The sequence below is a fragment of the Lysinibacillus sphaericus genome (genome assembly GCF_006864135.1).
GTDB lineage: Bacteria > Bacillota > Bacilli > Bacillales_A > Planococcaceae > Lysinibacillus.
On the sequence record NZ_SADV01000015.1, the window covers coordinates 57,672 to 99,241 of the forward strand.

At 32.7% G+C, this 41,570-nt stretch carries 32 protein-coding genes, 1 pseudogene and 1 riboswitch (1 of these 34 only partly in view); of the genes and pseudogenes, 13 read left to right on the forward strand and 20 right to left on the reverse strand.

The genetic code is table 11. The features are described 5' to 3' along the window. Together C7Y47_RS16460 and C7Y47_RS16465 are read right to left on the reverse strand one after the other, a co-directional pair. Window positions 1-4,947, reverse strand: the 5' portion of a protein-coding gene (locus tag C7Y47_RS16460) for a non-ribosomal peptide synthetase/type I polyketide synthase (RefSeq protein WP_185903514.1). The gene continues 4,215 nt to the left of window position 1, outside the view; the window shows 4,947 of its 9,162 coding nt (coding positions 1-4,947); its start codon is at window positions 4,945-4,947; its stop codon lies off the left edge, out of view. A gap of 16 nt (window positions 4,948-4,963) precedes the next feature. Next, window positions 4,964-10,771 carry a type I polyketide synthase gene (locus C7Y47_RS16465; protein WP_185903515.1) on the reverse strand — a complete coding sequence of 1,936 codons (5,808 nt, stop codon included), beginning with the start codon at window positions 10,769-10,771 and terminating at the stop codon, window positions 4,964-4,966. Window positions 10,772-11,602: 831 nt separating this feature from the next. Here C7Y47_RS16465 and C7Y47_RS16470 point away from each other — a divergent pair. Then, window positions 11,603-12,310 (forward strand): ABC transporter ATP-binding protein, encoded by a 708-nt coding sequence (locus tag C7Y47_RS16470; protein ID WP_142509768.1) that lies wholly within the window; start codon window positions 11,603-11,605, stop codon window positions 12,308-12,310. After that, complete coding sequence (locus C7Y47_RS16475; RefSeq protein ID WP_185903516.1) at window positions 12,310-14,655, forward strand: ABC transporter permease; 2,346 nt, start codon at window positions 12,310-12,312, stop codon at window positions 14,653-14,655. The genes C7Y47_RS16470 and C7Y47_RS16475 overlap by 1 nt, the downstream gene beginning before the upstream one ends. A 148-nt stretch (window positions 14,656-14,803) precedes the next feature. On the opposite strand, the gene C7Y47_RS16480 is transcribed toward C7Y47_RS16475, so the two are convergent. The 3 genes from C7Y47_RS16480 to C7Y47_RS16490 form a co-directional block, all read right to left on the reverse strand. Beyond that, a complete protein-coding gene (locus tag C7Y47_RS16480) occupies window positions 14,804-15,118 on the reverse strand; it encodes a DMT family transporter (protein ID WP_142509770.1) in 315 nt (104 codons plus the stop codon). Then, complete coding sequence (locus tag C7Y47_RS16485) at window positions 15,118-15,459, reverse strand: DMT family transporter (protein WP_142509771.1); 342 nt, start codon at window positions 15,457-15,459, stop codon at window positions 15,118-15,120. The genes C7Y47_RS16480 and C7Y47_RS16485 overlap by 1 nt, the downstream gene beginning before the upstream one ends. Window positions 15,460-15,657: 198 nt before the next feature. Further along, window positions 15,658-15,753, reverse strand: a riboswitch (guanidine-I (ykkC/yxkD leader). Between the two features lie 31 nt (window positions 15,754-15,784). Further along, window positions 15,785-16,933: a PstS family phosphate ABC transporter substrate-binding protein gene (locus C7Y47_RS16490; protein ID WP_255505226.1), complete on the reverse strand. Its 1,149-nt coding sequence runs from the start codon at window positions 16,931-16,933 to the stop codon at window positions 15,785-15,787. Between the two features lie 134 nt (window positions 16,934-17,067). Between C7Y47_RS16490 and C7Y47_RS16495 the strand changes: the two genes are divergently transcribed. After that, the gene (locus C7Y47_RS16495; RefSeq protein ID WP_132363093.1) at window positions 17,068-17,541 is read left to right on the forward strand and encodes a YbaK/EbsC family protein; all 474 of its coding nucleotides are present in this window, start codon (window positions 17,068-17,070) and stop codon (window positions 17,539-17,541) included. A gap of 50 nt (window positions 17,542-17,591) precedes the next feature. Here the strand turns inward: C7Y47_RS16495 and C7Y47_RS16500 are convergent, their stop codons facing one another. The 3 genes from C7Y47_RS16500 to C7Y47_RS16510 form a co-directional block, all read right to left on the reverse strand. Then, entirely contained in the window at window positions 17,592-18,851 is a 1,260-nt protein-coding gene (locus tag C7Y47_RS16500; protein ID WP_142509772.1) for a glutathionylspermidine synthase family protein, read from the reverse strand. A gap of 14 nt (window positions 18,852-18,865) precedes the next feature. Then, on the reverse strand, window positions 18,866-19,558 hold the full coding sequence (locus C7Y47_RS16505; protein WP_142509773.1) for a hypothetical protein: 693 nt from the start codon (window positions 19,556-19,558) through the stop codon (window positions 18,866-18,868). 147 nt (window positions 19,559-19,705) lie between these two features. After that, window positions 19,706-20,752, reverse strand: coding sequence for a DUF418 domain-containing protein (locus tag C7Y47_RS16510; RefSeq protein ID WP_142509774.1), 1,047 nt, complete (start codon window positions 20,750-20,752; stop codon window positions 19,706-19,708). Between the two features lie 218 nt (window positions 20,753-20,970). Here C7Y47_RS16510 and C7Y47_RS16515 point away from each other — a divergent pair, with 218 nt between their 5' ends. Further along, window positions 20,971-21,234, forward strand: coding sequence for a Parvovirus coat protein VP1-like protein (locus tag C7Y47_RS16515; RefSeq protein ID WP_142509775.1), 264 nt, complete (start codon window positions 20,971-20,973; stop codon window positions 21,232-21,234). A gap of 232 nt (window positions 21,235-21,466) precedes the next feature. Beyond that, a complete protein-coding gene (locus tag C7Y47_RS16520) occupies window positions 21,467-21,991 on the forward strand; it encodes a GNAT family N-acetyltransferase (protein ID WP_142509776.1) in 525 nt (174 codons plus the stop codon). A 164-nt stretch (window positions 21,992-22,155) separates the two neighbouring features. On the opposite strand, the gene C7Y47_RS16525 is transcribed toward C7Y47_RS16520, so the two are convergent. Together C7Y47_RS16525 and C7Y47_RS16530 are read right to left on the reverse strand one after the other, a co-directional pair. After that, a complete protein-coding gene (locus C7Y47_RS16525) occupies window positions 22,156-22,779 on the reverse strand; it encodes an HAD family hydrolase (protein ID WP_142509777.1) in 624 nt (207 codons plus the stop codon). 135 nt (window positions 22,780-22,914) lie between these two features. Then, window positions 22,915-23,778: an AraC family transcriptional regulator gene (locus C7Y47_RS16530; protein ID WP_142509778.1), complete on the reverse strand. Its 864-nt coding sequence runs from the start codon at window positions 23,776-23,778 to the stop codon at window positions 22,915-22,917. 614 nt (window positions 23,779-24,392) lie between these two features. Here C7Y47_RS16530 and C7Y47_RS16535 point away from each other — a divergent pair. Then, the gene (locus C7Y47_RS16535) at window positions 24,393-24,776 is read left to right on the forward strand and encodes an NUDIX hydrolase (protein WP_142509779.1); all 384 of its coding nucleotides are present in this window, start codon (window positions 24,393-24,395) and stop codon (window positions 24,774-24,776) included. Window positions 24,777-24,910: 134 nt separating this feature from the next. Here the strand turns inward: C7Y47_RS16535 and C7Y47_RS16540 are convergent, their stop codons facing one another. Continuing rightward, window positions 24,911-25,123 carry a hypothetical protein gene (locus C7Y47_RS16540; RefSeq protein ID WP_142509780.1) on the reverse strand — a complete coding sequence of 71 codons (213 nt, stop codon included), beginning with the start codon at window positions 25,121-25,123 and terminating at the stop codon, window positions 24,911-24,913. A 22-nt stretch (window positions 25,124-25,145) separates the two neighbouring features. Beyond that, on the reverse strand, window positions 25,146-25,322 hold the full coding sequence (locus tag C7Y47_RS16545) for a sporulation protein Cse60 (RefSeq protein ID WP_132363113.1): 177 nt from the start codon (window positions 25,320-25,322) through the stop codon (window positions 25,146-25,148). 381 nt (window positions 25,323-25,703) lie between these two features. Here C7Y47_RS16545 and C7Y47_RS16550 point away from each other — a divergent pair, with 381 nt between their 5' ends. Further along, on the forward strand, window positions 25,704-26,183 hold the full coding sequence (locus C7Y47_RS16550) for a hypothetical protein (RefSeq protein ID WP_142509781.1): 480 nt from the start codon (window positions 25,704-25,706) through the stop codon (window positions 26,181-26,183). A 117-nt stretch (window positions 26,184-26,300) separates the two neighbouring features. Beyond that, window positions 26,301-27,392, forward strand: coding sequence for a hypothetical protein (locus C7Y47_RS16555; protein ID WP_142509782.1), 1,092 nt, complete (start codon window positions 26,301-26,303; stop codon window positions 27,390-27,392). A gap of 80 nt (window positions 27,393-27,472) precedes the next feature. On the opposite strand, the gene glnA is transcribed toward C7Y47_RS16555, so the two are convergent. Both glnA and C7Y47_RS16565 read right to left on the reverse strand, forming a co-directional pair. Beyond that, window positions 27,473-28,807 carry a type I glutamate--ammonia ligase gene (gene glnA, locus C7Y47_RS16560; protein WP_142509783.1) on the reverse strand — a complete coding sequence of 445 codons (1,335 nt, stop codon included), beginning with the start codon at window positions 28,805-28,807 and terminating at the stop codon, window positions 27,473-27,475. A gap of 360 nt (window positions 28,808-29,167) precedes the next feature. Continuing rightward, entirely contained in the window at window positions 29,168-30,514 is a 1,347-nt protein-coding gene (locus tag C7Y47_RS16565; protein ID WP_142509784.1) for a sodium-dependent transporter, read from the reverse strand. Between the two features lie 701 nt (window positions 30,515-31,215). Here C7Y47_RS16565 and C7Y47_RS16570 point away from each other — a divergent pair. Together C7Y47_RS16570 and C7Y47_RS16575 are read left to right on the forward strand one after the other, a co-directional pair. Continuing rightward, window positions 31,216-32,553 carry a tyrosine-type recombinase/integrase gene (locus C7Y47_RS16570; protein ID WP_142509785.1) on the forward strand — a complete coding sequence of 446 codons (1,338 nt, stop codon included), beginning with the start codon at window positions 31,216-31,218 and terminating at the stop codon, window positions 32,551-32,553. A gap of 2 nt (window positions 32,554-32,555) precedes the next feature. Beyond that, window positions 32,556-34,358: a site-specific integrase gene (locus C7Y47_RS16575; protein ID WP_142509786.1), complete on the forward strand. Its 1,803-nt coding sequence runs from the start codon at window positions 32,556-32,558 to the stop codon at window positions 34,356-34,358. A gap of 43 nt (window positions 34,359-34,401) precedes the next feature. Here the strand turns inward: C7Y47_RS16575 and C7Y47_RS16580 are convergent. Continuing rightward, window positions 34,402-34,893 (reverse strand): annotated as a pseudogene (locus C7Y47_RS16580) (site-specific integrase); the annotation flags it as partial. Here C7Y47_RS16580 and C7Y47_RS16585 point away from each other — a divergent pair. Further along, window positions 34,890-35,135: a hypothetical protein gene (locus C7Y47_RS16585; RefSeq protein ID WP_142509787.1), complete on the forward strand. Its 246-nt coding sequence runs from the start codon at window positions 34,890-34,892 to the stop codon at window positions 35,133-35,135. The pseudogene C7Y47_RS16580 and the gene C7Y47_RS16585 sit on opposite strands and share 4 nt — an antisense overlap. Window positions 35,136-35,567: 432 nt before the next feature. On the opposite strand, the gene C7Y47_RS16590 is transcribed toward C7Y47_RS16585, so the two are convergent. Further along, window positions 35,568-35,855, reverse strand: coding sequence for a hypothetical protein (locus C7Y47_RS16590; RefSeq protein WP_142509788.1), 288 nt, complete (start codon window positions 35,853-35,855; stop codon window positions 35,568-35,570). Beyond that, the gene (locus C7Y47_RS16595) at window positions 35,855-36,154 is read right to left on the reverse strand and encodes a DUF2089 family protein (protein ID WP_142509789.1); all 300 of its coding nucleotides are present in this window, start codon (window positions 36,152-36,154) and stop codon (window positions 35,855-35,857) included. Before C7Y47_RS16595 ends, C7Y47_RS16590 begins: the two co-directional genes overlap by 1 nt. A gap of 649 nt (window positions 36,155-36,803) precedes the next feature. Between C7Y47_RS16595 and C7Y47_RS16600 the strand changes: the two genes are divergently transcribed. Beyond that, a complete protein-coding gene (locus C7Y47_RS16600; RefSeq protein ID WP_142509790.1) occupies window positions 36,804-37,145 on the forward strand; it encodes a PadR family transcriptional regulator in 342 nt (113 codons plus the stop codon). Continuing rightward, window positions 37,142-37,918 (forward strand): permease prefix domain 1-containing protein, encoded by a 777-nt coding sequence (locus C7Y47_RS16605; RefSeq protein ID WP_142509791.1) that lies wholly within the window; start codon window positions 37,142-37,144, stop codon window positions 37,916-37,918. The genes C7Y47_RS16600 and C7Y47_RS16605 overlap by 4 nt, the downstream gene beginning before the upstream one ends. A gap of 841 nt (window positions 37,919-38,759) precedes the next feature. On the opposite strand, the gene C7Y47_RS16610 is transcribed toward C7Y47_RS16605, so the two are convergent. The 3 genes from C7Y47_RS16610 to C7Y47_RS16620 form a co-directional block, all read right to left on the reverse strand. Then, window positions 38,760-39,614 (reverse strand): malate synthase, encoded by an 855-nt coding sequence (locus C7Y47_RS16610; RefSeq protein ID WP_142509792.1) that lies wholly within the window; start codon window positions 39,612-39,614, stop codon window positions 38,760-38,762. Between the two features lie 569 nt (window positions 39,615-40,183). Beyond that, complete coding sequence (locus tag C7Y47_RS16615; protein WP_142509793.1) at window positions 40,184-40,732, reverse strand: GNAT family N-acetyltransferase; 549 nt, start codon at window positions 40,730-40,732, stop codon at window positions 40,184-40,186. 259 nt (window positions 40,733-40,991) lie between these two features. After that, window positions 40,992-41,258, reverse strand: a complete 267-nt coding sequence (locus tag C7Y47_RS16620; RefSeq protein ID WP_142509794.1) for a hypothetical protein — start codon at window positions 41,256-41,258, stop codon at window positions 40,992-40,994. Between the last annotated feature and the right edge of the window lie 312 nt (window positions 41,259-41,570).

A 41,570-nucleotide genomic window follows, 5' to 3' on the forward strand; every position in this document is an offset into this window, starting at 1 on the left:
TTGCTTTTCAACTTCATTAATTTTAAAATCTATTTCCTCTACAACCTCTTGAACAAATTGATCTTCTTCAATGTATAATTTTGTACGTAAACTTTCATGTCTAGCTATTATTTTTTTGAACACAGTCTCTAATTTTTTTATATTTATTCGACCTGTTATTTCTAATGTCCCTATTATATTATATGGATCATTCTCATTTATTAGAATAGTTGAGAAAAGCCTTTTTTGATTTAAAGACATTGGAATTACTTTATGATTCAGAGAAATATTTTTAGTTTTGTTTAATTTCGTTTTTTCCGAAAACTCAAAACCACCTTCTCTTAATTCATATATACTTTCTTTTATTTTACTTATTATTATTTCAATATCCTCATAGGAAATCTCTGTATTAAAACAGCATGTTCTTCTTTCCCATGTATAAATGCCTTTATAATTTAATAAATAAAAGAATAAATCCATTTCTATTGGAAACAATGATAAATCATATTTCCCATATGATTCAAATTTGAATTGTGATCCAAAGTAACTTATTCTCATAGGAACACTTTCTCTGTCAAAAAACTCGTTTACTCCTTCTACAAATACCCTCGTTTTTTCATTTACTTCCCTTTGTAAATCATTCCCTTTTTCTTTCAAAAGAGAAAGTACCGCATATGCAGCCGCCATACTAAGAGGGTTTTTACAAAATGTTCCAGCGAAAGTTACTGTTTCTTTATCCGGTATAGAGTTATCTCCAAATGACCAGCTTCCTCCGTCTATGCTATCTAAATATACCTGCTTGCCGGCTACAATACCTATCGGAAGTCCACCACCAACTATTTTCCCATACGTAACCATATCAGCTTCAATTCCGAAATAAGCTTGTGCTCCACCCGTTTGGATTCTAAATCCATTTAGCATTTCATCAAAGATTAAAATAATATCTAGTTCTTCTGTTAATACTCTTAATTCTTTAAGGAATTCTTTCGGCTGAAAACCTGGTCTTCTACTTTGTACCGGTTCTACTAATACAGCAGCAATATCATTTTTATTTTTTTTAATATATTCTAAAGACTCTTTAGATCCGTACAGTAAACTTACCGTATCTTTAATATTTCCATATGTTGAACCTAATGAAGTAGGATACGGACCTTCTTCATCTGTATCTGTTAGAACACCATCAAACGTTCCATGATAGGATCCGGAGAATTTTACAATTTTATCCTTTCTTTTGCAAGCTCTAGCAATTCTTAAAGCAACCATAACAGCTTCTGAACCTGTATTACAGAAGGCAACTCTTTCTACTCCGGTTAAATCTTTTATCAATTTAGCTACTTTTCCTGCTAAATCACTTTGCGGTCCTAATTCAATGCCCTTCTCTAATTGAGCTTTGATAGCATCCGTAATAAATGGAGGATTGTGCCCAAAATAATGGACTCCATATCCTATTGCTAAATCAATATATTCATTTCCATCAATGTCCCAAAACCTTGTTCCCTGGGATCGTTTGGATATAATTGGATAAAGTAATTTTTTTAATGTCATTCTAAAATTAAGTGAATTTATCCAATCCGAGAATACTATATTATACTTTTCTGCATGATTTTTTGAACTTTTTGTTTTAGTATTATATTTTAAGATAAAATTGTCGATAAAAATTTTTTGCCTATGATTTAATGTATCTTCTTCAAAAATCATAGAATTATTATTTATTCTAGGGAAAATCTTCCTTGAAATGTTTGCTTGTTTAACAGAAAATCCCTTCCTACTTATATCTAGCAAATTATCTAACTGGGCCTGGATATCTTTAATTTGGTTTTCCATATTATTTACATAATTAACATTATCCGCATTATCGCAATTACTATCTTCACATGAAATATTTGACTGTTGTTCTACAGTTTTCTGTCTAAACATTTCTGACTTTGGTAAATGTTTTTCTATATATTTAGCGATTAAACCTACTGTGTTCAAATTTAATAAGAATTCATTTATAGAAATATTTAATTTATATTTATTATCAATATGTTTTTTAAAGTTTAGTAATAATAAAGAGTCAAATCCTAATGAAAATAAATTATCTTCACGATTTATCTCCTCTACGTTCAATCCAGCTATAGTATTCATTATATTTTTTATCTCTAACTCTATATCGCATAAACTTAAAGAAGCGTTCTCTATTTTAATAACATTATTCTCAATGGAGCTATTCGATTCACCCCATCTTTCAGAATTCTCATTCAACACACATTCTTTGTAGTTCTTCTTATTTTTATTTAAATCAATCCAATATTTTTTCCTTTGAAAAGAATAATTAGGGAGTATTACCTTTTCTTTTTTATATTCTTTGTAAAAGGACTTCCAATCAATCTGTACACCATTTAAATATAATAGAGATAGAGAATCAAATAGCTGCTTATATTCATTTAATCCTTTTCTTAATGACGGTAAAAATAGCTCTTCACCATCAATACATTGATGAGCTAATCCACAAAGTGTTGCGTCGCCACCTATTTCAATAAAAATATTGCATTCTAATTCCTTGGCCGCTTCCATTGCTTTATAAAAATTAACTGTACTGGATAAATGATTGGACCAATAAATTGCATCCCCAAACGTTTCTTTATTTTCTTGCTTTCCTGTTATAGAAGATATAAAAGCAACATTATTTTCCGAATATTTTATATTGCTTATTTTTTCCTTATAACTATTGATAAAATCCCTCATTAAAACCGAATGAAATGGATGTGTAATATTTAGCTCTTCAATAAACACTCTTTGTTTTTTTTGGATGAATTCAATAACTTTATCCACTTCTTCGCTAAGACCTGATATTGTAACATTTTCTGGAGCATTTATAGCGGCAATTGAAACATTTTTACATCCACTCTCATTTATTGACTCTCTTGCTACTTCTGCACTTGTTAGTACACCTACCATTTTTCCATCGATATCCAGGGTATCCATTAACATTCCACGATGAGCAATCATTTTAATTGCATCATCTAAACTTAAAATTCCAGCATAACAGGCTGCAGTAAATTCACCTATACTATGCCCAATTACTGAACTCGCCTTAATCCCTAAAGAATCCCAAATTTTAGTTAGAGCATACTCAATAGAAAATATAATCGGTTGCGAAAAAATAGCTTTATTCAATAAATTATGATCTTTTTCTCCATAAATAATATCTAAAATATTTGAATTTAATATTTTATAAAATTTTTCATTACATATATCTAGTGCTTTTTTAAAAACCGATGATTTTTCATATAATGTTTTTCCTATATTCTTATAAATTGACCCTTGACCAGTAAATAAAAACGTAATATTATTCACTTTGAACTTGGAAGAATCACTTTTAAAATGATCAAATTTATCTAAAATATTTAATATATCAACTTTGCTTGATCCATTAGCAGCAAAACGATAATCCATATGACTCTTACAAATATTAGAACTGTAACATATATCACCAATTGACGTATTAGATTTAGACAAATATTCTTTCATATTAATGATAGAGTCTTTCAATGCCTCTTCATTTTTAGCAGATAAAGTTAACAAGTGATGAGGCAATTCCTTCTCTTCGATATTTTCTTTAACTAATGGTAGTTCTTCAATAATTGCATGAGCTAACGTACCTGTGAATCCAAATGCACTAATACCCGCTCTCCTAATCTTTTCACCAGGTTTCCACTCAACAAGTTTATCGACTACTTGTAAATTTCCCCAATCTATTTTAGAACTTTTATTATTGAAATGGATATTAGGCGGTAGCTGATTATGTTTAAATGATTGGATTATTTTTATTAGACCAGCCATTGCTGATGCAGCTTCGAGATGAGCAATATTGGTTTTCACTGCTCCTATTAATAAGTCATTTTTCTTATCTTTAAAAATTTCATTTAAAGCTTGAACCTCAATCGTATCGCCTAAAGGTGTGCCAGTCCCATGCGTTTCAATATAATCAATATCATTTATAGTCATTTGAGCTTGAGTTAAAGCTTGTTTTATTACTTTTTTTTGTGCACTTCCGTTTGGAGCTGTCATCCCATTTGTTCTTCCATCTTGCCCTACCGAGACGCCCTTTACGATTGCATAGATTGTATCGTTATCTGCTTTAGCTTCGGATAACTTTTTCAGTACGATGACGCCACATCCCTCACCTCTACCAAAACCATCTGCATTTTCGGCAAATGTTTTACATCTACCGTCTGCAGCTAATCCGTGCTGTTTTGAAAGGCCAATGAATGACTCAGGAGTTAATAACATATTAGCTCCTCCTACAATGGCTAAAGAGCATTCACCTTTTTTTAAACTTTCTACGGCAGCATTTAAAGCCACTAACGAAGACGAACAGGCTGTGTCGAATGTTATCGCAGGTCCTTTAAAATCATAGAAATAGGATAATCTACCGCTCGCAGCACCATAAGTTATACCACCAACAGAATAAGGCGTTATTTTTTTTTCATCACCTGAGAACATATGAGCCCTAAAATAATCACTAGAACTAATCCCTACAAATACTCCTGTATTACTCCCGCGTAATTTTTTAATATTTAACCCAGAATCTTCAAGCGCTTCCCAACTTACCTCTAATAATAATCTTTGCTGTGGATCTATAGAGCTTGCTTCTACAGGAGAAATTTCAAAATGTCGATTATCAAATTCATCAACAGGGACATTTAAAAATGCCCCGTATTTTGTATACATCTTTCCAATTTCGTCTATATTATCACTATAGTATTCTTCATAATTAAAGCGATCCTTTTTAATTTTTGTTACAGTATCAATCCCATTAGAAAGAATTTGCCAGAACTGCTCTGGATTATTTGCACCTCCAGGAAATCGGCAACCCTGTCCTATTATGGCTATATCATCATCTTGGTTTTTTTTAGATAATTCTTCAATTTTCCTAGCTGCTTTTCTCAAAGCTTCCTTGTATTTATTCGTTTCTTGTTCCACAATCATTCCTCCCTTTTTAGTCTACTAAAGACTCTATTTCTGCTAAAAGGTCATCTATCGTTTCAGAAGTATTTAAGTCGTCATTATTTATGTCATTTTCACTAATTTCTTCTTCGAAAGATATAACTTCTATGAGCAGATAATCATTTAACTCTTTTAAGGATGGATAATTAAAAAATACAGAAATATCAAGTTCTTTACTTATTAATTTATTTATTTCATTTCTCATAGAGAAGATCATTAACGAGTCCGCGCCCTGTTCTGTTAGTGATTGATCTAATACTAAAAGGGATGCATCTTCAAACCCCATTAAAGTCGCGGCAATATTTTTCAATTTTTCTTGTAAATAATCATGTCTTTCGGAAAACTTTAACGACCTTAAAATTGATAAGATATTAATCTCACTATTTGTCTTGTCTTTTTTATTAATAACATTATCTAAATTTATTAGTTTTGATAAAAATGTCGTTATTTCTTCTAATTTAGTGTTTTCATTATATAAATCCCAGTTCATGTCAGCGACCAATATAGATGAATGATTTATATTAAATAATTTATCAATCATTTTCATCCCTAATTCCGTACTAATGCTATATATTCCTTGTTTCTCTATTCTTTTCATATTTCCTTCATTCCTAGATGCCATTCCTATCTCTGACCATGGTCCCCAACAAATCGATATTGCAGGTAAGTTTAATTTTCTTCTATATTGAGAAAAGATGTTCATAAAATAATTAGCGGCTGCATAATTTGCTTGGCCTATATTCCCTATTACTGAAGCAATGGATGACATCATAACGAAAAAGTCCAACTCACAATTCCTTAATGAATGATGTAAATTGTATGTTCCAAAAACCTTACTCATAAACATTTGCTCAAAACTTTCCCATGATTGATCTCTTATAAGCCTATCATCTAAAATACCAGCTGCATGAACTACGCCTTTTATCTCCGGGAAATTTTCAGTAATATCAGATATTAAAGCAGAAATATCTGATTCTTTACTCACATCAACCTGGCATATAAGTACTTTTATGCCTCTTTCTTCCCAACTCTTTACCTTGTCAAGAATATCCCCCTTGGGCTTATTTCTGCTTAACAAAACTAAATTACGTGCCCCTTTTTCTATTAAATACTCTGAATAGAGCATTCCGATACTACCCGTTCCCCCAGTTATGAGATACGTTGCTTCAGACTTTATTGCTATATCAAGATTTTTATGGTTTTTCTTAGAATAGGTATTTTTGACCAATCTTGAAACATATCTCTTATTATTGTTTCTTAAACAAACTTGTTTTTCATCGTTTGTTATTATTTCTTTTATAATGACATCATCAATTTCCTTATTAATCATGCTACTATCGACGTCAATGATTCCTCCCCATAATGGATTAAATTCTAGTCTAATAACTTGTGAAAAGCCCCATAAAGTTGATTGATAAATAGAAATTGGACTATCGTCTAAATCATGTACGTTATTTGTTAATACTTTTAAGTTCATTTTTTCAACTAAATTCAAGTCAGTTATGGCTTGTACAAGATGCAATAATTGACTGCAAGCTGTCTTTTCTTTCAATGTCTCTAAAGTTATTTGATTGTTGCTTTCTTCATTAGATTCAGAAATAAATAAAATGTTAAACTTTTCATTATCAAATTTATATACAATGTCTTTAAATAGTGTGTAAAAATCTTCTTTTTCATTATCGGAAATGCAATAAGTCTTATCATCCAGTTCCATTAATTTTTTACCAGATAGGACTTTAATAGAATCCATTCCAAGTAAACTTAACTTGTCAGATATTTTATTGCAGATTTCGTTATTATTTGAAAAAATAATGAATTTTTCATTACTTTTAACTTCAATATTTCCAAGTGATTTTTCCACCCATTCAACGTTATAAAGCATTTGATCGCCACTATAGTTTAGTTCCTTTAGCAGGCTTTTTCGATCTGTGAGTTTTGCCATAATGTTGTCTATCTCAAATACAATCTCACCTTTTTCATTATAAACATCAATATTTCCACTAACCCCTTCTTTTTGATTATTATTAACCTTTACATGGCACCAATAACTTTCTGCGTCTTTATAGAAATACTTAATTTTCCCTAATGAGATGGGAATTGTTGTTTTAAGCACATCTGTTGTCTTTTCAGAATTCATTTTTCTACTTAGTTCAGATACAGCGAACACAGATTGGAATATAGAATCTATTAAGCCTGGATATAATGTATAGGATTCTTTATTTGGAATTTCTATCTTCGGATCAATTAAGCAGACCCCTTCACTTTCTCCCTTCCATACTCTCTTAATTCTTTTAAAACCTTCGCCTAAATTAAAGCCAAATTTGCCCATCACATCGTAGATATTGAAACCTGATAAGTCTTCCGAAAACATATTTTTTAGATCATCTATATTTATCTTTTTCTCAGAAGTCTCGTCCTTTATTACAGTTAAACTTCCTTGACAATGTGTAGACCAATCTCCATGTTCCGCTTTACTGTCTTTACTTATTATTTGAAACTTCTTTCTTTCTTCATGGATATCTTCTATTAATATTTGCACTGTTCTTTCATCACCCTTACTTGCTATTAAAGGTGAATGGAATTCAACATTTTCAATAGTACATACAGATGATTTATAATAATCTTCAATAATTGATACAAGCATTGACATATGCGCAGCAGCAGGAGATATTGCCGTGTCAAAAATAATATGCTCTTTCATAAAGTATGGAGAATTCATTGTAAAGGAGTTCTGATAAACTAAACTATTTTTTAATTGTGGTGTACTAAATCTCTGCCCAATAATTGGATGATAATCATTCCTTATTTGATCAGGTAATTTTTTTTCATGAGAACACACAGGTTCCATCCAATATGGTTTTCGTTCAAATGAATACGTAGGTAATTGAACTCGGTTATATGTTTTATTAATATTTGTTTCGAACTTATCCCAAAGTACCTTTACACCACTACAATACAGTTCCCCTAAACTATAACTGATTTGTTCCCAGTCACTTTTCTTCATATCTAAAGAGTTTAATAATTTTATATCTCCCCTTAAAGATAATTTTGACAAAGCACATAAAGTTTTATTTGCTCCAACCTCTAAAAATACTTTATCTTCTGCATCCTTTATTGAAGTAATTGAATGATAAAAATCAACTTTTTCTTTAATATGGTTTGTCCAATAATTAGCATCTAAAATCTCTTCTTCCCCTATTGCTCTTGCAAAGGTTGAAGAAATATAGTTCACTCTTGATTGCTTAAATTTCACCTGTGATGCAATCTCTTTGAAATCCTCTAATATAGGTACCATCAAGTTTGAATGGAACGCATGGGATACATATAATCTAGCTACCTTTATTTTTTGTTTTTCAGCTTCTTTTGCAAGCTCTTCAATAGTATTTTTCTCACCTGATACAACAATATTATTTTCAGCATTATAAATTGCTAGAGATAATGCATCATCATATTTTTCTATTAATTTATTCACTATTTTTTCATTTGCATATATTGATAACATAGCTCCTTCTCCAGGTGCTGAATCCATTAGTCTTCCTCTTATTGCAACTAACTTTACTGCATCATTTAAATTCATTATTCCTGCTACAACAGCTGCTGCATACTCTCCTATACTATGCCCTAAAACAATGCTAGGTTTAACACCCATCTTCTCCCACATTTTACAAATGGAATACTCAATTGTGAATATTAGTGGTTGTGCATACAAAGTCTTTTCCACTTCTTCATTTGTACATTTTCCACTATAAATAAGATCTACTAATGATTTTAAAAGAAATGGTTTAAATAATTTATCACATTCGTCAAATACTTCTCTAAATGTTGGGTTGTTATCATATAATTCTTTCCCCATACCTACATATTGGGAACCTTGACCTGTAAATAAAAATACAACCTCTGTTTCTTTTTGGAATTTTATTGGTTCATTTACATTGGTAGAAATACCTATTTTATTTCCGTTAATTAAATAAGATTCCATCCTATTCATTATTTCTTCCTTTGTTCTTCCAGAAACAGTGAATCTATAATCAAAATCAAATCTAGATAGATTATTTGTATAAACAACATCTTTTATATTCACACTATCACTCTTCATATAATTCAAATAATTTAGAATATTATTTCGTAATGATCTCTCACTCTTTGCTGATAGCTTTAAAATATAGACTAGGTCATTACTGTTTTTTATTACTGATTTTTTCTTTGGAGGCTCTTCAATAATAATATGAGCATTTGATCCCCCAAATCCGAAACCGTTTATCCCCACTCTTCTTTTTTCACCATTATTTTTCCAATCAGCGTTACTTTCCACCACTTTTACCGGGGATTTATCCCATTGAATAAATGGATTTGGATTTTTAAAATACAAGTTTCCTGGAATTACATCGTTTTTAAATGATAAAAGTACTTTTATAATACTAGCCATTCCCGCAGCTGCTTCTAAATGACCAATATTTGATTTAACTGAACCAATTTTCAATGGGTTTTCTTTCGTTCTATTTTTACCATACGTTTCAACTACTGCTTTTACCTCTATTGGATCCCCCAGTTTTGTACCAGTTCCATGCATTTCAATGTAATCAATATCCGATTCATTTAATTTGGCATCTTTTAATGCCTTTTTAATAACTTTTTCTTGAGCTAAACCATTTGGTGCTGTTAATCCATTACTTTTACCATCTTGGTTTACTGCGGTACCGCGAATTACACCTAATATATTATCATCATTTTTTTCAGCATCTTTTAGTCGTTTTAAAATAATAACGCCAGCACCTTCTCCTCTGCCATATCCATTAGCAGATTCATCAAAGCTTTTACTACGTCCATCTTCAGATATAGCTTCTAATTTAGAAAAACATACATGAATAGCTGGAGAAATCATCAAATTAACTCCTGCTACTACTGCCGTGTCTACTTCACCAGCTTCCAACGCTTTACATGCAACATGTAATGCTGTTAAAGAAGAAGAACATGCTGTATCAAGAACCATTGAAGGTCCCTCAAAGCCAAAAGTATAGGATATTCTTCCACAAGCTGTACTGAAAGTTGTTCCAGTTAGAGAATATGCATCTATTTTACGTAAATCTCCTGATTTATAATGTGCAAATGAGTATTCTTCTCCTGCAATACCTACATATACACCAGTATTACTACCAAAATAATTACCTATATTTATCCCTGAATTTTCAAAAGCTTCCCAAGTTAGCTCTAATAGCATTCTTTGTTGAGGGTCTAAAGCATAAGCTTCTTTAGGAGATATATTAAAAAATTTTGCGTCAAATTCATCAATTGGGATATTTAGGAATCCTCCCTTTTTTGTATACAATTTCCCAGGCTCACGTTTATCCGAACTATAAAATTTTTCTATCTCCCATCTCTCTTCTGGCATATTGGAGATAGCATCTTTCCCATTCATTAATATATCCCAATATTCCTCTGGACTATTAGCTCCTGCCGGGAAACGGCAACTAATTCCAACGATTGCTATAGAATCTTTGTCAGTAGCATGTAAATCACTGTCTATAGAATTATTGACTGTTTTTTCTTCTTTATTTAACTCATTAAATAAATAATCCGTATATTCATTTATATTCGGATATTCAAATAACGAGGATACTTGAATATTAATTCCAAATCTTTTCGACACTTTTTCAATAAATAACGGAATGTCAATTGAGGCAAGACCTAAATCAGTAAATGGCTCATCATAGCGAGAAATATTTAAATCTAATATATCCTCAATCAAATCGACTAAATACGATTGAATATTTTGCTTTGAATATTTAATATTTATTTCCATTAAATACATTCCCTTCGTTAAGATATTTTATCTAAGATTAACTCCCTGACTGTTTAAATAAATTTGTTGTACCTTAATTTTGTCTTACAGAAACTTCTAGACTCCCATCATAATCAAAGAATTCAGATTATTTATAAGGATAAAAAAAAGACTAAGAATATATTTTCCTTCTTAATTATCGACATAGAAAATGGGTCATCTAAACTTACCTTACCGTTTAGGTGAAAATTTTATTTTACGACTTTGTAAGAGGAAAAAATTCTAAGCACTTAGTATAACTTTTAATTAACATTAAACTTTAAATATTACTCACCACCATCCTTTTGTTCCGGATAATAATTACAGCCCCCCATAAATATAATCATTATTACCATTTTTTATATTTAAAATGTTATCACAGCTTTTTTGGTTAATCAAACAGAATTGTTAATTTTATCTAATTGAATAAGATGCTGTCATTTTTTGATTATTTCTATTTATTTACAAAATAGGTTGATTATAAAAAAACAATATGATATATTCCTATTGTTGCGAAATGTTAGAATCTTTTCAATTTACCGATTTTATACTTCCCTTTTTAAATCCTTCATGCACCATATAAATTTTACTGGATTACCGATTATATCCATTATATTTATAGGACATTATTCATTCGAAAAAATTAACCAAAGTGATCTATTGTCTAACCCTTTAAAAAAATATTTTCAGTTTAAAAATAAAAGCTAACATAACTAATTTACATGGAATGAGGAGGGATAACATACTTTCAATGACCTCAAGAAAATAAAGTTATTGGTTATTTATTTCATTTTACTGAGGAGGCAAACATTAGTGACTAATAATTTAATTGAATTTAGAAATATTACCAAGGAATATGTAATAGGTGAAGTCCCGATAATAGCATTGAATGAAGTAAATTTTACTATTGATGAGGGGGAGTTTGTTGTCATTCTTGGTGCAAGTGGTGCCGGTAAAAGTACAATATTGAACATTTTAGGTGGCATGGATACTCCTACTTCTGGAGAGGTAATCGTGGAAAGAAAGGATATTACAGAGTTTAATGAAAAAAAACTTACGGACTACAGAGCAAAAAAAATTGGCTTTGTGTTTCAATTTTATAATCTAATACCTAATCTTACTGCTTTAGAAAATGTTGAGTTTGCAGTTGAGGTTTCTAAAAATCATTTAGATCCTGAAGAAACTTTAAAACAAGTTGGTTTAATTGACAGAATGAATAATTTCCCTTCTCAACTTTCCGGTGGGGAACAGCAAAGGGTTGCAATAGCTAGAGCAATTGCTAAAAATCCATTACTTTTACTTTGTGATGAACCAACAGGAGCTTTAGATTATAAAACAGGGAAATCAGTATTGCAACTTCTTGAAGACATAAATAGAGAAACTAATAAATGTATCGTTTTAATAACACATAATTCAGCTATTGCCCCTATGGCTGACAAAGTAATAAAAGTTAAAAGTGGTGCTATTGAGGACATTACTATAAATAAGGATAAAAAACCTATAAAGGATATTGAATGGTAATGAATAAATTATTTAAAAAATTAATAAGAGACCTAAGGTTATATAAGGGGCAATTTATTGCAATTACGTTAGTAATTATTGTAGGAGCATTTTTCTTTGCAGGTTTTTCAACTTTCTCAAAAAACCTAAGTGAATATTCCTCTGAATATTTTGAAAAGACGAACCTAGCTGATTTATGGGTTTACTATGACAATATAACTCCTGTAGATGTCCAAAAATTAGGAGAAATTGATGGTATTAAAAATATTGAAGGACGCTTTGTTTTAGATGCAAATCAAAAGTTTGACAATGTAAAAACGACTTTAAAGCTACATTCACTCCCTCAAAATAATCGTATTAATCAAATAGTAATGATTGAAGGAAATAAACCAACAGACTCTCATTCAATTGTACTAGATACAGATTATGCAAAAGAACATAATTATTCCGTTGGTGATGAGATAAACCTAAGCACAGCTTATAAAGATATCACGTTAAAAATAAGCGGATTCGGCGAAAGTTCCGAATATACAATAAAATCTAGAGATACCTCAGATTTCCCCCCGAACCATAAAGAATACGGAATAGCATACGTTTCAGAACAAACAATGAGAAATATTATAGGGGAAAATATTTATAATGAAGTCGTTATAGATGTAGAGGATGGAATAGACTTAAATTTAGTTGAAAATGAGATAGAAAAAAGTTCAACTAGTTTACATTATTTTTATACATTAAAAAGAGACTTAAATTTAAGTTATAAACAGTTTACCGGTGAAATAAAGCAACAAGAAGAACTTGCAAAAATATTGCCTATTATATTCTTTTTAGTCGCTGCTATCATTACCTTTTTAACAATGTCCAGATTAGTAGATTCACAAAGAACCCAAATTGGCATCATGAAAGCATTAGGTATTAAAAATTCAAAAATAGTAACTCATTATCTTGGATATGCAATAATAATTGGATTTGTTGGTGGACTTGTTGGATCATTGTTAGGGTCAATATTCTTTCCCAAAATATTTATGGACCAGGTAAGAGCAATAATTTCACTTCCTGGTTTTGAAATTCGTATATATTACATCTTTATTTTAATCGCTATAATTTTTTCCATTGCATTTGGTGTTTTAGCATCATTCATGTCTTGTAAAATAATTTTAAAGGAAAAAACTACTGAATCATTAAGAGTCAAACCTCCTAAAAAAGTTAAAAAAATATTAATTGAAAGAAATACAACGTTTTGGAGAAAGCTTTCTTACAGTAATAAACTTATTTTAAGAAATATCTTTATTAACAAGAAAAGAGCTATTTACAGTTCTTTAGGGGTTGTCTGCTGTGTAACTTTATTGATACTTGCTTTTGGGTATAAGGGCTCTAGACAATTATTAATAGATAAGCAATTTAATGATGTATATAATTATGATCTTAGAGTTGTGTATAAAACACCTATTAAAAATTTAAGTAGCGATATCCCATATAATGATATTAATTTTAATACACTAGCTCAAACTAGCGTAGTTATTACTAATATTGAAGATAAAAAAGATAGCAATCTGCTAATTACAAATAAGGAAAATAATTTAATAAATAATTTTAATAAGGAAGGAAAAATATTACCTCTAGATGATGAAGGTGTTATAGTCGCTAAAAGATTTGCAGATAAATATAAGTTATCTATTGGGGATTCACTTCAATTAAAATTAATAGATTCAAAGTATAAAGGGAAATCTATAGAAGTAAAAATCTCTAATATATCTGAACAGTATTTAAATCAAGAAATATTCGCTACACCGAAGCTCTTATCTAATTTGGGCGTTTTTTATGAACCAAGCACACTTCTAATTCAAGGAAAAGACCCAACCAAATTGGATGAAATTTATAAAACCTTTAATAATATGGGGAATCTAAAAGAAGTTAAGTCTAAAAATGAAATTAAGAAGCTTACTGAAGACGGTCTACAAAATCTATATAATATGATTGTAGTATTAATTATTTGTGCAATAGTATTATCCTTTGCAGCAATATATAACATTTCTGTAATTAATATAACTGAAAGGATTCGTGAACTGGCAACATTAAAGGTACTAGGTTACCAAAGAAATAAAATAAATAAGCTTATTTTTATGGAAAATATTTTTATTACTATTTTTGGGGTAATTATTGGAATTCCGGTAGGGATTGCTTTATATATGCTCATTATAAAGAAATTCACTCTTGATAATATGGTGTTTCCTATCACACTAGATTTAGGATCTTTACTGTATCCAGTAATCATCACTTTTATTGTTACTATTTTATGTAACATATTTTTAAGAAAAACTGTAAAGAAAATTGATATGATTGAATCACTTAAAAGCATGGAATAAAACAGGAAGAATTCTTTCTATTAACATCTCTTATCTTCCTTAGTTCATCTGTAACTTTGAATAGTCTCTCGAAATTATAAACCCACCAGTTGCCGTTATAATTCAGTAACTGGTGGGTTTATTTTATCTTTCAAGTTAGTGTTTTTTATTAAGATAATAATTTCAAACAAATAGCTGCACCTAAAACAAGAGTAATGCAAACAATACGTCTCCAATCCTTAGATTCATTGAACAACACCATACCGAGTAATGCACCACCAGCCGCTCCAATGCCAGTCCAAATGGCATAGGCTGTACCCATCGGTAATGTTTCCATGGCATATGCAAGGCCAGCAAAGCTCAAGGTAAACGCAAAAATCAATAACAGTAAATTTTTAATACTTTTAGCATTATTATATTTACTAATCATATAAACACCCATCATTTCACATAGCCCCGCGACTACTAATGCAAACCATGCCATTATTCATTCACCTCTTTTTCTTTAACATCCCCTGTCACAAGCTTTAAGCCGATGACACCTGCAAGTAAAACGACAACACATAAAATCTTAGTTAATTTCCATGGTTCTCCAAACAGTAAGCTATCAGCACATACAGTACCCGCTGTCCCCAAGCCTACGAATACTGCATAAACAGTGCCTACTGGCAAGCTTTCCCCAGCCTTAATTAGTAAATAAAAGCTAACAAAAATTGCAATCGCGGTTCCAATCCATTCGAATGCATTCCCTGCATGCTTTAAGCCAATAACCCAGCCGACTTCAAAAAAAGCAGCAATTACGACACTTAACCATTGTTTGTTCATTGCGAATTCCTCCATTTTATAGTTAAACACATAAGGATACTATTATTGGGCAGTTCTTTAAGACGGTATTCTGACCTATCCGAGTAGTTCGGTAACCAGAAATCTGACTTGCGTTTTTTCTACAACTTCCCTTCAACAGTAGCCAAATAAAAATAGTAGCCAAATAAAAAAAGCCTAAGGAACACTGCTGTAAACAGTATCTCCCAGGCTTTTATCCTTCCGTGTCACAAAATCAATTTGTGGTTTTCTCTCGGACCAGACTAGCTTTGCTACGGAACCCTAGAAAACTAACATATTTGATTGTGCTACTAGTATAGCAAACTATTCAATCATTTTCTACTCGTACATAACCAACTTTTTCAACTAGTGCTTGCCCCTCGTCTGAGACAATCCAGTCGATAAACTTCTTTACATTAGGATTATCTGTTCCTGCTGTTACAGCATAAAATTCAGATACGAGTGGGTATGTGCCTTTACGAATATTTTCCTTTGTGGGCGCAATCCCATCAATGGACAATAATTTAATTTCGTGGTTATTTACCATTTCTGTTGAGTAAAATCTAAACGTGTAGCCAATGGCATTTTTATAATTACGATATTGTGATACCTCATGAATAATACCACCCATACCTGTTGCAACATTTTCAGCAGGTGCTTCCATGATTGGTGTATCTCCCATCATTCTTTCAAGCGCTGTTTGGCTTCCGCTATCTGCTGGGCGCTGAAAAGCACGAATCGCAGCATTTTCACCACCGACTTCATGCCAATTCGTAATTTTCCCAGCGTATATTTGTTTTAACTGCTCCAATGATAAATTTTCTACGCTGTTCTTATGATTGACGAAAAAGACAAATGCCTCTCGTCCAATGGGGGTCATGTCAAATGTAAGACCTTCCATCTCAGCTTGCCTCTTTTGTGATTCAGATGGCGCCGCTACAAAAATCAGGTCAACATCTCCTGAAATCAAATTTTGATAAGCTTCAGGTGTACGACTCACCATTACTCTACTATTATCATATGGATAGTAACCCTTTGGATAGGTCGCTTCTACAAAGGTAGCATACAGTGGATACATCGCCGTCGCCCCATCTAAGCGAGGTAGTGAGTCAACAACTAATTGCAATGAAGCCTTTGTATCTGACTTTACTACTTTATTTTGCTCTATAAATGGTTGATAGGCAGACACATCAATTTCTGCATCAACGGTTGGAATACTCATTTTGTAGTAATGTTGAATAGGCTTAATCGAGGCAAGCAACAACGCAATGCCCATTAGTCCAGCTAACCATATCTTCCGTTTTGTCGTTGTCAACCAATCAAAAATTAAACAAATAAATAGGACAAATAAACATATCGGAACGGTTAAGAGTAGTCCACTAAAATGTAGCCCACCACTAATAATTAAATACAACGCAACTACTCCTGTGAAAAATAATAATCCTATTAGTACAAAAAGAGACTGTAGCACTTTCATAATCAACGACTCCACCTCCAAAAGAGTGATTTTATACCATATTTATATAATAGGTTATTTTCGAAAAGTAACACAACTATATATTCTGAAAATTATGTTAAAATAAAATGAAGTATTGTAAGGAGGTATTACATATGGCAATTGAAAAAGTACGTGAACATTTAGCACAATGGAATGTGCAACACAAAATACAGGAGCTAAACGAAAGCTCGGCGACCGTTGAACTAGCAGCACAGGCACTTGGCTGCGAGCCTGAACGCATTGCGAAATCCTTATCGTTTCTCGTGAACGATGGCGCGATACTAATTGTTGCTGCAGGCGATGCCAAAGTCGACAATGCAAAATTTAAAGCGGCCTTTGGTACAAAAGCAAAGATGCTTGGGAAAGATGAAGTTCTTGAAAAGATCGGACACGATGTAGGAGGTGTTTGTCCTTTCGGCGTGAATGAGGGCGTTGCTATTTATTTAGATGAATCACTTAAACGCTTCACAACGGTATTCCCTGCATGTGGTAGTAGCAACTCCGCCATTGAGCTTACAATTTCTGAATTAGAAACCTATACTCCCTATCAAGAATGGATTAACGTCTGTAAAGGCTGGAATGAGTAATAGAGTATAAAAAACGGCGAAACTTTATTAAAAGTCTCGCCGTTTTTTAGTTAATTTTCTTTCTTATATCCAACAGCTAACCAGTGAGAATCCCATTCTGTAATTTGATTACCTACTCTACAAGATAAGCCACATGCACGATTATCAGCGATAAATGAGCCGATTAACCATTTCTTTGTTTGTAATCCATCCTTTAGGTTTATCGTTATAGAGGGCATTTCCACATACTGCTGATAAATAAACAAATTATCATTATAATGGGTATACGCAGAAGCATTTGTTTTCGTACCATCCCCTGCATAGATTTCTACAGTATTCCCTTCCCGAGAATAGACAGGTTTCTTTACAAACGGCAAGTTTTCCTGTACAAATAGTTCTGCCGAAAGGTACGTTGGCAACATATATTTCTGAATAGCAGCTCGTTCTTCTGCATTAAAAAGAAGCGGATCATTTTTGCGTTCCCAAATTAACCATAATAAAATTTTCGATTGCAATACATATGCAGTGGGTGCATTGATAATAGCTAGCTGTCCATCTTTTACGAGTTCCAGTAAATGTAGGCCAATACGATCACCATCGGAAGACATATCATCTATTAAAAACTCTACTGGGTGTGCAGGACGATATAAAATATCAATTTTCTCCATGGCAGGTGTATAAAGGCCTCGAGCTATATTAGCAGTGTTACTAGAAAAAATGATTAGCTCTTGAATAGGAACATACTCCACATCAAAAGGTATACATTTCTTTAAAAACTGTACCTGACAATATTCCTCATAATCTTCCGCGGCCGTTTTCCCTGTAATGACAATTTTAGGTTTTTTTACATCATTTAAATAATGCATAGCCGCAAAGAGTGCACCAGACAAGGATTTATGTAATGCTGAAACATCATTCGGACTATCAAATCCTAAATGCTGACAAAGCGCTTCATTGATCTCAAAGGTTTCTTGGACAAGAAATGGCGTTTCACCATTTAATTCAAGACATTTTATTTGTCCGTCCTCTGAACAAATAAAATCGAAGCGAGCCAGTATCGATTGTTGCTGTAAATAATCTAATTGAATATATGGTAGCATTTCAGAACGAATGCCTAGTGCTAAAAGTTGTTCATCCGATAAATGCTTAAATTGTTTCCCAACCTTTAAAAATATTTTCCAAAGTATAGTAGATGCATAGTTAATTTCATCGATTTTCTCTTTGGGTAAATCTAGTACATCGTACAAGGCATACTCAAGATCCTCAAAGTCAGGAAAGAAATTAGGAAATTGAGAATAAAATGCTTGGCGTTGTTGAAAATATTTATCCATATTGATTTCTCCTTTTAAGAAGATGAAGAGCCACCTCGAGAGGCACCACCTGAGCCAAAGCCTGATTTCCCTGTGCTAGATGATGAGTGATTTGAATAAGAATTAGAACTATTCGTTGATGAACTTGAACTATTTGAGTATGAACGCTTGCCACTCGAATAAGACTTGGAACCGCTTGTATTTGAATTTGAACTATTTGTTGTTGAGTTATTTGAGCTACTAGATGTTGTACCAGACGGATTTTGAGAGCCATTCGTCGTAATTCCATTAGAATTCGCATTTTTACTGTCGCTCGTATTGCTATAATTCGTTCGTGGTACTGCTGAACCACCACCTTTGTCCTCTCTGTCTGTACCATTTCTTAAATTGCGACTTTTATAAATAGCACTTCCTATCATCGCACCGGTAGTTGCATACATAAGTCCATTGAAGAAATGATGTGCATAATACGGCGAATTTTCATCTAAACATTCGAACGAACCATCATCATTTTCTTTCCATTTCTTACATGAATTTGCCATGTCACTGTCATAGACACTTTGTAAACCATTCCCTGCTGTTGAAGTATTATTTTCTTCCGTTGTATTATCTGTAATGGCAGTAGACTCTTTGACAGTCTGAGTTTCTGTATTCCCGCACGCGGCTAATTGCATAGCCATAAATGACGCTGTTGTGACTGTTATGTATTTTTTCATTTGTTTTGCCATATCCTATTTCTCCTTTATGTCGATACCTATTTTACGGATGTCTACTTCTTCAGGTTTCATTTTTTACAAATTCATACATTATCATAGCACTAAAAACTCCCTGACGGATTGGAATCATTTACCGCAAGGGAGTTTCGTACAAATCGTTTACTTATTCGGCACTGTTTTTCTTCCATAGGTCATAAAGCGCCATACTTTCTCAAATGGCCCCATTTTAAAGAATTTGAACCAAATGACACTAAAGAGAATTTGAATGATAAAAATTAAGATTGCGATGATTACTACATCAGAAGGCGAAACAACTTCAAGCCCCATTAATGACATAATAGCTAGACCAATAAAACTTTGAGCTAAATAGTTTGTAAATGCCATCTGACCAACTCGCCCAATTGGCTTAAGAAACTTCGCGATGCTTTTATTCTCCAACATAACAAATAGACAAGTTAAATAAAAATACGTTGTCGGAATTACCCCTAAACCAATAATCAATTGTAGATGTGGATCTTCCCCTTGAGCAGCAAACCAAATCCAAAGAGAGATGCCAACAAAGAGTGGGAATGTCACAAATTGTAGCCACTTTATTTGTTTTGAGTATTCACTAATATGACTAATCCAATTAGCTTTTGCTGCTAAAAAACCAGTTAAAAACATGATAAAAATAGTAACGGCATCATTTCCTAATATCCCAAAAACAGTCGATAATGCTCCTTGATTTGGCATAAATAGTTGTCCAAGAATGCTAAGGACATGAACGGCAATGATAGCAAATAGCCATTTACCAATTGTTGAAACCTTTGCATTATAGAAAGGAATTAATAAAAAACCTATTACTGCATAGATAGCGAGGATTGAACCCCAAAAAATAAACACATGGACAATACCAATTAATAATAAAGCTAGTAAACGTCTTGCAAAACGCCATCTTGGCTTATCGCCACGCGCTTCTGCACGTGAAGCAAAAATGTAAAAACCTACACCAAAGAGAAATGAAAAAATGGAAAAGAATTTCTTCTCAATAAAAATATCAATGAGCGTATCAATAATGCCGTTAATTCCACTATAGTCAGGCATCGGTCCTCCCTCTACTATCATCTGGTAGGCCGCTACATTTATAAACAGAATGCCAAATAACGCTAGCCCTCGAATAATATCTAAGGAAACGATTCTTTCTTTTTGAGTAATGGATGAATTCATTCTTAAAACTCCTTATCTTTCATACTTTACGAACTATGGCTATCATAACCTTTCATCCTTACAGTAGTTTTTTGAAAAGCTTACAGGAACCTTACATTTATAGATTTGTCTCATCAGTTAATGCTTTTTTCACTTACATTAGTTTTTAATCCCCTCCTACAAGCAAAAATTTCATATTTTATAGTAATCATTATTTTTTTAATAAAGGAGAATAGATGATGTACAGATACCGCACATTTGGTTTTTGCTACCCGGGTTATAAATACTGTGGACCAGGGTGTTCAGGACCAGGTAGACCTATCAATGCCGTAGATTCATGCTGCAAATTACATGACGAATGTTATGCTCGATATGGTAGATCAAGATATTGCGATGAAATGTTCCAAAATTGCTTACGACCACAAATGAACGCCAATACTAAAATGGCAAGAGATGCTAAATTGTTTTACAATATCTTTGGAATGCGTAATAGATTCTTTTAACTCATAAAAAATGCTCACGATGTTATTTTTCCACCGTGAGCATTTTTTATGAATTAAGATTTTGTATAAACTGCATATCTTTATATATAAATATCGTTTAAGGGAATTATTGGGGTTATTGTTTAATATTTAAATATTGTATACTGGGTACATAATATTTGAAGGGACTGAATTATGCACAGATAGCAATATTTTCCATCCAGACTTCATTAATAACTTGGAGGTAAAAGTATTGATAGAACAAATTTACACAAAAAGATTATATTTAAGAAAAATGAAAATGGTTGATACTCATCGTTTATTTAAAATTTGGTCAGACCCGGAAGTTACAAAATTTATGAATATCACTAATTTTACGCATGAAGAACAAGTGAATGACATGATTAAGCTTTTTGATGAATTAGCTGAGGAGCGCAAAGCTATTCGCTTTACTATTATCGAGAAGGAATCAAATGAGATAATCGGCTCTTGTGGATTCAATGCATTTGACGAAGTTAACGCCTCAGCAGAAATCGGCTATGATCTTGCTAAAGCTTATTGGGGAAAAGGCTATGCGCCAGAAAGTATTTCGGCTTTAATTGATTATGCTTTCACCACTTTAAACATAAATAGAATTGAAGCAAAAATTGAGCCTGGTAATGTAAATTCTATAAAGGTAGTAGAGAAATTGAATTTTACTTTTGAAGGAACATTTCAGGAAAAAGAAGAATCAAAAGAATCTTTTTATGGCATTAATGTTTATTCTTTATTAAAATAAATTGCTATTACTGAATCGGAATCCAAATTTCAAAATAAAAATCAAGGTTACATGGATTTTTGTCCGAGTTCAATTCCTACTCAGCTTTCCAAGAGGTTTGTTTTGTACTTCGTAGCCAAAACAGAGTATAGAGACCGTCAGAAAAGACAGACTCTACACTCTGTTTAAAATATTTTTAATAAATCTATTGGCTTTTCGATGATATAGTCATATTCCTCTGGCTTACCAAAACCATATGAAGCAAAAACAAAAGGAATCCCTGCAAACTTTGCAGAAAGCATATCTCCCTGCGTATCTCCCACATATACAGCTTTTTTTATGTGGTTTCTTTTCATAATTAATTGAATATTTTCTCCTTTTGACAAGCCTGTACGCCCCGGATTTTCAAAGTCAAGAAAATATTTCTCTAGTTTATGAAATGCATAAAATGTTTCTATGTAGCCTTCTTGACAATTGCTTACAATGAATAAGCGGAATTTTTTTGAAAGAGCTAGTAAAGTTTCTTCTAACTGCGGATATAAAATACCGCCATTGCGTAATAAATCATCTTGCTCTTGCTGGCAGCATGCTAATATAAGCTCCATCTGCTTTTCTTCATCAAGATAATCAAATAATATAGCAGCTATTTCTTGAATTTGTAAACCCATCGTTTTAGATAAATTTTCTTCGGTTATTTTTCCTTTACCGTAAGGAGACCTCTGAACTACCTGCGTCCATGATTGCGCTACTGTTTTGCTTGAATCCCAAAGTGTCCCGTCTAAATCGAAAATAATGCTATCTATGTCCATATGCATCCTCCTTCATTAATATTATACAAAATATGGATGTTTAAAAAGCGAAAGTTTCTCTTAAGGTGTTTAGATTGAACATCCTCACTACAAATGGATTTGGCAAACTAATCGTTTACCAAATCCATTTTATCATTATTGAATCGGAATCCAAATTTCAGAGTATGAATCAGGGCTATATGCATCTTCATCAGGGTAAACTTCAAGTTCAGCCGTTCCTGCTGGTTTATATGGATTGGATGGGAACCACTCTGAATATATTTGTTTCCATGTATTTTGCATAGCATCTGGCATAGGGCCATGCACCTCAAAGACTACCCACTTCGATGCAGGTACTTCCATCGCTAATAGATTTTCTCCCACTTCCCCTACATGATCCGTAGCAATCCAGTAATCAATGAAACCATTTTGCCCTTGGTCTGTATTTGGTACACAAACACCTAGCACCCCTTTGATGCTTCCGTTATTTAATTGGATAAGTTGATGATCGAAGTTTTTCGAATTCATCTCATTCCAAAATTGAGGAATGCCCTGTAAGTTCTCACCATTTTGACTATTATATGTTCTTTTTACCCCTACCACTTGAAACTTTTCTTTTTCTACGATTTTATACTTCATTGGTTCTGCTCCCTTCAGGCTTACCTGGATGACCAGGCGATTGTATGATTGTAGCTGTCCTTGCTTCTTTCTTGCTTCACTAGGCGTTAGGTTATGTTGCTTACGAAATGCCTTGGCGAAAGCTTCAGGAGAGTCATAGCCATATTTGTAGGCGAGATCGATTACTTTTTGTTCTGTATTTATTAACTCCTGTGCAGCTAATGTTAGCCTTCTACGTCTTATATAATCTGCAATAGACATATCCGTTAAAATCGAGAAAGTCCGTTGAAAATAAAAGACCGAAGAATTTACCTCTCTTGCAATTTGCTCCATTATGATGTCATCTAATAAATGCTCTTCGATATAATTTATTGCTTTTTGAATCGACTCAATCCAACTCAATTGCTCTCACTCCTTGGTTATAGCTTAAAACATCAAAATTAGTTATTCCTGTCTTTTTATGCTAACTTTGGACAGGTAAAAATGAAAGCTTTATTTTTTATTTGCTTATCACCATAACGTCAGGTTGATTGCCGTTTCGACTGGGCGCTTTGTTGTCGCTGTCGCTTCGTTACACTGCGCTTTCGCACAGAGCAAAGCTTCCTCGGGGCGTCCAATGAGCCGCTAAAGAGTCGCCCAATCTTCAGAAAGAAACGCCAAACCGAAGGAAGAACTCGCCGAAGTGACGGAAAGAATCGCCAACGACGGAAGAACCCATTGAAGTAACAGAAAGAATAGTCAAGTCCTTAATATTGTGTAAAATTCTATAAAAAGTTTTTTAATCCTGACTTTAGTTTTGTCAAATCGTCCATCTTATGTGTTTGATTTCGCCACTAAATGTGTCAGTTGCGCCGCTAACCAAGGGAAGAACGCCGCTAAAAATCGCCAGAGCGACGGATGGAATCATCGAAACGACGGGGATCGACCGATATGTAAATAATTAACAAATACAATACCTATTTTTAGATATTATAGGTTAAGATTATAAATAAAAAGTTAGATTGGAGGTTTTTATATTGGTTAAATGGCGAGGTGCTGCAGGAATTTGCTTAAATGAAGACAATGAATTATTAATGGTTTTGCAAGGAACTAAAGAAGAAGCAAAAACATGGGCAGTACCATCAGGCGGAATAGAAGCTACTGAAAATTTTGAGACATGTTGTATCCGCGAAGTGTATGAAGAAACCGGATTTATAGTAGACATCGTCAGAGAAGTGTTACATAAAAATAATGATGTAGTAGAAGTTCGCTATTTCGAAACAATCGTTAAGGGTGGACAAATGACGCTACATGATCCCGACGAATTGATTTATGAAATTGCGTGGAAATCAAAAGATGAATTACTAGATTTAACATTAACCTTCCCTGAAGATAGACAATTTCTATTATCATTGTTTTAATAATTGAATCATCATGACTTAGGATGGATGGTGGTAGGAAGACCCTATCGAAAGCTTATTACCTGGCATTACCTCTCGCATATCCACAACCGCGGGTATTTCCCTTTCACCCGCGGATAACTCTTCTATTATGATTACTTCATTTTTACTTTTTCAACGGCAGCTTCATATATCAATTCATCATCAATTTTAATATATTGATTTTTCGCTGCCTTACAATAGCCTTCTTGTTCTAAAAAATGCTTGAGTTTAGATTTCTTCGCAAATATTTTTTCAATGACATTTTTCTCCACTCCAGATTCATCACCTGTTCTTGTAGCAATTGATACCCAATATATTTTTGACAAGTTATTTCCCCCTCTGGATCAATCATTTATAAATAATTAAAGCTGAATGTATAACTGTATGTTCCCCTATATATAACGTATTGTATTTAATATCAACTATTAAATACTCGCTTAAATCAAATAGAGCGTTATTAATATCATGTTCAAATTGTACAATATCATTATTTTGGATCGTAACTACTTGAGTCGCTTGCGTCATACATTTTCACCCTTTTCTTCTAATCATAGATTAAAAGGAAGTATTTGTCACAAAATATTTTCGGTAGTAGCCGGGAACGCAAAAGGAGTAGGAAGATTATTATACCCGAATATTAGGTAATACATACTTTAAATTCCATTATAACCATGAGATGATTAGAGCATTAAGATGAATCCCTCGATTTCGTTTTAAAGGTGTTACAACCATTTATCTTACTTGGTTGTTGGTTGTTATTTATCGATATCGTAGTAGCGACAGTACAAAACATAATATTAAATAGTTCTTGCTTACAACTTTTGTGTTTTAAATGACAGATCTTTGAAATTTTTCATCTGTCTAAATTTAATGTTTAGCTGGTACTGCTAAAGAAGGAGTTTTAGTATGGATATAAAAGTAACAGCCGAAGTATATAGGTTAGGGATTATAATAGGTTTTTATACTGTTCAGGATGTGATTAAATGGGCTGATAATGTTATTGAACGCCTTGATAATCCACCTTATGAAGTAATTGCAATCTCATTGTCTTCACAGGAAAAACCCATTGATGTCTGTTCGAAATTAAATTTGTTCAAAGGAGGCTTAAATAATGACGACCTTCCTTCTAAGATATTACTCGGACTGCTGAATGACTATTTTATTTCAAGCAACAACTTATCAGATGTTTTTTCAATGTTATTTCGATTAAGTGACCATTTACAGTTAGAAGACAGTAATAAGTGGATAGAGGTTGAAATGAATTACTTATCGGATGCTTTTTATTTAGCAGACCAAAATATATATGGTGATTTGAATGAAGTGGGTACCAATTTAAAGAATTATTTATCTCAGTTCGGAGATTATGTAAAATATTTATCCATATAGCGGCATTTATGAACCATTGAGTTGTAATATGATTGGGAAACCATTTCCCTAAAATTCATTAAAAAAAAACATTAACACAGTCTATAAAAATATCGTAGTTCAAATGGAGAGATTCACTTGAAAATAATAGAGAGAACAATAATACTATCATGTGCAGCTATATTCCTATTCATTGTTTTTAAAGCCGTATATAATGGTGTACTGTCAAATAGATCTTTAATGAAACCACAAAGTTCAAATTATTATCAAATAATCGATAAAGATTTTAATAAAACAGTAGACGTACCTTTTACTGATATCACCTCATATAGGGGTAATGGTAACTATATTTATATGAGCGTAGATCAAGAGAGTCCTTCTCTTGATAATAAAATTGTTCAATACAATCGCAAGACTCAAAAATACTCAACGATTTTTAACAGTCAATTCAAATTCCCCTCAGTTCAAGGGATAGAATTAAATGATAATTGGTTAGTATGGGTAGATGCCGATGAAAGTGGGGGGCAATTGAACCCATATTTTATGAATTTAAAGACGAAAAAAATTCAACCGTTGACAAAAGAAAATGAAGAAAACGTTACTAATGATTTTCCCATTCTAATCGGAGACTATGCCACTTGGATTCGAATGGATAGAAAAGATGATAAAGCGGAAGTTATGCTTAAGAATCTCAGAACAGACGAAACAGTAAGTATATTTAATTTAAATAGCTTTACATATAGTTTGTCTGCAAAGGATGGAAAAATATTATTTACTGATAAAAAAGATCATTTTGGATACCTCTATTTATATGATGTGAAAAGTAAAGAAATAAAAGAATATAATAGTTCATATGAATTTATTGGTAGAGCAAGACTACTAAATGATCAACAATGGGTTTATCTAACATTTGACGACCCTTCTGAACCTTCAACTGCTGATGAAAAGCTAATTTTTTATGATGCTTTGACAAATCATACGCAAGAAGTTGTTTCGGATATTGATAGTGTAAGTGATCTTAACACTGATTTTAATAATCAACTATTTTTATATTTCAATGAAAATGAGTACTATAAACAATTTAGGATAAAGGATCATCTATTAGTTGAGGATGGCTGGTTAGAAATGCCTGATATTTTTAGATTTTCCGCTGAAAATGGTTTTTATATCTATAAATATGAACTAAATGAAAAAGGCAAATTAATAATTCAAAGTCAGCTAACTAACTAATAAAGGCTACCCCAATTAAAGAAAAATTGGGATGGCCTTCTTCTTTAGTTCAAAAAGGTGTTAGACCCAACACTCCCGTTCTAATACATTTTCAAATATTCTTCCCGCTCCCAATTATGGACGCGTGTGCGGTATTTATTCCATTCTATTTCTTTAGCAGCCGTGAATTTTTCAAAGATATGATCTCCGAGTGCTTCACGTACGGTATGATCCATTTCTAGTTCAAGGAGTGCATATTCCAATGACGATGGGAGGTTGTCGATATTATTCAATTCACGTTCTGCTCGTGACATTTTATAAATATTGCGATCTACAGCATCTGGTGGTGTAAGATCTTTGCGAATGCCATCGAGCCCAGATGCTAAAATAACGGCCATTGCTAAATAAGGATTCGCTGCTGGATCGACAGAACGCAGCTCGATACGTGTTGATATTCCTCGTGAAGCTGGAATTCGAATAAGTGGTGATCGGTTTTGTGCAGACCATGCTACATAGCAAGGAGCCTCATAGCCCGGCACTAATCGTTTATAGGAATTAACAAGTGGGTTTGTTATTGCTGTAAAGCCGTGTACATGTTTTAGTATCCCTGCCATAAAGCTACGCGCCGTTTGGCTTAATTGCAATTGTGCACGTTCATCATAAAACGCATTTTTATCCCCTTCAAATAATGATAAGTTGAAATGCATTCCAGAACCGTTAACACCGAATAGTGGCTTTGGCATAAAGGTTGCATGCAGTCCATGCTGTGCAGCTATCGTTTTTACAACAAGTTTAAACGTTTGAATATTGTCACATGCTTCGATCGCACTTGCATATTTAAAGTCAATTTCATGTTGACCAGGTGCAACCTCATGGTGCGATGCCTCAATTTCAAAGCCCATTTCTTCTAACTCTAATACGATATCACGCCGACAGTTCTCCCCTAAGTCAGTCGGGGCTAAGTCGAAGTACCCGCCACTATCATTCAACTCAAGTGTTGGCTGCCCCTTTTCATCTACCTTAAATAAGAAAAATTCTGGCTCTGGCCCTAAATTAAATGAGCTAAAACCTAATTCCTCCATCTCCTTTAAAACTCTCTTCAAATTGGAACGTGGATCACCTTCAAATGGTGTACTATCTGGTCTAACAATATCACAGATAAAACGAGCCACCTTACCTTTTTCAGCCGTCCAAGGAAAAATAACGAAAGTATCAAGGTCAGGGCTCAAGTACATATCTGATTCCTCAATGCGTACAAAACCTTCAATTGATGAACCATCGAACATAATTTTATTGTCCAATGCTTTTTCTAATTGACTAACTGGTACTTCAACGTTTTTTATTGTTCCTAATATATCAGTAAATTGTAGGCGAATAAATTTTACATTTTCTTCCTTGACGCGGTATTTAATATCTTCTTTTGTATAACGTTCCATTCTTCACCACTCCAATGTAATTTTAATTAACACAATTCTTTTATAACTGTTTTTAAAATACATTAAAAAGATGGAAAACGCAATATTCATGTGAGGTTTTATTACATACATTTTATCGAATATATTAATCTTTTTTTCAGATAGATAGAAAGCCCCTTTTACTTACGCGACAGTTTCTATCCAAAAGCGGGAGACGCTCTGCAGATGTTTGAACACCCGCTGAAAAGTAAATTCAAAAGCGTATACATCTCACCACCTATCAAGACGGGAGACTTCCGTACCTATCGCTACGCTTTCGGTACAAAAAACAGAAATTAAAAATAGGTTGCATCCCTTCAAACGGAACGCAACCTACTCACTTTAATATTGTAAAAGCATATTTACAAACACAACGATAATCACAAAAGGTACTACTATTAACATCAGTAATCGATACGTTGAATAGAACCCCTGCCCCATTTGACTTCCTATTAATAATTCCTTCTTCACAAATTCTTTATCAACTACATACGCAATAAAGATAGCAATCAATAAGTTACCTAACGGAAGCATTAAATTAGAAACTAAAAAGTCAGTTGCATCAAAAATCGTTTTTCCAAAAATTGATACATCAGCTAATGTACTTGATGAAAGCGCTGCAGGAATCGCCGCAATAAAGACTACTACACCTAGTAGCATCGTCAATGCAGAACGAGACATACGTCCCTTCTCCATAAATGCCGCTACAATAATTTCATACAAACTGAATGAAGAAGTTAACGTTGCGAATAAAAATAATAATAAAAACATCGCTAAGAATATTTCACCAAATGGCATTTGACTAAATGCTGTTGGCAAAACCATAAACAGTAAGCCGGGTCCAGATGCTGGTTCTAAATCAAAAGCAAATACAACTGGGAAAATTGCTAATCCTGCTAAAAACGATACAAGCACAGTGAGAAGAACAACGGAGCCTGCGGAATTAGGTAAGCTCACATCTTTCTTTAAATAGGAGCTGTACGTCACAAGACAAGAAAACCCTACCGCTAAGCCAAAGAAGGACTGTCCTAACGCTTCTAATATAGCCTTTCCAGTTATATTGGAAAAGTCAGGCCATAAGAAGAATTTAACCCCCTCCATTGCTCCATCTAATGTTAAAGCCCTCGCAACAAGCACAATAAACATAATAAATAATAAAGGCATCATCCACTTATTGGCTTTTTCTATACCATTTTGCACACCAAGTGAAATAACTAATACATTTACTAGCGTAAACAGCCCTAAACCTAGTAATGTAATCCAAGGTGTTCCTACAATCTTTGCAAATAGTTCACTAGGATCAACGGAAGGATCAATAACAGCCCCAGTCACACCAAGGCCACTATATATAAAAATCCAACCCCCTACAACACTGTAAAAACTTAATAATAGAAAACAGCCGAGCACACCCATACGACCAACCCAAGCCCAACCTGTTTTCCTAGGTGCAATTTTTTTATAAGCAGTCACAGCCTCAGACTGTGTACCACGTCCTAAAATATATTCTGATAATAACATCGGTAAACCAATCAACAATGTAAATAGAACAAAAATTAGGAAAAACGCTCCCCCGCCACTTTGTCCAGTAACATATGGAAGCTTCCAAATTGCCCCCAGTCCGATTGCAGCTCCAGCCGATGCTAAAATAAAGCCTAGTTTACTAGACCATTGACTCTTTTTTTCACTCATCTCTTCAAACTCCTCTAACTTACTCAACTCTTCCTTATTCTACAATAAAATAATACACTCGACTAGATTAATTCTATATGTTACTTTTACGTAATATTATCCAACATCTCAACCATTCTACATAAAAAAACCTCGAAATTCTGATACTAGTATTACAACCTATTTACCTGTATATGATTACATAGTTTCTATCATGCGATATAGTGTAATGGGTGCGTTTGTAAGAGTGTTTGTAGGCTGGGGGTTAGGTAGAAGAACCTCAGAGGATAAACAATGAATTAAATCACACATCAATCTGTGGGCTTGTGCGTAAAATTACACACAAGTCCTTTTGTTATACTTTCTCAATCACAGCTTAACAAAAGACTTTGTAGCTCCCATCAAGCAATCTGTGTCAATGAATTTAGTTATGAAAGGTTCGAGGAGTGTCAAGAAAGGATTTATTAAACATAAAAGAGAAAAGATGACTACTCTGTAAGATTAAGTACAAGTAATTGTACATGAAGTCTTATTTAATAGTGTTTAACTTATAATGTTGCACATTTAATAAAAATGCACATTACTAAATGCTTTAATTTAGTGGTGTGCTATTTTATTTTGCAATCTTTCTCATTTAGATTTGTTAAAAGACTGAACATTTTACAATAACGAAAAAAGACATTAACATAAGAACGTTCGTTCTTTTTGAGGGAGGTTAATAATTGTATTGGTTTGAATATTGTCCTAAACATATCGAAAGTAAGTATGAGCTACTTGTATTTAAAGAAAATCACCCCTTTCTACCTTTAACAGATTACTACCATGACTGTTTAGGAAGAATAGACAAAAGTTCTGCAATATCCTATTTGAATTGTCTACTTCCATTTTTTAAATGGTTAGAGAAAGAAAGCAACTATCAAGGAGAGAAAGTGCAATGGAATGATCCAGAAGAAAAAATACGTGTTGTGGTTGAAGATTATTTGATGTATGAAATGAAGTGTAAGATTCGTGATAAAGACACATTTCGCTTTGTAAATTTAACTAGTAAAAGTCCTAATACGATAAGTCGTTTTTTATCGGCATTAAAATCTTTTTATAAGGCTATGATTCGTTTGAAACGGTATCCGTATAGTAATCCATTAATAGATGGTCAAACTCTCTTGCACAGCTATAAAGTTGAGATAAAGGGTGTTCGAGATGATAAGCCAAGAATGCCTTCAATTGCAGGTACAGAAGAAGTTATCCCTCATAGAAGATTAACGGATTCCTATTTTAAAATTATCAATGAAGAATGGCAACCACAAATTATTGATGATATAGATCTACCTTATCAAGTATATCAAGCTGGAAAAAAAGCAAGTTGGTCACTTCGTGAAATGGTGATAGCTCGTATGCTATTTGAAACAGGTGCAAGAGCCTCAGAAATTATTGAATTAACAGTTGGTGATTACCGCAAACGTAAAAGTCATCAAGAATTTATTACCTTCAATAAGGGGAGTCATGGTAGAAAAATAAAGTTTATACGTGTTAGCAAAGATACGGTGAAAAGATTGTTTCACTACATAGATACTGAAAGAAAACTCTTTGATGAGAATCATTTAAATTTTGAACAATTACCTGATGATGCCCCTATCTTTTTATCATTAAATGGAACACCTCTTACTTATCACGCTTGGTACTACCACTGGAATCGAGCAATGAAGAGTAATGAACTAAGTTTAAATCCACATAAAGCAAGGCATTGGTTCGTTACTTCTCGATTACAAGAGATTTATAACGTTGCACAAAATGAAACAGAAATTCATCAACGAAAAAACGAGCTGATTAAATATATGAAGTGGAAAAATCCAGATACGATGAATGTGTATGAGCATCATTTTGATGAAACGAAACATCGAGAAGCTCATGAGAATATGTTGGAGCAAATGCAGAAAAATGAAGAGGATTTTATTAAACAAAAATCTTTGAAGAAATCAAAACCAAAGCTTGAAGTCATTGAATCATCTATCATCGAAAACTTTGACGAAGATTTAAAAGAATTGTTAGAAGGGTTGGAATAAACTTGGATGAAATAACGCAGTCAAGACCTAAAACAGAATGGTACGATAAAATGCTTGGGCAAATGGATACTCGATTAATGTGTCTACAAAATAATAAAGTTGAATTTTTAATTGATAAATTAGACGAACGGGTGCTTAAATATCTGTATAACAACTGCTTAACTTTCGATTGGAAAAATCAATTGTTTCTTATAGCTTTAATTGGAGTAGCCAGGAATACTGACAATCACAGTATATTGACTGTAGTAAAAAGATTTCATCCAAGATTCAAAGATATTTTTAGAGAATATAACATTACTTCATTTTCAGATTTCGAGCCGGAAATTCATTTATACAAATATTTACAAGGTAAGATTTGTGCTAATTCTTCTAACCATATGAAAATGTCATTAATAAAAGAATATAAATCATCTGAATACTATACTGAAAAGTGGATTAATAATAATCTTCCTACAGATGAACAACAATATTATAAAAAGTTTTTATTACCACCCTTTTCATATGATAGTAGAGAGTTTACCTTTACTAAATTAGCCAAAGAACAAGCCCAAAACACTCGTAAGGATGAAACAGACGCTATTGTGCCACATCTTGCAACAATACGTGCAGAAGCAAATCTACGATGGAATCAAATGAAGAGATTGCGAGATGCATTTCATCAACAAATAAGGGTGATAGAAACCGATTCACTATCATTACCGATTGAATTTTCTTATGCAGAACCAAAACGTATTGGGGAAGTATTTTATTTTCGCTTATGGGACAAACCTTCCTTTGTACTAAACCATCAAAAGGATTTTTCAGATATTATTATAAAGCAAGCGACAGAAAAAAAATCGACTTATTCTGATGAAAATAATGCTTATTTCCTTGAGTTTATTCGTGCTGAATCAAAAGAGAGTGATTCAGTAGCAGAAGGTTTTTGGTTTAATGAATTAATTGAGCAGAATGTTATAGGAATGTGGTCAAGAAACAGACACATTGAAGAACATAAGAAAATTTTAAATTTCTTGTCTTTATGGGGATACAAGTCTGAAAATGAGCAAAAACCCTCTCCGTTTTTTTCACAACATAAAGGAATACTAACACCTTCACAATTTATCGCTTTACACAAAGACAAAGCAGAAGGCTTACTAATAGATGTAGAACCGTTTTATGTGGCTTGTACATTTGGATTATTAGCCATCGACATTTTAACAACAACAGGTGCAAGACTGAACGAATTACTTCAAATTAGTAATACAAAAGAATGTATTGAGGTTAAGAAAATTAATAAAAAGCTTCATTACTCCTATAAAGCTATTCCTAAAGGAAGTGATTCATTAGAAAAATTTTATTTAAGTAAACAAACGATGGAACATATTCAAACGGTATCAAGGATGTTAAAAGCACATTATGACAGCGATAAAATTCCAAGTGTCCCATACAGCCATCTAAGAAAGCACTTATTCCCCACATCTATGCCTTATTATTTCCAATATGAAGGTAAAGCATTACAAGGAAATGCTTTATACAGTTCCATTCGATTTTTACTTCATGGATTATTATTTGAGAGGCAGAACGGAAAAGCTGTAACTATAAAAATACACCTATTACGTCATGCATTTGCGACAGAAGCTGTTCAACGTCAAAAAATGCCGATTGATATTGTGCTCATACAGTTCTTCATTACGCTTAATGGTATTCATATGTATGCCTTTTCCTTTATCATCAAGGGCTTTCGAATGCTCACTAATGTTATGATAGGTTACAGGAATTCCTTGTGTGACAAGAAAGTCAATAGTTTGTATGCCAATAGAAACTGAACGCTTCTTACGTTGCTGATGTACTTTATCAAGCCACTGATGATTATCTAAATGGATTCCTTTTGGTGATTGGTTCATAACTACGTTCCTCTCTATATTGCTTAATTAAATCAATCTCTTTCAATTCAATCTTAGCTTGCTTTGCCATCTCTTTCGCTTTCCGAACTTCGACCTCTAATCCCATTTGTTTAAATCGTTTTTCCATATCTTTTGATAATTGAATGATTTCTAATAATTCATCCTCTTGATCTGGTTCGGGTATTTTTGCTTTGCAGCCTAAACACTGCATTTTAGTGGGGCAAACATAATCTGTAACACAAGTACCACCTAATACTTTATTGAATACACCAACTTTTTCTGCGTGGACATCGAATTCTTTTTGTAACTCTTGTGGACTTCTTAAATATATATCATCAATGTCTACATAACTTGAAATGACATCATGTAGCTCACTTACTGATTCTGCAATTTGTGTAGGTGTAGGAGCTGAATAATACCCTGTTACATTCAAATCCTTCTGATGCAGCATTTTTGCATTACAAAAAGCATAGTAGAACTTATAAAATAAAGAATGCTCGTAAAAAGCCGGAGAAGCCTTCTAAATTTGATGAATCCACTTTAAGACGGATTTCCCCTGAACGAGATTTAAATAATGCTAGAAAGAAATATATGCAGCTTTCTAAAGAGGAATTAGTTAACCGTTTGATTGAAGTAGAACAATATGTTGCAGAAAATCAGAAGCGATGGGTTGCTAATCATTTTGAGCAGTTTAAATAGAGAGTTTATGAGATGCCCTGATTGCCTTGTTAGATTGTTTTTAACAAGGCTACCTTATTTTTTCAACGTTAAGAAATATGCAGGATTTTATTCAATAAAGTCGAGCATGCATCCATGAACGAAAAACCACTAAAACATTGCTATGACTGACTTTTGAAGAGAGTGTATAAAATTATTTATAAACAATGTCCATAAGAAAAGCCACGAAATGTTGTTTTAACAATATTCGTAGCTTAATGGTGTATCTCCAAGCTTGCATTTGGGAACGTTTATTAGATTTATTTTGTTTACATTATAAATCCTTGTTGCACTAAAGCACCCCGTTAGTGAAATAAGACTGTACAAAAACTCTTTTTGCCTAAAATTAAGATATTTCATTTTGACTCTACCTATAAACGACTTATGCGAATAATTAACAACTTCCCATTTTCTCTATTTCATGTCGTGAGTTTTCATTTTATCCAGTTCCTTTTTTCTTTTCTCGTGAAGATACTTTCTACCTCCATTCCATTCTGCACATAGGAAAAGTATCCCTAATAATAGATAAAGGATAAAGCCCATATTACTTTCAATATGATTCGTTACAGACAGCCATGTCAAAAATACAATATATGCTACTGGTAAAATTGCTCCCCAATAGATATTGTTCCTAGTTGAAAAGAAGAATTGAACAGCTAAAATACCAGCAATAATAAAAACCCCATAAATACCAAATGACATTATTTCTCATCTCTTTCTTGTTTATATTTTTCAATAATTAATTTTGCATCTGCTACACTTATGCGATCATCAATCGACAGGCTCTTGATAAATTTAATAAATTCCTCGTTTTCTACGGCATCATTCATTTTTATTTTATTGATTAATCTATCAAGTTTAAGTCTTACCGTTGGATACGATACCTCATAAACCTTTGCAATCTCTTTTAAAGAACCTGAATGAAGTACTAAGTTTTTAACAAACTCTAAATCCTCATTTTCCAAGACTAAAATCCAGTTTGGAATATTGTTAATATCCACATATACGCCCTCCTTTTATTTTTATTAATATAAGTTTAACATAATTATAAATAATGTTAAATTATTTTTTAATTTTATTAAAAATAATGTGTTGTTTTTCTTTAATTATAATAAAATAAAAAGAATCCATTTTGAATTAAACTCCTCAAATGGACTCTTTCCTTATCAATTCAACTATGGCTTTTTTTAAATTAAACTTACTTTATTGGAGTATTCCTCTACTGAATCATCACCCCATAGTTTTTTAATATATGAAGCGAATAAGTTATCATTGCAAATACCTTTCTTCCTCCACTATCCTGCACCGTTAGTTGAGTAAAAAATAAGAGCTGTCTAAACAGCTCAATATTCTTCAAATAAAGCTCCCTTTAGTTCAACAAAATGAATTGCAAGGACAACCTTTATACATAAGATGTGGGCAAAGAACCCGATTGAACATCCTCCGCCGCTATCGGACAAAGGATATTTATCGGTTGATTGCACAACCGATATTAGCTCTCTTTCTGATGAGTATGTCGCTAATATGTTATTAAAAATCAGTGATAGACCGATATAAAAATCACCCTCAAAAAAAGGGTGATTTTTAAATAATTTAATACCTTGCTTTATTAGGTAATGTATATTATAAATAAGTAAAGAGGTGTAAAAATTGGAAATTAACAAAGAGGTTTTAAAAGGGCATATTGATACATTAATCCTCTCGTTATTACATACCAGAGATATGTATGGATATGAAATAGCAAAATTGGCTCGTGAAAAAAGTGGAGAACAATTTGAACTAAAAGAAGGTACACTTTATTTGTCATTAAAGAGATTAGAAAATAAAAAATGGATTTCTTCTTACTGGGGTGATGAACAAGGACCAGGCGGAAGAAGAAAATATTATAAACTTACATCATTAGGTGAAGAGGGCTTTGAAGAAAAGCGTAAGGAGTGGCAATTTGTTAAAAAAATTATTGATACATTTATTGAAGGGGGAGAAAAAGCGTGAAACAAATAGAATCATATGTTAATGAAGTTTATCATAGTGTCGGTGGGAGCAAGAAAGAAATCGAAGAATCAAAAACAGAGATGAAAAGTCATTTGATAGAGGCTGTCAACGAATTAAAGGCAGAAGGAAAATCTGAACAAGAAGCAATTGAAATTGCTATCCAAAGATTCGGCGGAGAAAAGGAAATGCGTTCCGTCGTTGGTCAACTGTTTAAAACACGAAAAACATTTGCTAAACGGGTACTTATCACCGCACTAGCATTTCTTGTAATATGTGGGATACTTCTTGGTATGGCAATAAATAAGGAACAAAAAATGGTGAGTGTTGAAAACGAGACCTTTAATCAAATATCCAAGGTGTTAGAAAACAACGAAAGTCTTTCGCCATTTCTTCAAGAAAAGATAAAATCATTGGTGGAAAATAAAGATAATATCAAGTCAGTTAAAATAACCAATTTAGGAAATGCACAAGAAGAAGCGTTTGTATATGAAAATGAAGTAGTGGCTCCAAAGTGGTTGTATAGCTATTATGATCACGGAAGCAGTGATGATAAATGGTCTCTCTCTATGGAAATACAAAGATTCAATGATTTCGTAATTATAGATTTACTTGCGGGTATTGCCATCTACTGGATTATGTTTACCATTTGGGCAACAATCAATGCCTATCATCATAAACGACTAAACATTAATTGGATATGTGCATTTGCCTTATTTAATGTTTTAGGATACTTGGTTTATTATTTTTCTGGCAAAAGAGCAACAGTAAATTAACTTAAAGGTGAGGCTTAGGGGATACTATTTTCATCATTATTTTAAATACCTCACTAACATATTCTTAGGCTCTAAATAGCTGAACATCGAATTTTTATAATTCCTTTAAAGTATAACATCCTTTCGTTATTGAACTAAACTGCTCCGTTTGTTGAATAAGAAAAAGATGGGATCTCTGTGGAATCTCATCTTGAAGTAAAGCACTCCTTTAGTTTAAGTGTATTCATTCACAAATAGTTTTTTCAATATATCTCTTTCTAAAGAGACTGATTCTAAATTAAAATTAATGAGGCTGGGACAGAACTCGATTATTTTGAAAAATAGCGAAAGCAGATAATAACTTTTTCGCTTCAATGAGTAGCGTGTTCCTTCCTAAATCAAAAAATGTTAGACCGAAATGCAATCGGTCTAACATTTTTTCTTTTTGTCCCAGCCTCCTCTAAAAACCGTTCTTACTTATGATACGGTTCTCCGCTAATGAAATTTTCACTTAATTAAACCAACTAATACCATACATATAAAAGACGAAATCATTCCCAAAAGTACAAAAAAGCACTTAATAAAATTCACTCTTGAAAACATTTTATTTTCATCAAATTCCTTACTATTATCCAAAATAAGGTATGGATATACTGGAAATGTAAATTTAACGTTGTAAATCCGCATAAATCTTACGAGACCCCAAAAAGAACGAATCCCATTAATAAGAATTCGTTCTTGATAAATAATTATATTAACTTCACACGTTTATTAGCAAACAGAGCCAGGCACTGTTCGGCATTAGTGATAGATAGGAGAATATGTCAGTCTCCTGTCATTCTTATTATCTTTGGGCTAACGTTTAAATACGCATTAATGCGCCATTAGGCTTTGGTAACTCTTGAGCTGTTATCTGATTCATTATACAAAAATGTTTAAAAAATTGTTGTGCCAACTCTCGTTCATTTGGGTCACTTTTCAACGAAACTATATCAAGCAAAATTTGAGCCATCCATGTATTTTCAAAATAACGGTATTTACCTGTATTCCATGTCATTTTTTCGGGGAATTTTTCATTTATATAATATTGCCAGAAAAGCAGCTGATCTGATTCCTGTTCTGTAAGTTGAATTCTGTATTTTGAATGAGCAGGAATATTTCCATCTTCACAAAGCTTACCGATAAAATCTTCATTCACCATATAGACACCCAAGATACGTCTGTCTTTTTCAGGCATGCCGGAATCTATTGCTGTTAATAGGACAGCGCTATTTTGGTGCAAGCGGCTCGGCTTGTTTGGCTTTCCTTTGTTATTACCACTTTTTAAAACGCCTGAAAAAACTTCCCACTCTGAAAAAGAACTATTCTGTTCTTCTGTGTCACACCAAAAAACCATTTGTGATTCGAGATGAAGTTTATGGTTTTTCATAAGTTTTTCGTGTTCCCAGCGAAGTTCGAGTTTTTTTCGTTGTAGTTTTTTTTCCTCTTCCTTCTTCCGTTCTTCCTCCCTTCGTTCCATTTCCTTTTTTTGTATTATTTTTTCAAGTGAATTAGCATCACTTTTATCATGTAGTTTTAGGTGCTTTCCAAATACATCAGGGAAAACAAACATTTTATTTTCCGATGCGAAATGTATTTCAATACTAGAATCATTATGTTTAACTATACTACCCGTGCCAAAACGCTTGTGTGTAACTTTCTTATTGATTAGATTCATTATTCTAGTCCTCCTTATGGAAAAAACAGTTACTATTAGATAGTAAATTAATAATTTTATTCAACTAACTTCCTTTAAAGCTCTCATAGCTGTTTTTATTTCTTTCTTGGGCTTAAAAAGGATATTAAAAAAACGTATCCAAATTCTATCTGCAAAAAGGACAGCGGAATTCAAATACGATTGTAAGACAATTGTAACATTTTTTAATAAATTTGCAAATTTATTATTGACAAAATATTTTGTAATAAGGTAAAATAAAATATTTATTCACTGAATACCCTTAAAATAACTATGAAATAAAGGCCTCCAAAAATTCGTGAAACTTCTGAAGGCCGGGATCCTGTTGTCACACATGGAATGTTACTTTAGGAGTTATTTTGCACCCATATTAAGTGCTATTTTGCACTATGAGTAAATATAAAAAGCCTAATTTCTTATTAAAATTAAGAAATTAGGCTTTTTTCGTTGCTCCATTAAAGCACCTGTTAGTTTAAGTATATTACTTCACAATCTGCTAATTGAATGATTCCATATTTATGTATTAAAAAGCTATCAACGTTACACTTGTATCATTTTGGATTATTACAATAGCATCTTTTAAAATCACATTTAAGTAATGCCATAATAATTTCATCTGAGTACGAATCGTTATAATATAAGGATTGACGTAAGACTCCTTCTTTTATAAACCCAACCTTTTCATACGCTCTAATTCCACGCAAATTATGGCTAAATACTTCTAACTGTAAACGATTTAATTGAAGTTGTTCAAAAACAAAACTTAGAACAATTTTTGTTGCTTCAGTACCATATCCTTTACCTGTTAATGAAATAGAAGCCATCGATATTCTGAATCCTGCTTTTTTGTTCTCCTCATCTATATCGAAAATCGATAACTCCCCGATCATTTCGTCAGTGCCTTTTAAACAAATAGCGAAATCATAGCGACTTGAATCATTATTAATATTTTCAATATGTGTCTTAATTTGAACCAGTGAAAAATTAGAATTCGTTCCAGTCATATAACGTATTTCTTTATCCATTGTATTTTCTAATAAAATAGGTGCATCTAACTCGCAAAGAGGTCTTAAATAAATTCTCTCACTCTCTAATCTCATTTTAACTTTCTCCTTAATTGTTTTATGTTCATTTTTAATTTCCCCACTTTTTTTACCATAATACTACTTCAACGCCATTCTAAGAATACCTGCTTATTCAACTAACCAGCCTCGTTAGTTGAAAAGAAAAAGATGGGGTCTTTGTGGAATCCCATCTTGAAGTAAAGCACCCCATTAGTTTAAGAGGGAAATTAAAAAAATAATATAACCTTTTATCATTTTCCGACAGAAAACTCACACTTCTATAAGTGTGAGTAGTTCAAGTTTCGCCCATAAACACAAGTAGTACGATTGACAATGAAACGCCAATGACATAAATCCCAAAAACAATCATAGGGGAATACTTCCAAAATCCTTTTTCTCTTTTTTTAAAGCTCTGAACACTAAATATTATTCCTATGACGAACATAATAGCCCCAACGAAGAATAGCCAAGCAGCATTAAGTTGAAAGTAATAAAAACACGCTACACAAATAAGTCCTACTACTGAAAATAATGTAGATAATATCCCTTTTTTTCTGAGCATTGTTTACCGCCTCCTTAATTTCTACAATTACTGTAAGGACGAACAAAATGAACATCAGTCCCAGTTTTAATTAATTTTACCATTTAAAATATACAGAATCCATTACTGCTTATTGAACTAACCTGCTCCGTTAGTTGAATAGCAACAATCTTTTAGAAAACAAGCCAAGATTAAACAGCTAAGCCCTTGGAATACAAGGCTAAAGCCGTTTAATTTTGTATCATATTTATTTCGGTATAAATGCTAATTTAAATATGTACATTCCTGCTTGAATAACTATGTACAAAAATGCTCTTTCATTTCATACTAATA

What these genes read in the sequence shown, in the direction of transcription:
- C7Y47_RS16465 (WP_185903515.1), bottom strand. Translation starts at nt 10,771, where the DNA reads ATGGAAATAAATATTAAATATTCAAAGCAAAATATTCAATCGTATTTA.
- C7Y47_RS16485 (WP_142509771.1), bottom strand. Translation starts at nt 15,459, where the DNA reads ATGAACAAACAATGGTTAAGTGTCGTAATTGCTGCTTTTTTTGAAGTC.
- C7Y47_RS16620 (WP_142509794.1), bottom strand. Translation starts at nt 41,258, where the DNA reads ATGCTCAGAAAAAAAGGGATATTATCTACATTATTTTCAGTAGTAGGA.
- C7Y47_RS16590 (WP_142509788.1), bottom strand. Translation starts at nt 35,855, where the DNA reads ATGTCATTTGGTATTTATGGGGTTTTTATTATTGCTGGTATTTTAGCT.
- C7Y47_RS16565 (WP_142509784.1), bottom strand. Translation starts at nt 30,514, where the DNA reads ATGAGTGAAAAAAAGAGTCAATGGTCTAGTAAACTAGGCTTTATTTTA.
- C7Y47_RS16490 (WP_255505226.1), bottom strand. Translation starts at nt 16,933, where the DNA reads ATGAAAGTGCTACAGTCTCTTTTTGTACTAATAGGATTATTATTTTTC.
- glnA (WP_142509783.1), bottom strand. Translation starts at nt 28,807, where the DNA reads ATGGAACGTTATACAAAAGAAGATATTAAATACCGCGTCAAGGAAGAA.
- C7Y47_RS16495 (WP_132363093.1), top strand. Translation starts at nt 17,068, where the DNA reads ATGGCAATTGAAAAAGTACGTGAACATTTAGCACAATGGAATGTGCAA.
- C7Y47_RS16615 (WP_142509793.1), bottom strand. Translation starts at nt 40,732, where the DNA reads ATGAGATTAGAGAGTGAGAGAATTTATTTAAGACCTCTTTGCGAGTTA.
- C7Y47_RS16480 (WP_142509770.1), bottom strand. Translation starts at nt 15,118, where the DNA reads ATGGCATGGTTTGCATTAGTAGTCGCGGGGCTATGTGAAATGATGGGT.
- C7Y47_RS16610 (WP_142509792.1), bottom strand. Translation starts at nt 39,614, where the DNA reads ATGAATCTAATCAATAAGAAAGTTACACACAAGCGTTTTGGCACGGGT.
- C7Y47_RS16550 (WP_142509781.1), top strand. Translation starts at nt 25,704, where the DNA reads ATGGATATAAAAGTAACAGCCGAAGTATATAGGTTAGGGATTATAATA.
- C7Y47_RS16505 (WP_142509773.1), bottom strand. Translation starts at nt 19,558, where the DNA reads ATGGCAAAACAAATGAAAAAATACATAACAGTCACAACAGCGTCATTT.
- C7Y47_RS16500 (WP_142509772.1), bottom strand. Translation starts at nt 18,851, where the DNA reads ATGGATAAATATTTTCAACAACGCCAAGCATTTTATTCTCAATTTCCT.
- C7Y47_RS16510 (WP_142509774.1), bottom strand. Translation starts at nt 20,752, where the DNA reads ATGAATTCATCCATTACTCAAAAAGAAAGAATCGTTTCCTTAGATATT.
- C7Y47_RS16475 (WP_185903516.1), top strand. Translation starts at nt 12,310, where the DNA reads ATGAATAAATTATTTAAAAAATTAATAAGAGACCTAAGGTTATATAAG.
- C7Y47_RS16545 (WP_132363113.1), bottom strand. Translation starts at nt 25,322, where the DNA reads ATGACGCAAGCGACTCAAGTAGTTACGATCCAAAATAATGATATTGTA.
- C7Y47_RS16525 (WP_142509777.1), bottom strand. Translation starts at nt 22,779, where the DNA reads ATGGACATAGATAGCATTATTTTCGATTTAGACGGGACACTTTGGGAT.
- C7Y47_RS16515 (WP_142509775.1), top strand. Translation starts at nt 20,971, where the DNA reads ATGTACAGATACCGCACATTTGGTTTTTGCTACCCGGGTTATAAATAC.